This window comes from Caloramator sp. ALD01 (genome assembly GCF_000472625.1).
In the GTDB taxonomy this organism is placed as follows: Bacteria; Bacillota; Clostridia; order Clostridiales; family Caloramatoraceae; genus Thermobrachium; species Thermobrachium proteoclasticum.
Map to the genome: position 1 here is coordinate 1 of NZ_AXAA01000017.1, position 57,671 is coordinate 57,671.

53 protein-coding genes and 1 other annotated feature (1 of these 54 running past the window's edge) are annotated in these 57,671 nt (G+C 31.1%); of the genes, 6 read left to right on the forward strand and 47 right to left on the reverse strand.

The annotated features are described in order from the left end of the window. The 3 genes from A3M9_RS13490 to abc-f all read right to left on the reverse strand — a co-directional run. Nucleotides 1-269 (reverse strand): acyl-CoA dehydrogenase family protein (locus A3M9_RS13490; protein ID WP_035166177.1); only part of this gene is annotated, 269 nt, incomplete at its 3' end. Nucleotides 270-281: 12 nt separating this feature from the next. Continuing rightward, nucleotides 282-1,061: a short-chain-enoyl-CoA hydratase gene (locus A3M9_RS0108050; RefSeq protein ID WP_027308772.1), complete on the reverse strand. Its 780-nt coding sequence runs from the start codon at nucleotides 1,059-1,061 to the stop codon at nucleotides 282-284. Between the two features lie 167 nt (nucleotides 1,062-1,228). Next, the gene (abc-f, locus tag A3M9_RS0108055; protein WP_027308773.1) at nucleotides 1,229-3,145 is read right to left on the reverse strand and encodes a ribosomal protection-like ABC-F family protein; all 1,917 of its coding nucleotides are present in this window, start codon (nucleotides 3,143-3,145) and stop codon (nucleotides 1,229-1,231) included. Between the two features lie 148 nt (nucleotides 3,146-3,293). On the opposite strand from abc-f, the gene A3M9_RS0108060 reads away from it, so the two are divergent. Then, entirely contained in the window at nucleotides 3,294-3,938 is a 645-nt protein-coding gene (locus A3M9_RS0108060) for a redox-sensing transcriptional repressor Rex (protein WP_027308774.1), read from the forward strand. 5 nt (nucleotides 3,939-3,943) lie between these two features. Here A3M9_RS0108060 and A3M9_RS0108065 read toward each other — a convergent pair whose 3' ends face one another. The 5 genes from A3M9_RS0108065 to A3M9_RS13495 form a co-directional block, all read right to left on the reverse strand. Next, complete coding sequence (locus A3M9_RS0108065) at nucleotides 3,944-6,184, reverse strand: ATP-binding protein (protein ID WP_027308775.1); 2,241 nt, start codon at nucleotides 6,182-6,184, stop codon at nucleotides 3,944-3,946. A 357-nt stretch (nucleotides 6,185-6,541) separates the two neighbouring features. After that, on the reverse strand, nucleotides 6,542-7,564 hold the full coding sequence (tsaD, locus tag A3M9_RS0108070) for a tRNA (adenosine(37)-N6)-threonylcarbamoyltransferase complex transferase subunit TsaD (RefSeq protein WP_027308776.1): 1,023 nt from the start codon (nucleotides 7,562-7,564) through the stop codon (nucleotides 6,542-6,544). Nucleotides 7,565-8,177: 613 nt separating this feature from the next. Beyond that, complete coding sequence (locus A3M9_RS0108075) at nucleotides 8,178-8,738, reverse strand: glycerol-3-phosphate responsive antiterminator (RefSeq protein WP_027308777.1); 561 nt, start codon at nucleotides 8,736-8,738, stop codon at nucleotides 8,178-8,180. A gap of 1 nt (nucleotide 8,739) precedes the next feature. Then, nucleotides 8,740-8,937, reverse strand: a complete 198-nt coding sequence (locus A3M9_RS0108080) for a (2Fe-2S)-binding protein (protein ID WP_370882852.1) — start codon at nucleotides 8,935-8,937, stop codon at nucleotides 8,740-8,742. A 93-nt stretch (nucleotides 8,938-9,030) separates the two neighbouring features. Further along, a complete protein-coding gene (locus tag A3M9_RS13495; protein ID WP_051350660.1) occupies nucleotides 9,031-9,609 on the reverse strand; it encodes an HD domain-containing protein in 579 nt (192 codons plus the stop codon). A gap of 244 nt (nucleotides 9,610-9,853) precedes the next feature. Here A3M9_RS13495 and A3M9_RS0108090 point away from each other — a divergent pair, with 244 nt between their 5' ends. Next, complete coding sequence (locus tag A3M9_RS0108090) at nucleotides 9,854-11,140, forward strand: SLC13 family permease (RefSeq protein ID WP_027308779.1); 1,287 nt, start codon at nucleotides 9,854-9,856, stop codon at nucleotides 11,138-11,140. A 94-nt stretch (nucleotides 11,141-11,234) separates the two neighbouring features. Here A3M9_RS0108090 and A3M9_RS14220 read toward each other — a convergent pair whose 3' ends face one another. Beyond that, nucleotides 11,235-12,347: a hypothetical protein gene (locus tag A3M9_RS14220; RefSeq protein ID WP_027308780.1), complete on the reverse strand. Its 1,113-nt coding sequence runs from the start codon at nucleotides 12,345-12,347 to the stop codon at nucleotides 11,235-11,237. 100 nt (nucleotides 12,348-12,447) lie between these two features. On the opposite strand from A3M9_RS14220, the gene A3M9_RS0108100 reads away from it, so the two are divergent. Further along, nucleotides 12,448-12,711: a hypothetical protein gene (locus A3M9_RS0108100; protein WP_027308781.1), complete on the forward strand. Its 264-nt coding sequence runs from the start codon at nucleotides 12,448-12,450 to the stop codon at nucleotides 12,709-12,711. Nucleotides 12,712-12,721: 10 nt separating this feature from the next. Here the strand turns inward: A3M9_RS0108100 and galE are convergent, their stop codons facing one another. The 29 genes from galE to A3M9_RS0108245 form a co-directional block, all read right to left on the reverse strand. Continuing rightward, the gene (galE, locus tag A3M9_RS0108105; RefSeq protein WP_027308782.1) at nucleotides 12,722-13,714 is read right to left on the reverse strand and encodes a UDP-glucose 4-epimerase GalE; all 993 of its coding nucleotides are present in this window, start codon (nucleotides 13,712-13,714) and stop codon (nucleotides 12,722-12,724) included. A gap of 10 nt (nucleotides 13,715-13,724) precedes the next feature. Further along, entirely contained in the window at nucleotides 13,725-14,660 is a 936-nt protein-coding gene (locus A3M9_RS0108110; RefSeq protein ID WP_027308783.1) for a hypothetical protein, read from the reverse strand. Nucleotides 14,661-14,664: 4 nt separating this feature from the next. Then, the gene (locus tag A3M9_RS0108115) at nucleotides 14,665-15,822 is read right to left on the reverse strand and encodes a galactokinase (protein ID WP_027308784.1); all 1,158 of its coding nucleotides are present in this window, start codon (nucleotides 15,820-15,822) and stop codon (nucleotides 14,665-14,667) included. Between the two features lie 2 nt (nucleotides 15,823-15,824). Then, a complete protein-coding gene (gene galT, locus A3M9_RS0108120) occupies nucleotides 15,825-16,811 on the reverse strand; it encodes a galactose-1-phosphate uridylyltransferase (RefSeq protein WP_027308785.1) in 987 nt (328 codons plus the stop codon). A 119-nt stretch (nucleotides 16,812-16,930) separates the two neighbouring features. Continuing rightward, a complete protein-coding gene (locus A3M9_RS0108125; protein WP_242826193.1) occupies nucleotides 16,931-17,272 on the reverse strand; it encodes a type II toxin-antitoxin system PemK/MazF family toxin in 342 nt (113 codons plus the stop codon). After that, nucleotides 17,262-17,459, reverse strand: coding sequence for a hypothetical protein (locus A3M9_RS0108130; protein ID WP_027308787.1), 198 nt, complete (start codon nucleotides 17,457-17,459; stop codon nucleotides 17,262-17,264). The genes A3M9_RS0108125 and A3M9_RS0108130 overlap by 11 nt, the downstream gene beginning before the upstream one ends. Before the next feature lie 76 nt (nucleotides 17,460-17,535). After that, nucleotides 17,536-19,617: an alpha-galactosidase gene (locus A3M9_RS0108135; protein ID WP_027308788.1), complete on the reverse strand. Its 2,082-nt coding sequence runs from the start codon at nucleotides 19,615-19,617 to the stop codon at nucleotides 17,536-17,538. Continuing rightward, a complete protein-coding gene (locus A3M9_RS0108140) occupies nucleotides 19,618-21,564 on the reverse strand; it encodes a beta-galactosidase (protein WP_035166180.1) in 1,947 nt (648 codons plus the stop codon). A gap of 127 nt (nucleotides 21,565-21,691) precedes the next feature. Continuing rightward, on the reverse strand, nucleotides 21,692-22,705 hold the full coding sequence (locus tag A3M9_RS0108145) for a LacI family DNA-binding transcriptional regulator (RefSeq protein WP_027308790.1): 1,014 nt from the start codon (nucleotides 22,703-22,705) through the stop codon (nucleotides 21,692-21,694). A 78-nt stretch (nucleotides 22,706-22,783) separates the two neighbouring features. Further along, nucleotides 22,784-23,665: a sulfite exporter TauE/SafE family protein gene (locus A3M9_RS0108150; protein WP_027308791.1), complete on the reverse strand. Its 882-nt coding sequence runs from the start codon at nucleotides 23,663-23,665 to the stop codon at nucleotides 22,784-22,786. A gap of 141 nt (nucleotides 23,666-23,806) precedes the next feature. Further along, nucleotides 23,807-24,682, reverse strand: coding sequence for an acetyl-CoA carboxylase carboxyltransferase subunit alpha (locus tag A3M9_RS13505; protein ID WP_084424722.1), 876 nt, complete (start codon nucleotides 24,680-24,682; stop codon nucleotides 23,807-23,809). Further along, nucleotides 24,682-25,518 carry an acetyl-CoA carboxylase, carboxyltransferase subunit beta gene (accD, locus tag A3M9_RS0108160; RefSeq protein ID WP_242826194.1) on the reverse strand — a complete coding sequence of 279 codons (837 nt, stop codon included), beginning with the start codon at nucleotides 25,516-25,518 and terminating at the stop codon, nucleotides 24,682-24,684. Before accD ends, A3M9_RS13505 begins: the two co-directional genes overlap by 1 nt. A 23-nt stretch (nucleotides 25,519-25,541) precedes the next feature. Next, a complete protein-coding gene (locus tag A3M9_RS0108165; protein ID WP_035166181.1) occupies nucleotides 25,542-26,882 on the reverse strand; it encodes an acetyl-CoA carboxylase biotin carboxylase subunit in 1,341 nt (446 codons plus the stop codon). Between the two features lie 14 nt (nucleotides 26,883-26,896). Next, nucleotides 26,897-27,331: a 3-hydroxyacyl-ACP dehydratase FabZ gene (gene fabZ, locus A3M9_RS0108170; RefSeq protein WP_027308794.1), complete on the reverse strand. Its 435-nt coding sequence runs from the start codon at nucleotides 27,329-27,331 to the stop codon at nucleotides 26,897-26,899. Then, a complete protein-coding gene (gene accB / locus A3M9_RS0108175) occupies nucleotides 27,321-27,788 on the reverse strand; it encodes an acetyl-CoA carboxylase biotin carboxyl carrier protein (RefSeq protein ID WP_027308795.1) in 468 nt (155 codons plus the stop codon). The genes fabZ and accB overlap by 11 nt, the downstream gene beginning before the upstream one ends. A gap of 4 nt (nucleotides 27,789-27,792) precedes the next feature. Further along, nucleotides 27,793-29,025 carry a beta-ketoacyl-ACP synthase II gene (gene fabF / locus A3M9_RS0108180; protein ID WP_027308796.1) on the reverse strand — a complete coding sequence of 411 codons (1,233 nt, stop codon included), beginning with the start codon at nucleotides 29,023-29,025 and terminating at the stop codon, nucleotides 27,793-27,795. A 10-nt stretch (nucleotides 29,026-29,035) separates the two neighbouring features. Beyond that, nucleotides 29,036-29,767, reverse strand: a complete 732-nt coding sequence (fabG, locus tag A3M9_RS0108185) for a 3-oxoacyl-[acyl-carrier-protein] reductase (RefSeq protein ID WP_035166183.1) — start codon at nucleotides 29,765-29,767, stop codon at nucleotides 29,036-29,038. A 1-nt stretch (nucleotide 29,768) separates the two neighbouring features. Beyond that, nucleotides 29,769-30,695: an ACP S-malonyltransferase gene (gene fabD / locus A3M9_RS0108190; protein ID WP_027308798.1), complete on the reverse strand. Its 927-nt coding sequence runs from the start codon at nucleotides 30,693-30,695 to the stop codon at nucleotides 29,769-29,771. Further along, nucleotides 30,696-31,640 (reverse strand): enoyl-[acyl-carrier-protein] reductase FabK, encoded by a 945-nt coding sequence (gene fabK, locus A3M9_RS0108195; RefSeq protein WP_027308799.1) that lies wholly within the window; start codon nucleotides 31,638-31,640, stop codon nucleotides 30,696-30,698. It abuts the gene before it with no gap. Then, a complete protein-coding gene (acpP, locus tag A3M9_RS0108200) occupies nucleotides 31,640-31,873 on the reverse strand; it encodes an acyl carrier protein (RefSeq protein ID WP_027308800.1) in 234 nt (77 codons plus the stop codon). The genes fabK and acpP overlap by 1 nt, the downstream gene beginning before the upstream one ends. Nucleotides 31,874-31,883: 10 nt before the next feature. After that, on the reverse strand, nucleotides 31,884-32,843 hold the full coding sequence (locus A3M9_RS0108205; protein ID WP_027308801.1) for a beta-ketoacyl-ACP synthase III: 960 nt from the start codon (nucleotides 32,841-32,843) through the stop codon (nucleotides 31,884-31,886). Then, on the reverse strand, nucleotides 32,844-33,245 hold the full coding sequence (locus tag A3M9_RS0108210; RefSeq protein WP_370882853.1) for a MarR family winged helix-turn-helix transcriptional regulator: 402 nt from the start codon (nucleotides 33,243-33,245) through the stop codon (nucleotides 32,844-32,846). A 289-nt stretch (nucleotides 33,246-33,534) separates the two neighbouring features. After that, a complete protein-coding gene (locus tag A3M9_RS0108215; protein WP_027308803.1) occupies nucleotides 33,535-34,308 on the reverse strand; it encodes a hypothetical protein in 774 nt (257 codons plus the stop codon). Nucleotides 34,309-34,331: 23 nt separating this feature from the next. Continuing rightward, nucleotides 34,332-34,523, reverse strand: a complete 192-nt coding sequence (locus tag A3M9_RS0108220; RefSeq protein WP_027308804.1) for a PspC domain-containing protein — start codon at nucleotides 34,521-34,523, stop codon at nucleotides 34,332-34,334. A 202-nt stretch (nucleotides 34,524-34,725) separates the two neighbouring features. Then, nucleotides 34,726-35,643, reverse strand: a complete 918-nt coding sequence (locus A3M9_RS0108225) for a TIGR01212 family radical SAM protein (protein ID WP_035166185.1) — start codon at nucleotides 35,641-35,643, stop codon at nucleotides 34,726-34,728. A gap of 301 nt (nucleotides 35,644-35,944) precedes the next feature. Further along, the gene (locus A3M9_RS14785; RefSeq protein ID WP_051350661.1) at nucleotides 35,945-36,967 is read right to left on the reverse strand and encodes a hypothetical protein; all 1,023 of its coding nucleotides are present in this window, start codon (nucleotides 36,965-36,967) and stop codon (nucleotides 35,945-35,947) included. A gap of 2 nt (nucleotides 36,968-36,969) precedes the next feature. Then, entirely contained in the window at nucleotides 36,970-37,221 is a 252-nt protein-coding gene (locus A3M9_RS0108235) for a hypothetical protein (protein ID WP_027308806.1), read from the reverse strand. A gap of 5 nt (nucleotides 37,222-37,226) precedes the next feature. Further along, nucleotides 37,227-37,631 (reverse strand): hypothetical protein, encoded by a 405-nt coding sequence (locus A3M9_RS0108240; RefSeq protein ID WP_027308807.1) that lies wholly within the window; start codon nucleotides 37,629-37,631, stop codon nucleotides 37,227-37,229. 18 nt (nucleotides 37,632-37,649) lie between these two features. After that, the gene (locus tag A3M9_RS0108245; RefSeq protein WP_027308808.1) at nucleotides 37,650-39,254 is read right to left on the reverse strand and encodes a hypothetical protein; all 1,605 of its coding nucleotides are present in this window, start codon (nucleotides 39,252-39,254) and stop codon (nucleotides 37,650-37,652) included. A gap of 445 nt (nucleotides 39,255-39,699) precedes the next feature. Between A3M9_RS0108245 and A3M9_RS13515 the strand changes: the two genes are divergently transcribed. After that, a complete protein-coding gene (locus A3M9_RS13515; protein ID WP_035166187.1) occupies nucleotides 39,700-40,149 on the forward strand; it encodes an aromatic acid exporter family protein in 450 nt (149 codons plus the stop codon). Nucleotides 40,150-40,165: 16 nt separating this feature from the next. Beyond that, nucleotides 40,166-40,603, forward strand: a complete 438-nt coding sequence (locus A3M9_RS0108255) for a Fur family transcriptional regulator (RefSeq protein WP_027308809.1) — start codon at nucleotides 40,166-40,168, stop codon at nucleotides 40,601-40,603. Here the strand turns inward: A3M9_RS0108255 and A3M9_RS0108260 are convergent. The 6 genes from A3M9_RS0108260 to A3M9_RS0108285 all read right to left on the reverse strand — a co-directional run bounded on the left by A3M9_RS0108260 (nucleotide 40,593) and on the right by A3M9_RS0108285 (nucleotide 53,979). Then, nucleotides 40,593-41,045 (reverse strand): threonine/serine exporter family protein, encoded by a 453-nt coding sequence (locus A3M9_RS0108260; protein ID WP_027308810.1) that lies wholly within the window; start codon nucleotides 41,043-41,045, stop codon nucleotides 40,593-40,595. The genes A3M9_RS0108255 and A3M9_RS0108260 overlap by 11 nt on opposite strands. Nucleotides 41,046-41,051: 6 nt before the next feature. Next, complete coding sequence (locus A3M9_RS0108265) at nucleotides 41,052-41,807, reverse strand: threonine/serine exporter ThrE family protein (RefSeq protein ID WP_027308811.1); 756 nt, start codon at nucleotides 41,805-41,807, stop codon at nucleotides 41,052-41,054. Nucleotides 41,808-42,094: 287 nt separating this feature from the next. Further along, entirely contained in the window at nucleotides 42,095-44,446 is a 2,352-nt protein-coding gene (locus A3M9_RS0108270) for a glycoside hydrolase family 31 protein (RefSeq protein WP_156897889.1), read from the reverse strand. A gap of 162 nt (nucleotides 44,447-44,608) precedes the next feature. Then, entirely contained in the window at nucleotides 44,609-48,892 is a 4,284-nt protein-coding gene (locus A3M9_RS0108275; protein WP_027308813.1) for a 2-hydroxyacyl-CoA dehydratase, read from the reverse strand. 478 nt (nucleotides 48,893-49,370) lie between these two features. Continuing rightward, nucleotides 49,371-49,868 (reverse strand): SEC-C metal-binding domain-containing protein, encoded by a 498-nt coding sequence (locus A3M9_RS0108280; protein WP_027308814.1) that lies wholly within the window; start codon nucleotides 49,866-49,868, stop codon nucleotides 49,371-49,373. Nucleotides 49,869-49,908: 40 nt separating this feature from the next. Beyond that, nucleotides 49,909-53,979, reverse strand: coding sequence for a GGDEF domain-containing protein (locus tag A3M9_RS0108285; protein WP_027308815.1), 4,071 nt, complete (start codon nucleotides 53,977-53,979; stop codon nucleotides 49,909-49,911). Between the two features lie 172 nt (nucleotides 53,980-54,151). Then, nucleotides 54,152-54,399, forward strand: a binding site (T-box leader). Nucleotides 54,400-54,477: 78 nt separating this feature from the next. Here A3M9_RS0108285 and asnA point away from each other — a divergent pair. Continuing rightward, nucleotides 54,478-55,485 (forward strand): aspartate--ammonia ligase, encoded by a 1,008-nt coding sequence (asnA, locus tag A3M9_RS0108290; protein WP_027308816.1) that lies wholly within the window; start codon nucleotides 54,478-54,480, stop codon nucleotides 55,483-55,485. An 18-nt stretch (nucleotides 55,486-55,503) separates the two neighbouring features. Here asnA and A3M9_RS13520 read toward each other — a convergent pair whose 3' ends face one another. The 3 genes in view from A3M9_RS13520 to A3M9_RS0108305 are tightly spaced (at most 12 nt apart) and all read right to left on the reverse strand, a layout consistent with a single transcriptional unit that may run on beyond the window. Beyond that, nucleotides 55,504-57,315, reverse strand: coding sequence for an LTA synthase family protein (locus tag A3M9_RS13520; RefSeq protein WP_035166190.1), 1,812 nt, complete (start codon nucleotides 57,313-57,315; stop codon nucleotides 55,504-55,506). Between the two features lie 11 nt (nucleotides 57,316-57,326). Beyond that, the gene (locus tag A3M9_RS14635) at nucleotides 57,327-57,500 is read right to left on the reverse strand and encodes a hypothetical protein (RefSeq protein ID WP_156897887.1); all 174 of its coding nucleotides are present in this window, start codon (nucleotides 57,498-57,500) and stop codon (nucleotides 57,327-57,329) included. A gap of 12 nt (nucleotides 57,501-57,512) precedes the next feature. Next, nucleotides 57,513-57,671, reverse strand: partial view of an ATP-dependent helicase gene (locus A3M9_RS0108305; protein WP_027308818.1) — the end only. Its footprint extends 1,401 nt past the window's final position; only the last 159 of its 1,560 coding nucleotides appear in the window; its start codon lies beyond the right edge, outside the window; it ends in the stop codon at nucleotides 57,513-57,515.

Below are 57,671 nucleotides of genomic sequence, written 5' to 3' on the forward strand. Positions count from 1 at the left end.
TGGGCAGATAGAATAACCGATGTTGTGGCACAAGCCTTTGCAAGCTCCTCCACCGCCATTATGTAGGTTATAAAATCGCCTCCTGCACCTCCAACTTCCCTTTCAAAGGGAATTCCCATCATACCAAGCTTTGCCATCTTCTTCACTGTTTCAATTGGAAACCTCTCGGTTTTATCAATCTCTGCTGCTATTGGTCTTACCTCATTTTCTACAAACTTTTCAAACATTTGTTTTGATAGCTGCTGTTCTCTTGTTAATGAAAAATCCATACCTGTTACCCCCTATCTGTTTTTAAACTTGTCTATTTTTCTTTTATCTAAAAAGGCTGCCATTGCATCCCTTTGGTCCTCTGTTGAAAAACAGTGGGAAAATATTTCTGCTTCATATTGAATACCTGTTTCAATATCAACATCTATTCCTCTGTTTATTGCAACTTTACACATTCTTACAGCCACTGGTGCATTCTTTGAGATTGAATTTGCCAAATCCATAACCTCATCCATTAAAATTTCCTGTGGCACCACCTTGTTAACCAATCCTATTTTTTCTGCCTCTTTAGCATCAATGATTCTGCCTGTATATATAAGTTCCTTTGCCCTTGATGTTCCAATTATTCTTGCAAGCCTTTGTGTTCCTCCAAAACCTGGAGTTATTCCTAAAGTAACCTCTGGTTGCCCAAATTTTGCATTTTCAGATGCAATTCTAATATCACAGCATAGGCTCAATTCACATCCACCACCTAATGCATAGCCATTGACTGCCGCAATAGTTGGTATCTCTAATTTTTCAATTTTTCTAAAAACACTATTCCCTAAAATAGAAAACTCCCTTGCCTCAAATACAGACATATTAGACATCTCTTTTATGTCAGCTCCTGCAACAAAGGCCTTATTTCCTTCACCTGTTATAACAAGAACGTAGATGTCCTTATCCCTTTTTACATCTTCAATAATACTATCAAGTTCAAGTAGAGTATTGGAATTTAATGCATTCAGGAATTTTGGACGAGAAATCTTTAGAACTGCAATATTGTCCCTTTTTTCAAAAGATATGTTCTCCATATTATCCCCCCATTGTTAAATCAATAACATTTTTATATTCCCCATATTTATTATAATATTTTCATAATTTTCTATCAACTTTAAGTTCACTATAATATAAAAGAGCACCTAAATTATGTGTAACTTCCTAATTAAAGCTACCATTTACACATAATTAGGTGCTTTCTTTATTCTTCAATATTTGCTAAAAGCTCTTCCCATATTTCATAACACTTTTCTAATTCATCCTTTAAATTAATTATTTGTTGATTTATATCTCTTGTCCTATCAGGATTTGTATAGACTTCCTCTTTGCAAAGTTCCTCTTCTAATTCAGCTATGTTTTTTTCTTTTTTCTCTATTTCTGCCTCTACTTTTTTAATTTCATTTTTTATATTTTTAATCTTATCCCTTTCCTGCTTTAACTTTTTCTTTTCCTTCTCTATTTGGGTTTTTGTTTTTCCTTCTTCATTAACTACTATTTCATCTTCCTTTGCATTCTTTTTAGCCATATAGTAATCGTAGTTTCCGAGATATTCAACAATACTGTTCTCCTCAAGCTCGCATATCTTTTGCACAACTTTATTTAGGAAATATCTATCGTGGGATATTACAAAAATAGTTCCGTCATATTCTAAAAGGGTATCCTCAAGTTCCTCCCTTGTTAATATATCTAAATGGTTTGTAGGCTCATCAAGAAGTAGAAAATTGGCCTTCTTCAACATAAGCTTAAGTAGATTTAACCTACACTTTTCACCGCCTGATAAATCCTTTATCTTTTTAAACACATCGTCTCCTTTAAATAAAAAGGCTGCAAGTGCATTCCTTATTTCTCTGACTGTTTTTTGTGGAAACTCATCCCAAACTTCATCTAATATTGTTTTTTCGGGATTTAAGTCCCTTTGTTCTTGATCATAATATCCAATCTCTACATTCCTACCAAGCCTTATATATCCACTATCAGGCTGAACTTCGCCCTTTATTATTTTTAAAAGTGTGCTTTTTCCACGTCCATTTTCTCCTATAAGTGCAACCTTTTCACCTTTTCTAATCATTAAATTAATATTATTAAAAAGAACCTTCTCTCCATAGGATTTAGACAGTTCTTCAATCTGGAGAACGTCATTACCACTTTTTATTCTTGTATCAAAACTTATCCTTACATTTTCTTCATAGGTTATTGGTCTATCTCCTAAATTTTCTTCCAATTTTAACAACATTTTCTCTTTACTCTCTGCTTGTTTTATGCTTTTTTCGCGATTAAAGGACCTAAACCTTTCTATCATCTCTTCAAGCCTTTTTATTTCCTTCTGTTTTAATTCGTATTCCTTTACCCTCTGCTCTATTCTATTTTTTCTTTCCTTTATGAAATAAGAATAGTTTCCTCCATATTCTTCTACTTTACCATTTAAAACTTCAACCGTCTTATTAGTTATTACATCGAGGAAATATCTATCGTGAGAAATAATAAGCACTGTTCCCCTATACTCCTTAAGGAAATTTTCAAGGAAAGCTATTCCTCCTAAATCAAGATGGTTGGTTGGTTCATCTAATAAAAGAACATCCGGACTCTTTAAAAGTAATTTTGCAAGAGCTACTCTTGTTTTTTGTCCTCCTGATAGATAGCAAATTTTTTTGCTTATTTCCTCCTCAAGAAGTCCAAGTCCAATAAGTACACCCTTTGCATAGCTTTCACAGCTATATCCATTTCTATTTTCAAATTCCACCTGAAGCCTTCCATATTCCTTTAGAAGCCTTTCGTGGTCTGAATTTGGATCTGAAAGCTCCTCTTCAATCTGCCTCATTCTTTCTTCTATCTCTTTTATATCTGAAAATACCTTCATAACCTCTTCAAAGGCAGTAAGATTTTCATCTATGTCTAAGTTTTGCGAAAGATACCCAAGAGTTTTTCCCTTTTGAAGAATTATTTCACCCTCGTCCTGCTTTATGCTGCCTGTTATTATTTTAAAAAGAGTAGTTTTACCTGCACCATTTCTTCCAACAAATCCGATTTTATCGCCTTCGTTTATTATTAAGTTTATACCATCTAAAACTACATCTACTCCATAGGACTTTTTTATATTGTTAACATAAAGAATTGCCATTTTTTCACCTCAACTTAAAATAGCCTAACAGATTAATTTTAATATTAACCCATATTTAAAGCAATACTTTTTAGGTAATTGACATTAATTCTTGCATATTATAACATATATGATAGGGGAAAATTATAAGGATGGGAAGTGAAGCTTTATGGCAAAGGAAACTAAGATTTCGATGGCAGTTATCAGAAGATTGCCAAAATATCATAGGTATTTAGGTGAACTTTTAAGAAAAGATATAGATAGAATATCTTCAAAGGAGCTTTCAGAAAGAATTGGGTTTACAGCTTCTCAAATAAGACAGGATTTAAACTGTTTTGGTGACTTTGGGCAACAGGGATATGGTTACAACGTTAAGGATTTATATGACCAAATAGGAAAAATACTTGGACTTGATAAGAATTATAAAACAATAATTGTTGGTGCAGGTAATATAGGTCAAGCTGTTGCAAACTATGCAAAGTTTGAAAGGTTAGGATTCCATCTACAGGCTATTTTTGATAAAAATCCAAAGCTTATTGGAATTAAAATCAGGGATATTGAAGTTAAGGATGTAGATTGTTTAGATACATACCTTAAGGAAAATCCAATAGATATAGGTATTATATGTGTTCCAAAGGAGCACGCACAAATGGTTGCAGACATAATGATTAAAAATGGAATAAAAGGTATATGGAACTTTGCTCCAACGGATTTAAATGCACCAGATGATGTTATAGTAGAAAATGTACATCTAAGCGAAAGTTTAATGATATTGAGCTATAGACTAAATGAATCTGAATTATTTAAAGAATAAGTGGGCTAATTGCCCACTTTATTTTTGCATATTCTTTGAATTGTATCTTTAAGCTCTTCAATTGAAAAGGGCTTCTGTATTATATCATCTATATATTTCTTATCGGAATCATTGAGATTACCAAGCCATCCTGTCATTAGAACTACTGGTATCTCCTTCATCTTCTTTATTTTTTCTGAAAGCTCAGCACCTGTGCAATTTGGCATAGCAAGATCACACATTACTGCATCAAAATCATATTTTTCTATTAGTTTAAGGGCCTCCTCATCATCAACTACATAAACCGAGTCGTGTCCAAGACTCTTTAGCATCTCTGATACTGCCTCTGCAACAGGCTCCTGATCATCTATAACTAATATTTTATAAATTTGCTTTTCTTCACAACTTTCATTAAGATGTTCTCTGCTTAATCCTGCACCCTTTGCAGGTAGTTTAATCTCAAACTCAGTTCCTTCATTAACTTGGCTTGATACATCTATATGTCCATTCATTTCCTTAATTATTGAGTAAACAATAGAAAGCCCAAGTCCATTTCCTCTTTCATTTTTTGTTGTAAAGAAGGGCTCAAATATCTTCTCTTTAACTTCCTCAGTCATACCAACTCCAGTGTCCTTTATTTTTACCACTATATTTCCCTTCTTATTAAAGGACTCTATATGCAAAAATCCACCGTTTGGCATAGCATCTATGGCGTTAGAAATTATATTTACAAATACTTCTCTAAGCTCAGTAGCTGTGCCTTCAACAAATCCCTTTGCCTTTAAATCTAATTTAACCTCAATACTCTTTTTGCTTATTTGGGATTCATAGGTCCATTTTGGTTTTGTAATTTCAACAGATTGAATAATAATCCTGTTTATATCACAAAGCTCCTTTTCCTTGTGTTTTGGCTTTGAAAATTCCTGTATTCTCTTTACTATTTTTGCCCCATCCTTTGCACTTTCTTCAATGAGTTCTATATATCTATTAAGTATAGGGTCGTCTATGTTATTTTTTAGAATTTGTATATATCCTAATATTGGAGTTAATATATTGTTAAATTCGTGGGCAATACCACCGGTTAGCTCTCCTAATGCCTGCATCTTTCTTGATTGAATTAAACTGTCCTGTATCTTTTTATATCTTCTAAATTCCACAAGCATTTTACCTATCGTTTGACATACCATATATAAAAACTCAGAGCTGTCTTCAAAGGAGAAATACTTGTCTTGACTTGAGAGCCACATACATCCTAGTATATTTTCATCAAACTTTATAGGAATTGTTATACAAGACAATATATTGTTCTTTTGCATAACATCCTTTATTGGCCCTGATATATCTTTAGTATGATATACTAAACAGTTTAATTTTGAAAAAGTTACCTTTGGATTATAAGTTCCACCTTCAATATGCTGTTTATATGTATTTACTATATCATCAGTAATATTATAAGATATTACATAGTCAGAATTAAAATCCTTTGGCAAATCATTGTTTTCAAATAGTACAACAAAACCTCTATTTGCTGAAATAGAGCTACATATTATGCTTAATGCTGTCTCAAGTATCTCGCCTTCATCCTTTTTATAGGACAATTCTCCAGATAATTTGCTTATAAATTTATATACCTTATTTTCTCTTATTACCTTTTCTCTCTTCTTTAAAAATTCCTGTACAATTCCTAAAGTTTCTTCCTTTGTAAAAAAGCCTTCATCATTTATATGAACATATACTTCATCATTGTTCTTATATATAAAATTAGGATTTAAGTGTGTTATTGCAAAAAGGGCATCAACACCAAATTTGTCTATATTATAGCAGCTTATAGCTGAAACTGGATATTTTTCAAATATATCGTTTAATTCCTTTTCATAGTTATATAAAAATTCCTCATCATAATCACTATGACAAAAGGCTTCTCTATCGGAAATTATCGCTATGCCGTCATATCCATCCATAACTGCATCCTTTGCCATATCCTTGATGTTTTGATATGCTGAATTTATGTTGTTGTTTGCAAAGAAAAGCTGAGAAGATTGAACTATTAATTTATTACTTGCAATAAGTTCAATCATATCCATATTTGCCTGTCTTAAATAAAAATCAAGGCTTGTTAGAACATCTCTATCGACAAAATAATAACACTTTCTATTATTTCTAATTCCCCAAGATATGAACTCTGCAATCACATCGTAAGCATAATCATCGTCGGTGTTAATTAGGGTATACCTAACACCTCTTTGGAAGTATTTATCAAAATCCATTCGACTTCCCCCTAATTCAACACAAAAATTATAGATTTTTTCTAAAAGACTAATTATATGATATAACATTTTTTGTTAAAATAAAAGCTTTTTTTGTACTTTTTTGACTTTTTTCTATCATTTTCTCTTCATTTCTTCTTTTACTTATTCATTTCCTTTTTATGTAATTGCGATAATACAATAAAAAATAAAGATAATCTAAAATTAATTATCTTTATTTTTTTCAAAAAATTAAGTTATATCCACATTGTCCACAATATTATCCACAGCTTTTGTGGGTTATTTTGTGAAGCTTTTGCAGATTTATCCACTTTATCCACAGATAATATGTTAACATATCCATAATATCCACAAATTCTACAATCTTTGTCCTATTTTTAATGAAGGATATGCATTAAGCCCTAAATTCGACACAAGTCCAGCCTTATAATTAAAATACCCTGCACTTGCTATCATTGCAGCATTATCTGTACATAAACTAATTGGTGGATAGTAAAAATTAATTCCTTCTTTTTTACATTCTTTTGCTAATGCCTCTCTTAACTTAGAATTTGCTGCAACACCACCTGCAAGACAAATTGTATTCATTTTATATTTTTTTGCTGCAAGTATTGCCTTTTCAGTCAATATCTCTACAACAGCTCTTTGAAAGCTTGCTGCAACATCCTCCCTTTTAATTTCTTTTCCCGTCATCTGCATTTTATTTAAGTAGTTTAAAACTGCAGATTTGAGCCCACTAAAAGAAAAATCAAAACTTTCATCCTCAAGGTATGCCTTTGGAAAATCTACTGCATATTCATCTCCCTCTTTTGCTAAGGCATCAATTAAAGGTCCCCCTGGATAACCAAGCCCTAATGCTCTTGCAACCTTATCGTAGGCCTCTCCAGCCGCATCATCCCTTGTTCTTCCTAATACTTCAAATTCAGTATAGTCCTTAACAAGAACAAGATGTGTATGTCCACCTGAAACTATAAGGCATAGGTAGGGTGGCTCTAATTCCTTGTGTGCTATGTAATTTGCTGCTATATGGCCCTCTATGTGATTTACTCCAACAAAGGGTTTATTTAAGGATAATGCTAATCCCTTGGCATAGGATAATCCTACAAGAAGAGCACCAACAAGACCAGGACCATATGTTGCAGCTATTAAATCTATATCTTCAAAGGATATATTTGCCTTCTCAATTGCCTCTTTTACCACATTACTTATAACTTCAACGTGCTTTCTTGAGGCAACCTCAGGAACAACTCCTCCAAATTTTTTATGAATATCAATCTGTGAAGATATTATATTAGAAAGAACTTCTCTTCCATTTTTAACAATAGCACAAGATGTTTCATCACAGCTTGATTCTATTCCAATAACAATCAAATCCTTCATCTGTATCTCTCCTTATATATTTTCATTTTAATTATACCCCAAAATGCTATTTATACAACCTTTATTTTGTGAGAAACATAAAATACGTCCAACCAAAGGGACTGCAGTTTCACCCCTAATCTATACTATTAAACAATAGTTGATTTTGTTCGACATTTTACATCATTTTTTTACAAAAATTTAATACACAAAGTTAATATTTTATGTTATTATAATTATGCGGCAACAAACAAACCCCAACCCATTTACCCATTTCCCGGGATCCCCCCCGGGCTTTTTTTTATATAAAAAAGGTGTCGAAAACGACACCTCACATTTTTAACAAATCCACTTGTTAGCTAAAGTATGAAAAAACCCCATGAAAGGATTTCAATAGGCTCTTTCATGAGCTTTAGCAATTCTTAGNTTTTCGACTTTGAAAAAGTCCGTAATTCGGCACAGGACGTGCCGAGCCGAGCGGCCATCAGGACGATGGCATCGCGAGGGNAGGACTTTTTCAAACAAAGAAAAGCTTAGAATTGCTTAGCGAAATGAACTGATGCCCAAGAAATCCTTCATGGGGCTAATCAATATATAACTTTTTAAACAGACTGAGGTGTCGAAAACGACACCTTTACTCATTCCAAAGTTCCTTTTTAGATGTTGAAATTGCAATAGCTCCATTAGAAAGTGCATTTATAACATCTGTTTTATCACATATTAGTCCACCAACAATAATAGGTATCTTTATCTTTTTATGGATTATACCAATAACTTTACTTGCAAGGCCTGGCATAATCTCAACAGCATCCGGCCTCTCCTCAACAATGCTTTTTATTCCTGTCTCTAAAGAACGGGAATCAAGCATAAATAATCTTTGTATAGCTACTAAATCCTCATTTTTTATTGACTTTATTAAAGTAGGCTTTGTGGTAATTATACCATCAACACCTACCCCCTTTAAAAATTTCACTGCTTCTTCATCTCTACCTAAACCATCAACAAGGTCTATATGAACATAAACCTTTTTTCCTTTTTCCTTTAACAAAGATACTGTATTCTGTATAGTTAATATACTTCCAAATAACATAAATATTACCTTTACATCTGTTTTTATGACATATTCAATGTCAGCATTATCCTTTACAGCGGCTATGATTGGATTTTCCTCAAGATACTCTATTATTTGCCTCATTTTAATCCTCCAAATTTTTATAGTATTCGTCTATGAGTTTTTGAATTTTTTGTGAGCATCTTCTCCCTTTGCAGGAACCAGTTGTTGCACCAGTAGCTCTTTTAACATCCTCTACTGTCTTTGCTCCATTTTCAATTGCCTTTTTGATATTTTGCCTGGATATAGATTTGCAAATACATACCTTAGTTAGCCTATCCATAATTGAATTATTTAAGTTATCGTTCACAATTATCCTCCTGTAATGTTAATTTTATCCACATATGTTAATAAGTTTGTGGATAGTTTTTAGAAATCACTTAAATATATAATTAATTTTTTCCTGTAGTTCCTTATACATTGGGTATGCTTTTAAATCCAAAAATACATCTAATAGCTCAAAATAGTACCACTTCTGTTCGTCATACCCTGCATTAAACATTACCCATAATTTATCTCTCATAGTGTTATAGTCCTCAACCATACTTCTTATATTGCTTAACTTATCTGCACAGGATACAATCTTTACATCTATCGATGCATTTTTTAATTTATCTATGGCTTCTTGTTTTCTTTTTTTCCAGGTATTTATCTTTTCACTTCTTGTTAAGCTTCTATTAACCAATAATTTTTCCTGTTCTGTTACAGATAAAACTATATCAACAACCCTCTTGGGAAAATTTGTTTTTATAAGCTTTAAAAGTTCCATTCTTCCAGATGTAATATCCTCTAATGTATCGTGTAGAAGACCTGCTGTAACCAAATCATCATCCCCACCATTTTCCAAAATTATAACAGCAACTTCTACAGGATGAATTATATATGGTGCATTAGAACCTTTTCTTTTTTGTTCTTTATGTACATCCCAAGCAATTTTTAGTGCCAAACTATTCATATACCCACCACCATAGATTTTTAAAACTTTATTTATTAAAAAATCTTTTTTACTATTATATACCATAATTTTCTAAAATAAAACTTTCTTTTTCTGAAAATATTACTTACAAACTCAATTAGAAACAATTTAAGTTAATTTTATGACATAACAGAATATTTTTCTATCTTTTTAAACATAATTAGTGCAAATTTTATTAATTTTTTGTATAATTTAATTAGTAATACATTTGAGGGGGGATTTGATGACAATTGCACTGATAACCTTTTCAGCAACCTATATACTCTTGATGCTTGAAAAACTTCCAAAATATTTAATTTCTCTAATTGGTGCATTAATAATAATTGCATCGGGTGTTTTATCTCTAAATGATGCAATGTCCTTTGTTAGCTGGGACACAATAGGTCTTCTTTTAGGAATGTTTATTATTATAAAAGTCCTAGAAGAGGCAAACTTTTTTAATTTTATGGCTGTCAAAATAATGGAAAAACTTAATTTTGATATCAAGAAAATATATATTGTTTTTCCATTAATAACAGCACTTCTTGCGGGTTTTATGGACAGTATTACAGTTCTTATCTTTTTTACAATATTAACAATAAATCTTTGTAAAATGTTTGATATAAATCCTGTTCCTCTTGTTATTGCAGAGGTATGTACTGCAAACATTGGAGGAAGTGGTACTTTAGTTGGAGACCCTCCAAACGTAATAATAGGAAGTGTACTTAACTACACCTTCTCTGATTTTGTAAGAAATACAGGTCCTATTGCCTTCATTTCAACAGTTGTAGTAACATTATTTTTCTTTTTAATTAACTTTAATAAATTAAAGTCAATTAAAAAGCTTAACGAAGGAGAAAAAGAACAACTAATCTTGGAAAATAAAATATCAAATTTAAAGTATGTAAAGATAGGTGGTTTATCCTTTATTTTTGCAATAGTTTTCCTTGTAACACATCATCTTTTAAATGAGATGTTTGGATTTCATATATACGCATCTATTGCAACTTTACTACCCGCAATGGTTTGTCTTTCATTGCTCAAGGATGAGTCCGACAATATACTGCGTTCAATAGATGGTGAAACACTTCTATTTTTTATAGGACTATTTATAATAATAGGTTCACTTGAAAAAACAGGCGTTATATCTGTAATTGCAGAAAAGATAATAAAACTATCAAATGGAAACCCTATACTTCTTTCATTATCTTTTATTTGGATATGTGGTATAATTAGTGCTGTTGTTGATAACGTTCCTATGGCTCTAACTATGTCCTATATTCTACTTAGCATAATAAATCAAAATCCCGACTTAGCTTTATGTAAAGATGATTTTGTATGGTCATTAACATTAGGACTTGATATTGGAGGAAATATGACTCCAATAGGAGCATCTGCAAACGTAATGGCCTATAGCATACTGGAAAAAAATAAGATTCACGTAGGATGGAAAAAGTGGCTAATGCTTGCTATACCTGCAACAATAATAGCCCTCATAGTTTCAACAATAGGAATTTATATTAAATTATAAATCCTTTAGACTAATAAAAAAGCTTATCAAAATGAGCATCTTTATCTTAATTCATTTTGATAAGCCTTTTTTAATAATTATTTAAATCTTATTTCTATTGAGTTTTAATACTAAAATCATATTTAAACTTAAACTCAAGCTTTTTTGAATATATCTTTATTTTAACATCCTGACCATCTTCAACACTAAAATTACATTCATTATTTTTATCTACATATAAAGATATTATATTATTTTCTCCACTATATGCTTCAACATAGATAGGTTTATCACTTTTAAAACTTATATTGTAGTTTCCTTTATTTAATTTTAAAGAGTATATGTCAACATCTCCTGCATAATCTATGTATCCTTGATAGTCTTCATCTAATGATATGTTCGTAGCTAAATAATCAAAATTGTTAAATTCATACTTGTCCTTAAATAGTTCAACTTTATCTTCAACAATCCTATTATACCTCATTGGTATGTAGGTTCCATCTTCTATATACTTTTTTATTTCAGAATAACTCCTGTAATTTATAGTTGTCCTGTCAAATGCAACATATTTCCCTGTTGTTGCCTCCATAACGATGATACCCTTTTTATCTGCTGACTCTTTAAGATAAATAAAAACGTGGTATTTTTTGTGATTAATTATATCCATAGGCTTTAACTCTTCGAACTTTATAGGATGAAAGTAATCATCAAGCATTTGTGTAGAAACCTTTATAGGTAGTTTATAGACAGCTCCAACAAAACCAGAACAGTCAAGACCTGCTGTTAGCGGCTTATATCCGCCATTTGTATTGATGTTTCCTGCAATTAAACCCTTCTTTAATGCATCTTTAAAATCTTTAACTTGTGGTTGATTACTTATATCAAGGGATATATAACCTCCCCAGCAATAGGGTATTCCGCTTGTTAATTCTCCATCCCTTAGATGTCGTGGCATTGTAATTTCACTGTTATCTACAACTCCATTTTTAGATGCATCGTATTTCCATACAAAATTTATCATTTCCATTCCACGTTTATATGCTTCACTTCTTTTTATTTTTACTATATTTGTAGACTTATATGGCTTTGGTTTGTAGTTTATGTATACAATTAAAAATAGAATCAAACAGATTATAAATATAAAAAGATATAGCTTAAAAATAAAACCAAATATTGAATATTTTTTATTTATTCTGAATCTAAATTTTCTATATCTAAATACCCTCATCTTTATCCCCTAAAAAATTATTTCATTTTAATAAATATTAATACTTTTTCAGTTTTATGTTGCAAATTTTCTTGATATAATAAATAAAAGGAGGGATTTTATGCAATATTTAATTTTCCCAATCTGCATATTAATTGGGGCTCTAACATCCTTTGTACTTTGGAAGATTTCTAAGTCAATTAAGTTACCCTTTATCTTTTCAGTTTTAATTGTAGTTTTTGGCGTATTTCTAATAATTAAAGCCAAAACAATGCCTACAGAGGGTTTTAGAGATTTAGCTTATATTCTTAATGCAATTATGTTATTTTTAATTTCTATCGGTATGTGGATACAACTTATAATTGTGAAGGTAAGAAAAAAGTAGCTTATATAAGCTACTTTTTATCATCATATCCGTTGGGATGATTTTTGTGCCATCTCCAAGCTGTTTCTATAATCCTTTTAATATCCGTATATTTTGGATTCCAATTAAGTTCACGTCTTATTTTTTCAGAACTTGCAATTAAAACTGCTGGGTCTCCTGCTCTTCTTGGTGCTATTTCCTTCTTTATATTTATTCCTGTAACCTCTTCTGCTGCCTCTATTATTTCCTTAACTGTAAATCCATTACCATTTCCAAGGTTATATACGTTTGAGTTCTTTCCATCATAAAGTGCTTCTAACGCAAGAATATGAGCCTCTGCCAAATCATTAACGTGTATATAATCCCTTATACAAGTTCCATCCTTTGTGTTATAGTCATCTCCAAATATTTTTATACTCTCCCTCTTTCCAAGACAAGTTTGGAGAACAAGAGGAATTAAGTGTGTTTCTGGGCTGTGGTCTTCTCCTATATCTCCCTCATCATCAGCACCACAGGCATTAAAATATCTTAGTGCTACATACTTTAATCCATAGGATCTTGAATAGTCCTCCATAGCATTTTCCATAATAAGCTTTGTTCTTCCATAAACGTTTGTTGGATTTTTAGATATATCCTCTGTTATAGGAACCCTTTCAGGTTCTCCATAAACTGCCGCTGTTGATGAAAATACAAGCTTTTTTACATTGTTTTTAAGCATAACATCAAGTAGATTTAAAGTACCTTGTACATTGTTATAGTAATACATTTGAGGTTTTTCCATCGATTCTCCAACAAGGCTGTAGGCTGCAAAATGAACAACTGAATCAATGTTGTATTTCTTTATCGTCCATTCTAACTTTTCGCTGTCAAAAATGTCACCCTCAACAAAGTTTGGACACTTAACAGCATCCTTATGTCCTTTAACTAAATTGTCATATACAACGACATTCTTACCCATCTTATTTAGCATTTTCACGGTGTGGGAGCCTATATAACCCGCACCCCCAGTTACTAAAATATTCATAAAACCCCTCCTAAAGCAATTCTTCAAGAACAATATCTATATACCAATTCTGTTCTTCTTCTACCTCTAATGGTTTTATTTTACCATACTTTTTTGCTATTTCAACAGAGTCATAAAAAGCATTTGAGGGTTCAAGTGCACAATTGTATTCTCCTTTAAATCCACCTTCATTTATCCAAACCCCAAGGTATGGTATTTTATCTTTTGGAAATAATAATTTATACAGCAATCTATTTCTATTTAAAGTTAAGGACGCTTCCCCCTTCTTAACCTCTCCATTCACATAGAATTTTTCTGTCTTTTCAAGGGTTTTAGGTCCAATTCTATCAACCCTAACTTTTTTTCCATTCACGTCAAGGGTTTCAGGGAATAGATGTATATTCCCCACATCTCCATAAATACTGCTTTTGTGGACATTCATTATACTATCTTCATCTATTAAAATTCTACTCTCCTCGTCACAAGCAACAAGTCCGTGAAATGCCCAAAGCCCATATAATGGACTACTTCCTATGTTCTTTACTTTATAATTTAGCCTTATAATATTTTTATCAAGCTTAATTCTTCTTTCAAATTCATATTTAAACCTTATTCCCTGTACCCTGCAAATAATTTCATCATCAAAAATTTCAACCCTCCAAGGAATACTCCAAAGTTCTCCGTGATCTGGCATTTTTTCATCATAACCTTCATAGGGATACATACATTCATCTATTGTAGGATACATTTCATCAATTCCTGAAGTATCATACTTTTCGAAACTATCGCCATACTCTGCAAGTGTATATTTATTTAATGCTGGCTGTGCTAAAACTTCAAAGTTTTGTGGTTTATAAATCAATGATGCAATTTTAGCACCAAGTTTAGGCAGAAGTACTAAACTAATATAATCATTTTCTAACCTTATCCCGTCAAGCCCTTTATATACTATATTTTGTATCTTCATAGCATTAGCACCTTCCTATAAATTTAACTCCATCACCTATTTTACTTATATAAAAATCTGCCTTTATACCTGTTCTATCTTTATATCTATTTGAAACTTCATTAATAAATTCTTCCTCCATTCCTTCTTTTACAATTGCAATTGCACATCCTCCAAAACCTGCACCAGTCATTCTTGCACCAAGGCATCCTTTAAATTTTAATGCCTCTTCAACTATAGCATCAAGATGCAATCCTGTAACCTCATAATCCTCCTTTAGTGATTTATGTGATTGGATTAAGAGTTTAGAAAATGCTTCAATGTCTCCCTCTCTTAAAACTTTAACAGCTTCCTTTACTCTCATATTTTCTGTTATTGCGTGGCGTGCTCTCTTTTTGATTGTTTCATCTTCAATATAATCTAAATCCTTTATTTCTGCTTGGCAAAGGTTTTCTATTTCTTTGTGGGCTTTTATAATATCAAGTGCCTTGTCACACTCTGCTCTTCTTTCATTATACTTTGATTCACTAAGTTCTCTTCTTTTGTTTGTATTCATTATAACTAAGCTTGAATCCTTTAAATTAAAGGGAACATATTCATAATAAAGATTTGAACAGTCAAGTAAAATTGCATTATTTTCTCTTCCTACAGAAACAGCAAACTGATCCATAATTCCACAATTTACACCAACAAATTTATTCTCAACCTCTTGGCATAGTTTTGCTATTTCTACTCTATCTATATCTTCAGCCTTATTCTTGTGTAACAATATATAGGCAGTTAAAACTTCAATTGCTGCAGAAGAAGAAAGTCCTGCACCATCTGGTAGGTTGCTGTAGAATAATATATCAAAACCATTAACCTTATATCCTAATTCCATTATCTTCTTTATTACTCCCTTTGGATAGTTACCCCAATCATCCCTTTCATCGTATACTATCTCTCTATCTAAATCTATTACAACCTCTCCTATTGCATTTTTAGACCTTAATCGTATAATATTGTCGCTTCTATCTCTAAGCATCCCATAAATACCTATTGTTAAAGCACCAGGAAAAACATATCCTCCATTATAATCTATATGTTCTCCTATAAGATTAACTCTTCCTGGTGAAAAATAAACATCAACTACTCCTTCACCATATTCCTTTTCAAACATATCCTTTAGTATTTTTACCTCCATAATTATCCCCCTATCTTATCTAAAAATTTTCTTAATGCTTCCCTTAATTGTTCTGATGTTTGTTCAACCGCAAGGGTATTGCAGGCAGCCCACGCACCCATTTCAGATGAAGCATAATATTTTATTTTATTTGCATCCCTAAGTGGTGGGTAAAACTCTATATGGAAGTGATAATAGTCTGCACTGTCCTTATACTCTTCACAGTTAACTGGCGTTTGATGTATACACATCATATAAGGAAATAATCTTTCAAAAAGTGTATCAAATGCACCAGTTACCTTTTTTAATATATCTGCTAAATCCCATTTTTCTTTGTCAGTAAACTCTGTAAAGTTCCCCTTGTGGGATTTACTTACTATAAATACTCCGTAAGGGTAATCTGTAAAGAAGGGAATATATGCAATAAAACTTTCATTTTCATATATAACTCTCTTTTCAAAATCCTTTTCTTCTCTATTCATTCTACAAATCATACATTCATTGTGTTCTTTATAATATTCTTTACAAGAATCAAGTTCAACCTTAACCTTAAGTGGTACAAAGGAATATCCATATATCTGTCCGTGAGGATGAGGCATTGTAACTCCAACTTCCTCTCCTCTATTTTCAAATTCAAATATATACTTTATTTTTTCATCCTTTGAGAGTTCCGCAAACCTTTCAGTCCAAAGATTGACTAATTTATATATATGTGAAACTTCAAGTTCTGGAAGTGTTTTGGTGTGTTCTGGTGAATACAATATAACTTCGCACTTTCCATAGTTTTGAGCAACTTTATATAAGTCATTTCCATCAACATCAGGCTGTCCAGGTGATTGAGTTAGAGCAGGAAAGTCATTATCGTATTTATAAACGTCATAATTGTCTGGTACTCTTCCCGAACCTGGGCAAAATGGGCACCAATCCTTTGGCATATTAGGTCTTTGCTGTCTATTTGAAGCTACCATAGTCCAAGTCTTTAAAAGTGGATTCCATCTTAACTCTGCCATATCCGTTCCTCCTTATAGAAAACCTTTTCTATAATCATTATATAACAACCAAACCAAAAAATAAATATCAATTTTCAAAAAATTAAGAAGGGATATGAAATTTTTCTTTTCCCTTCTTTCTACTCCTTCATTAGCTTTTCTATTAAATTTATAACCTTCTCTATTACATTAACATTAACACTTCCAATTTTTTTAATAACTATATTTTTAGATAAAGTATAAATTTTATCTGCTCTTATATTGGATGTGACTTTTATTTCGCCTTCCCACAAATCATTATTAGTTATAGTAATTGCATATTCCTTTTCTTCTAAATTTGATGTTATTGCAGCAACTACTATGTCTTCTGTGGTTGAATTATATTTTGCATTAGATAAAACAAGTACAGGTCTTTTTTTATTTGACTTTAAATTACTAAATGGTATAGGTATTAATAGAATGTCTCCCTGCCTATACATCATTCCACACCTCATCATCTTTTTCATTTAACCAAAAATCTAAGCTACTTTCACTTGCTTGAATTAAGTCCTGATATAACTGCTTTTCTTTTTTAAATTTCAAAAATGTTATAAAATCTATAACTTCTGCAAGTTCATTGTCTTGCATATCCTCAATTAAACTATTTATTATTTTCTTTGCAGTATTCATATAAATCACCCCAATAAATTCTATTATAATTATTATATAATTAATTAAATATAAATGCTACACCAATGGTGTAGCATTATTCATATTTCAAATAGATTGCATTTGAGGCATAGTCCCCCTTAAGCTCTACATCTATACCGTAGTTCATAATATAAGCACCTGATTTAAAATACTCCTTTCCTTCAATCTTTACTTTATATCTTTTATCTAACTCTAATCCCTTTAACCTAATTCTAAATTTAGATTTTGAATAGTTTTGTCGAGGTAAAAATGTAAAGACTACCGACTCATCCTTTAATACATATTGAACAGAATGTATTTCTTCCTTTTCTATTGAAGATAGTCTATAAAGGTCTCCAAATTGAACTATATGCCTTATTTTTTTATACTCTTCTATCATATCCATAGCAATCTTCTTTTCTTCATCTGTCCACTTATTTATATTTCCTCCAATTCCTAATGTACCCATCATAGCACAGTGAAATCTAAATTTTAAAGGAATTATTCTGTTGGTTAAAAAATTAGGGCAATCTGTAACCCAAGCTCTCATAGCAATAGCTGGATAAATTAAGCTGTAGGACTCTTGTATCTTCAATCTATCAAAGGCATCAGTATTATCACTTGTCCAATATTGATCAAAATATCTTATACTTCCTAAATCAACCCTTCCTCCTCCAGAAGCACAGGCTTCAAAATGCACATTAGGATGCTTTTCCCTCAACCGTTTTACTATCTCAAAAACTGCCTCTGTATGCTTTATCCAAACACTTCTTTTATCCTTAAGGTTTAGAGCACCTGCCTCTGAAAATGGTCTATTCATATCCCATTTTATAAAGCTTATATCGTTTTGAGTTAAAAGCTCATCAAGTACGCTATATACATAGTCCTGAACTTCCTTTAAAGTCATATTTAAAACAAGTTGATTTCTTGCAGTAGTACATTTTCTATTGTTAAAGTGGTACACCCAATCAGGATGATTTCTATAAAGGTTGCTATCTATATTTACCATTTCAGGTTCAACCCATATCCCAAAATCCATTCCTAAGGCTTTAACCTCATCAATTAAAGGTTTTAAACCTTGTGGAAATTTCTCCTTGTTTACATACCAATCCCCAAGACCTGCCCTATCACTATTTCTCTCCCCAAACCAACCGTCATCTACAACAAATAGTTCGCACCCTATCTCCTTTGCTCTCTTTGCAAGCTCTATTTGCTCGCTGCATTTAACATCAAATAAAGTTGCCTCCCAAGAATTATACAAAACCGGTCGTATTCTTTGGTTAAAGTTTATGGGCATTAATTTGTTTATAACAAACCTGTGCATCCTTCTTGACATTTCTCCAAGACCCTTTTTAGTATAACCAAAATAAACTGTTGGTAAAGCTAAACTCTGTCCCTCTTCTAATGTAATTGAGGTATCAAAATCGTTAATCCCTACTAATACCCTTGTATAACCATAGGGCATTCCTTCTGCAACTATTTTAAAATTACCACTATATTCTAAAGCACCAAAGTAAACTTCCCCCCTATCCTCCTCTGCATCCCTTTCAATGATAAAGTATGGATTGTTGTTATGTCCTGTATTGCCCTTTCTACTCTCTAATACAACCTTACTGTAGCCTACCTGTTGTCTAAACCTTACCCCTTCTTTACCCCAATGTCCTCCAACGTTGTTTATATAATATCCTAATCCATCAAGATTTAGTTCAAAGGAAAAGGCCTTCTCTATTTTTATAATACCTTCACCTACATTTTTAACTTCAATGCATCTTGCAAGTAAATCCTCTTCTTCATAAACTTTATATTTAAGTATTACTTCTATTTTATAATGTTCATCTTTTAGTAGAACTTCAACATAATCCTCATCTACTTTAAAATCCTTTAACTTTAAGACAAGGTCTCTTGTTCCATCTTCAAACTCAACCTTAAGACAAGTTTCTTTAAACCTTAACTTACCGTGATAAGAAAACTCCTCCTTAGCAACGTCATATATTGAATCATTAGAGGAAACCTCCTGTATCTTTTCTAACTCAAAGTCCTCTAAAGGTATTTCCTCACCAAAATAAACGTGTCTTATTAAATCATCCTCTAATTTAAATACATACTGCATTGATTTAGTATATAAGCCAATATATTCGTTATATTTTCTTACCCCCATCTATTTCACCTCTATAATCTTACTATCATAAGGCATAAGCTTTATGCCCAAGACCTCCTTATCTTCATCTGTATGGTTCATAACAAACATATACTTTTTATCATTTAAATATCTTGTATATACCTCAACACCATAGGGCGTATTATAATGTTCTATATCATTTTTAATTACTATCTCCTCTGCTATTTTTGTTAATATTTCTTCATCAGCAGATGTTCCAATGTAATATACTTCGCCTTGTCCAAATTTATTTAATGTTATACATCCCTTTTCTCTATAAAACTTATCCTGATATGTATATAGAACCTCTGCCCCCTTTGAATTTATCATTTCCCTCATAACACTACATTTTGTCCTTCCAAATTTGCCATCTGCATAGGCAAATTGCCCCTCCTGAAGTGATTCTATCTCCTCCACCTCTATGCCTGTAAGGTCATTTAAATTGCAGGGCATTGCTTTTCCAAGATAAAGATTGTTGTTTCTGTCCTTTATGGATGTCCTGTAGGTAAGGACAACTGTTCCTCCTTTTTTAGTAAACTCCTCAAGTCTATGCTTTAGCTCCTCATCAACTATCATCATAACAGGCAATACAACAACCTTGTAATTGCTAAAGTCATCCTTAGAATCTATTACATCTATATGCGTATTATGTCTATAGAAGGCTGTATATAACTTTAACATTTCCTCTTTAAAGTTGAAGGCTGTACTTTGAGGTTGAATCTTCCAAGCCCATATATTTTCATAATCATATAAAAAGGCTATCTCTGACTTTATTGGACTTTGAAGAAGCTCCCTATAACCCTTTACATCTTTAAAGAACTCCTTAACCTCCCTGTATTTTCTTCCCTCTCTATTATCTTGGTCAATGATACCTAAACAAAATTCCTCTGTTCCAAAGGTTGCTGTTCTATATCTAAAGAAAAGTATAGATTGTGCACCGTGGGCTACTGCTTGATATGCCCACATCTTTGCTTGATTTGGCCTTGGAAGATATCCTATTATGGTATGCCCCTGTGCTCCCATAAGCTCTTCAACAATCCAAAAGTTTTTTCTTTTTAAACCTCTTATAAAATCTAAATCCATTGCAATGTTGGCAGGAGTAATTGGTTCCTTTAGGCCTCCCCAAACAGGATAGTTGTCATAGGAGGCAATATCCATTTCCTTTGCCATTTGTTTATGGTCAAAATTTTTATCAAAATATCCACCTGCTATATTAGTAGTAATAAATGCCTTCTCTCCTAAAATATCTCTTAAAATGTCCACTTGAAACTTTGCATATTCATTTATTGACTTTGACATAAATCTCTTATAGTCAAGCTGCATAGAAGGGTTATGATGCGTTATAGTCTTAAGTGGTAGTGGAATTTCATCAAAGCTGTTATATGTTTGGCTCCAAAAAACTGTTCCCCAAGACTTGTTTAGATTATCTACTGTTCCATACTTTTCCTTTAGATAATTCCTAAAACCTCTTTTACAAGTGTCACAGAAGCATAAATCACTTCCCTCGTGTCCAAATTCATTATCTATCTGCCAAGCTATTATTGAATCCTCATTCTTATAATGATTTGCAAGCTCTGTAACAATCCTTTTAGTATATTCTCTGTATGTTTCGTTATTATAACAGTACATCCTTCTTCCGCCAAAACTCCTTGGCATTAGGTTTTCATCCCGCTGAAGTATTTCAGGATATTTGTTTATAAGCCAAGCTGGTGGAGTTGCTGTTGGAGTTCCAAATATGACTTTAATGCCTCTTTTTTTGAGCTTCTCTATCACCATATCAAAAAAGGAAAAATCGTATTCGCCCTCATTTTTCTCCATTATATGCCAAGCAAACTCTCCTATTCTAACAACCTCAACCCCCATATCTACCATTCTATTAATATCTTTGTCCATCATCTCAACAGGCCAGTGTTCTGGATAATAATCAACTCCAAAAAAACTTTTCATTATACACACCCCTTTAGAAAACGTTTTCAGTTATATTATAAAATAATTTTTCTAAATTGTCCATCAATTTAATATGAACAAAAATCTCACATTTAGTTTAATTAAAGACTAAATGTGAGACTTTATATCATATCCTACAACTTTCTCTTAATATTAATTTTGTATTAATCAATACCTTGTCAGCTTCATATCCTGATTCTATATAATTAAAAAGCATTTCTGCAGACTTCTCCCCAAGCTTTTTCATATTTTGATCAACAGTTGAGAGCTTTGGCGTAGTCATTTGAGATAAAATTATATTGTCAAAACCAATGATTGAAAATTCATCTGGAACTTTAATTCCAAGTTCAAGGCAAGCATTTAAAGCACCAGTTGCCATAAGGTCATTGCAGGCAATAAGTGCAGTAAAATCTTCACCAAGTTTTATATCTCTACTTACGTTTATTATTGACTTTTTAGTGTTTTCAACAACTTCAATACTATTACCTGCATTAACAGTTAATACGTATTCAATGCTTCCTATGTTTTTAATAAATTTTCTATATATATTCTCCTTTAAATCATAGGAATAACTGCTTTCACCTCTTACAAATATAATATTTTTATGCCCTGTTTTATTAAGATGCTTTAGAGCATTTTTAAATCCATTCTCTTCATTACTTATAACAAAACTTAAGTCTATCTCCTGATGATATCCATTCACAAAAACAACAGGAACTGTATTTACTATTTCATTATAAAAACCTGACAGAATATTTTCTGTTTGAGGGTCTACAACTATTATCCCATCCACATATCTCTCTATAAATTTATTTACTGCATTTATTTCTGCCTTTGCATCTCCATTTGTTATATTTAAAAATATATCATAGCTGTTGTTTCTTGCATATTTTTCTATACCGTCTACAACCTCTGTAAAATACATATTTGTAATACTTGGAACCACTATTCCAATGCTATTTGTCTTTCTACTAACAAGACTTCTTGCAATAGGATTTGGTTGAAAATTGAGCTTTTTTATTGCTTCCTCAACCCTCTGCCTTGTTTCCTGCTTTACAGGATAATTTCCGTTTATTACTCTTGACACAGTTGTAATTGAAACCCCAGCCTCTTTTGCAACATCATTTATAGTAACTGCCATAAACACATCACCCTATCATAATTAATCAAATACATTATACGAATATTTTTACAACTTGTCTACAACAATCATTTTAATTTATGCCTCAATTATCTCTCCTGTATATTTTTTAAAGGACTTAAACATCATAAAGGAAGTGTAGAGAATAACTATAATAACAACCCACTTTAATAAATCTAATCTCATTTCTTTTACAATAAAGGCAGCAATTAAAACTCCAACAGACCCAAATAAAGTTATTGCAACCGCTGCCTTTTTATCATATGCTCCCTCTTTAATAAACTTTATTGAAGCTGCTGGCATTAAAAAAGCACAAGACCCCATCATTATAGGAAATGCAACCTTTGGACTCATACCAAGTGCATAAACAAGAGCCATACAAGGTGCATAAAGTCCTATTCCTATTGTCATTAAAGCTCCTAATATAAAATTTGCTACCACAGCAAAAATCAACTTACCACCTCTTAACCCAATTGAATCCCCACCGATAGGTAGTATATTAAGTTGTCCTGCTACCATTAAAGTTGCCACAAATAAAAGTGCCATACCCATACTAAATATAACCTTCTTTGTATTTAGTTTAGATACTATTCCTGCTCCTAAAATAGCTCCAAAAACTGAAGCTAAAATCATTGTAATAAGAGTAATTATATCAACTTCTATAATTCTAATAAAAATTAAAGCCTCAAGTATAATTGGTATTGTCATAGAAACATTTAATGTACCCGGTATAGTTCTTTCATCTGTTAGTTTAAATATTTTAAACATCGAGGTTGCCGGAGCAAAGCTACCTATTCCTAATGTATCAAAAAACAACGTTATAAATCCAACTGCACTCAATCCTAAAAAGCTTCCCTCTTCTTCAAAACCATTTTTTGCAACTTTTCTTACATCATCCATCAAATAATATAAAAATATAAAAGCTGCAATAATTAAAATTCCCAATATTAACCCAATCATTACCATACTCCTTTCTATTATATAATAAAAAAGACAATACCGATTTGAAATATTATAACATATCGATTTCATTTTTCATACATTTTGTATTATTTTTAAAAGAAACTTAAAAATTAAAAGGATAGGTTATATAAATACAACCTATCCTTTTATGACTGCAATCAAATTCCTCTTTATCTCATCTGCCACCATTTGTGGTGCCTTATGGGCTCCTCCTGCCGGTTCTTTAATTATTCTATTTATAATTCCAAGCTCCATTAAATCGTAGGCCGTCATCTTCATAACATCAGCAGCCTCCTTTGCACGAGAAGCATCCTTCCAGAGTATGCTTGCAAAACCTTCAGGTGACAAAATAGAATATACCGCATTTTCAAGCATCCAAATCTCATCTGCTACAGATATTGCAAGGGCACCTCCACTTGAACCTTCCCCTATTACTATTGCAATCTTTAGTGTGTCTATTGTTGACATCTCCATTAAATTTCTTGCTATTGCCTCTGCCTGCCCTCTCTCCTCAGCACCTATTCCACAGTAAGCACCTGGAGTATCTATAAATGTTATAATAGGCCTTTTAAACTTTTCTGCCTGCTTCATTAGTCTTAGTGCCTTTCTATATCCTTCAGGATGAGGCATACCAAAATTTCTATATAGGTTTTCCTTAGTATTTCTACCCTTTTGTTCACCAATTACAGTAACAGGGATTCCATCTAAGGTAGCAATTCCACCAACAATCGCAGGATCATCTCCATAGAGTCTATCTCCGTGGAACTCAATAAAATCATCAAAAATCATTTCTATATAGTCAAGACTTGTTGGTCTATCATTCATTCTTGCTAAAACTACTCTATCCCAAGGGGTGAGTTTACTTGATAAATCATTCCTAAGTTCAAGAAGCTTCTTTTCCATCTTCTCTATTTCACAAGTTAAATCAATGTTGTTTTCCGTTGAAATCTTTCTAAGTTCCTCAATTTTTATCTCAAGCTCCTCAATCTTTTTATCTAAATCAAGAACCGACATTACCTCACCCCCAAGTGCATTCTTAAAATGCTATTTAACATACTCTTCATATCCCTTCTATCTACAACCCTATCAACAAATCCGTGCTTTAACAAAAACTCTGATGTCTGGAAACCTTCCGGAAGTCTTTGTCTTATTGTCTGTTCAATAACTCTTGGCCCTGCAAACCCAATTAGAGCACCAGGTTCTGCCAGTATTATATCACCAAGCATTGCAAAGCTGGCAGAAACTCCTCCTGTTGTAGGATCTGTTAAATAGGATATGTATAAAAGTCCCTCTTTATTGTGTTTTGCAAGTGCAGCACTTGTTTTTGCCATCTGCATAAGTGACACTATTCCCTCCTGCATTCTTGCACCACCTGATGTTGTAAATATGATAAGCGGTATCCTCTTTTCTATTGATCTATAAACAAGCCTTGTTATTTTCTCACCTACAGCATATCCCATACTTCCCATTAAAAATCGGTTGTCCATAACTCCAAGTGCAACTTCTAATCCCTCTATCCTACCAATTCCAGTTACAACAGCCTCCTTTAATCCTGTCTCTTCTCTTAATCTACTTAACTTTTCCTTGTACCCTGGGAAATTCAAAGGATCATCCCCTACAAGGTCTCCATCAATCTCTTCAAAACTTCCTTCATCACATAGCATCTCAATTCTTTGGGGTGCAGTAATTCTAAAATGATATCCACAACTTGTACAGACATATAGGGATGAGATTAAATCATCCTTATATATAATCTTTTTGCATCTATCACATTTTATCCATAGTCCATCTGGTATATCTACTTTTGCCGATAAATTATCATAAATTATTTCCTTTTTCCTATCAAACATATTATCAATCATAACATCACCCCCTAAATATCAAAGTTCTTCTTAATGAAGGAAGTATCTATATTTCCCTCTATAAAATCCTTGTGGTTTATTATTCTGCTTAAGAAATCTATATTTGTATCTATTCCATCGACTATAAGTTCATATAGGGCCCTATTCATCCTACTTATGGCCTCTTGCCTTGTTTCTCCATATACAATTAATTTCCCTATCATTGAATCATAATATGGTGGTATTTTATACCCTTGATATATATGACTATCAAATCTTACACCAAAACCTGATGGGACTATAAGCCTTTTTATTTCTCCTGGTGATGGCATAAAATTCTTATCTGGATTTTCAGCATTAATTCTACACTCTATAGCGTGTCCCTTTATTTTTATATCATCCTGAGAAAACCTTAATCTTTCTCCCTTTGCTACTCGTATCTGTTCTTTAATTAAATCTATACCAGTTACAAGCTCTGTAACAGGATGCTCTACCTGTATTCTTGTATTCATCTCCATAAAATAGAAATTACCATTTGCATCTAAAAGAAATTCAATTGTCCCTGCATTTTTGTAATTCACAGCCTTTGCCGCAGATATTGCAGCCTCTCCCATTCTTTTTCTTAACCCTTCACTTAATAGAGAACTTGGTGCCTCCTCTATAACCTTTTGATTTCTTCTTTGTATAGAGCAATCTCTTTCCCCTAAGTGAACTACATTACCATATTCATCTGCAAGTATCTGAAATTCTATATGCCTTGGTTTTTCTATATATTTTTCAATATAAAGATTTCCATCTGAAAAGGCGGCCTCTGCTTCTTGTTTTGCGGAAGTAAAACTTTGTACAAATTCTTCTTCTTTAAAAACAAGTCTCATTCCTCTTCCTCCACCTCCAGCAGAGGCCTTTATCATAACGGGGAAGCCTATATTTTTTGCAATCTTTAATCCCTCATCTAAGGATTTTACAGCACCCTCTGAACCTGGAACAACAGGTACCCCTGCTTTTTTCATCGTCTCCTTTGCCACTGACTTATTTCCCATAAGGGATATAGCTTCTGGAGATGGACCTATGAATTTAATTCCACACTCTTCGCACATCTTTGCAAACTTACTATTTTCAGATAAAAAGCCATAACCTGGATGTATACCATCACATCCTGTCATCAGTGCTGCTGTTAATATATTTTGCATATTTAAATAGCTATCCTTAGATTTTGCAGGACCTATACATATTGCGTGGTCAGCAAGGTGTGCGTGCAAACAATTAGTATCCGCCTCAGAATAAACTGCTATTGTTTCAATACCAAGCTCTCTACACGCCCTTATAATCCTTACTGCTATTTCACCTCTATTTGCAACAAGTATCCTTTTCATACATAACCTCCAGCCTATGCTGTAATAAACATAATTTCAGCTTCACAGGCGATTTCATCTTGAACGTAGGCAACAGCCTTTCCAACTCCTGCCCTTGACTTTAGTTTTATCATCTCAACCTCAAGCTTTAGTACATCTCCAGGAACTACCTTCCTTCTAAACTTTGCATTATTTATTCCTCCAAAATATGCCATCTTACCCTTATAGTCCTCGTGGGATAGAACTGCAATGGCACCAACTTGAGCAAGAGCCTCAATTATTAAGACACCAGGCATTACAGGTTCCTGTTCAAAATGTCCTTGAAAGAAATACTCATTGAAGGTTACATTTTTATATCCTATTGCTCTTTTACCTGGCTCTAATTCATCCACTCTATCCACAAGCAAAAATGGATATCTATGTGGAATTATCTTTTTTATATCATTTATAGTAAGCACATTACTCACCATCCTTTTGAATTCTAAAGAGTGCTTGACCGTACTCCACCATTTCACCATTTTGTACACATACCGCCGCAATAGTACCATCAACTTCTGCTTCAATCTCATTCATTATCTTCATAGCCTCAATTATGCACAATATATCTCCCTTTTTAACCCTTTGACCAACTGCAACAAAGGGTGATGCATCTGGTGATGGTGCACTGTAGAAGGTACCAACCATTGGAGACTTCACAATTATCTCATCCCTAATCTCCTGTATCTTTATATTTTCTACCTTTTCATAGGACTTTTCTTCAATCTTATCTACAGAGATAGGCCTATCTATTTTTGGTACTTCCTTTAGTAAAACGCCCTCACACTCTTTTTTCATAACTATCTTTGTGCCGCCCTCTTCAACCTCAAAATATGTTAAATTAGAGTTGCTCACACATTCAATTAGTTCCTGAAGCTTCTTTACATCCATAACATCAACCTTCCCATTTCTTTAATAATATGCTGGCATTATGCCCACCAAAACCAAGTGAGTTAGATAATGCATAGTTTACCCTCATACTACGTCCTGTATGTGGTACATAATCTAAATCGCATTCTTCATCCTTTACATTCAAGTTTATTGTAGGATGTACGAAATCCTCCTGAACAGACTTAACGCACACAATTGCCTCAACTGCACCAGCTGCACCAAGAAGATGCCCAATCATTGATTTTGTTGAGTTAACAGCTAATTTATACGCGTGATCTTTAAATACCTTCTTTATTGCTGTTGTTTCAATTTTATCGTTATAGGGTGTGCTGGTTCCGTGGGCATTTATATAATCTACACAGGTTATATCTATACCAGCATCTTTTATTGCCATCTCCATAGCACAGGCTGCACCTTCACCCGATTCAACAGGTGCTGTAATGTGGTAGGCATCACAGGTTGCACCATAACCTACAACCTCTGCATATATTTTTGCTCCTCTTTTTACTGCGTGCTCTAAACTTTCAAGTATTAAAATTCCGCTTCCTTCTCCCATTACAAAACCTTCTCTTTCTCTATCAAATGGAATTGAAGCCCTATTTTTATCTTCACTAAAACTTAGTGCTTTCAAGGAACTAAAACCTGCAAGGGCAAGAGGAGTTATTGCTGCCTCCGTTCCACCTGTAATTGCTATATCAAGTACACCTGACTTTATCAATCTATAGGCTTCACCAATTGCATTCGTTCCCGAAGCACAGGCTGTAACTACTGTATTTGCTATTCCCTTTGCACCAAATTTAATTGCAATATTGCCTGCTGCAAGATTGCTTATCATCATTGGTATAAAATAAGGAGATACTCTCCCTGGTCCCTTTTCTAAAAGTGTTGTATGTTCATTCTCAAGTGTCTTTATTCCACCAACACCCGAGCCTAAAACTACTCCAAATCTATATTTATCCACATTATCAACATTAATTCCTGAATCTAAAACTGCTTCATTTGCTGCTATAAGGGCAAATTGTGTAAACCTATCCATTCTTCTTGCTTCTTTTTTATCAATATAGTCCTCTATATTTATATCAACTTCTGCCGCAAGCTTAGCCTTAAAATTTTGATTATCAAAAGATTTTATGAAATCAATAGCGTTTTTACCTTCCTTAAGCCCACTCCAAAAATCCTTAACGTTATTTCCAAGTGGAGTTACCGCTCCAAGTCCTGTTACAACAACCCTATTCATACTACACCTCCTACATAACCATTCCACCATCAACGTTTATAACCTGTCCTGTTATATATGACGCCTTATCTGAAACTAAAAACGCGACCAAATGTGCAACATCCTCCACAGTTCCAACTCTCTTTAGAGGTATTAAATTTTTTATTCCTTCCTTAACCTTATCACTTAAAACCTTAGTCATATCTGTATCTATATATCCAGGTGCAACTGCATTTACAGTAACACCTCTTGATGCAAGTTCCTTAGCAACTGATTTTGTAAGTCCTATAACTCCAGATTTTGATGCCGCATAATTTGCCTGACCTACATTACCAATAAGTCCTATTACCGAAGAGATGTTTACTATCCTTCCTGCCTCTGATTTCATTATATAAGGTGATGCGTGTTTTATCATATTGAAGGTACCCTTTAGGTTAACATCAATAACTGAATCAAAATCATCTTCCTTCATCCTTAAAATCAATGTGTCCTTTGTTATTCCCGCATTATTTACAAGTATATCTACTTTTCCAAATTTATTTATTGCCTCGTCTACAATAGATTTTGCTCCATTAAAATCACTTACATCTCCCTTAACAGTTAAAACCTCAACACCATATTTTTTAGCCTCTTCAACTGTTTCTTTAACATCATCTTCGCTCTTTCTATAATTTAAAACTAAATTTATTCCCATCTTTGCAAGTTCAATCGAAATTGCCCTTCCTATTCCACGACTTGCTCCGGTTACTATTGCCACCTTCATATTACTTACCTCCAATATACTCCAACGTTTTTTCAAGCGACTTAATATCTTCTACATTTAGCGTTGTTAGTTTTCTATCTATTTTTTTTACAAAACCACTTAAAACCTTCGATGGTCCAAGCTCTATAAAGGTATCATAACCATCTTCAATAAGCTTCTTTACTCCCTTTTCAAAGTATACTGGAGAAATCATCTGCAATTTTAAAATCTCTCTTACATCACTATCATTTTTATAATAATCTCCATTTAGATTTGAAATTACCTTCCTTTTAGGCTGATTAATATCTATCTCCTTCAATACGCTATAGAATTCTTCACTTGCATCCTTTAACATATCTGTATGAAAGGCACCACTTACATTTAGCTTTACTGCCTTTGCACCTAAGCCTTCCGCTATATTCATAGCCTTAAGTACTGCATCTTCTTCACCTGCAATTACAACCTGCTTTGGACAGTTGTAGTTTGCAGCCCTTACAAATCCAGCATCCGCTGCTTTTTTACAAATATCTTCTATCATATTCTCATCAAGCCCTACTATTGCAGCCATTGTACCCTTTACCTTTTCTGCACACCTTCCCATAATCTGTCCTCTTTTTCTCACAAGCTTTGCACCATCCTCTAAAGTAAAGCTTCCTGCAAAACATAGAGCAGAATATTCTCCAAGACTAAGTCCAATTGCTGAATCTACTTCTATAGACTTTGCTTTTAAAACACTCAATGCTGCCATACTTACAGTAAATATTGCAATCTGTGCATATTCTGTCTTATTTAAATTTTCTTGCTCTTCAAAGCAAAGCTTTGCTACATCTATATCAACACTGCTATTTACCCTTTCAAATACTTCATTTGCTTCCTTTAATTCATAAAGTTCTTTACCCATATTTAAATATTGACTTCCCTGTCCTGAGAATAAATAGGCTATCTTCATTTATCTCACCATCCCGCCTAAAGCTTTATATAAATCTGATGCTTCTTTTACTATCTCCTCAATAATTTCACTACAAGTCTGTTCTTTTCTTACAAGACCTGATACTTGCCCAGCCATTACTGAACCAAAATCTATATCACCATCAATTGCAGCTCTTTTCAGTGAACCTGCTGCCCTTTGCTCAAAAACTTCAGCATCAAGGCCTTGTTTTTCAATATTTAAAAGTTCTCTTGTAAATCTATTTCTTAGGGAACGTACTGGATGTCCTGTTGATAAGCCTGTGATAACTGTGTCAATATCCTTTGCTGACAAGACTCTCTGTTTATAGTTTTGATGTACATTACATTCCTTTGCAACCAAAAATCTTGTTCCCATTTGAACTCCAACGGCACCTAAAGAAAGTGCTGCTAAAAGTCCTCTTCCATCCGCTATTCCTCCTGCTGCAACAACAGGAATCGAAACAGCATCAACAACCTGAGGTACAAGTGCCATAGTCGTAAGTTCACCTATATGTCCTCCCGATTCGTGTCCCTCTGCAATTACTGCATCTACACCGCTTCTCTCCATTCTTTTGGCAAGTGCAACTGATGGAACAACTGGTATTACCTTTATGTTATTTTCCTTCCACATTTCAATGTATTTTCCGGGGTTGCCTGCACCAGTTGTTACTACTGCTACTTTTTCTTCACATACTATCTTTGCAACCTCCTCTGCATAGGGACTCAAAAGCATTATGTTTACACCAAAGGGTCTATCTGTTAGTCTCTTTGCCTTTCTTATTTCTTCCCTAACTATTTCACCCGGGGCATTTCCTGCTGCAATAATTCCAAGCCCACCTGCATTTGAGACAGCAGCCGCAAGGCTACTGTCTGCAATCCAAGCCATTCCACCTTGAATAATTGGATGCTCTATATTTAAAAGTTCACAAAGCTTTGTTTTTATCATTATTCATCACCTATTCTTTCCTTTATGTACTCTACTACATCCTTTACAGTTTTAATATTTTCTGCATCTTCATTTGGAATTTCGATTCCAAACTCATCCTCAAGGCTTATTAATATTTGGAAAAGGTCTAATGAATCAACACCTAAATCTACAAATGTTGTATCCTCTGCAATTTCATTTTCATCTAAATTAAGTTGATCTGCTATTATATTTCTTATCTTTTCAAACATCATTGACTCCTCCTTATATACTCCAATTTATTATTAGGCCTCCTGAAGTTAATCCTCCTCCAAAGCCAACTAAAACAACCTTATCATCCTTCTTTAACATTCCCTTTTCATACATCTCACATAGGGCTATACCTATGCTTGCAGATGAAGTATTTCCATATTTATCTATATTAACATAGAATTTATCCCTTCCTATTCCTGTCTTATCTGCAGCATAGTCTATTATTCTTATATTTGCTTGATGTGGAACAACATAGGCTATATCATCCTTTTGTAAATTTGCGTCCTTTAAAAGAATATCAATGCATTTCACTATTGCATTTGTTGCAAACTTAAAAACTTCCCTTCCATCCATCCTTACAAAACTATCCCACGTGTTCTGTATTAAAATATTCCTTAGAGGAAGCCCATTGCACTCAAGGTATTTTCCCTTTTCTCCCTCTGATGAAAGGTACATGCTTAGCACACCATCCTTTGATGCTTCTACAACACATGCAGAAGCACCGTCACCAAACAGAACGCAGGTATTTCTGTCATTCCAGTCAATTATCTTTGAAAGAGTTTCTGCACCAATTATAAGTGCATATCTATAATTTAGTGTTTTTAGCATAGCCTCTGCCGTAACAAGACCATATATAAGCCCTGTACAACCTGCATTCAGATCAAAGCAGGCTGCATTCTTTGCTCCTATATTCTTTTGAACAACACAGGCTGTTGATGGAGTAAAATAATCGGGTGTTACTGTTGATACAATTATCAAATCAATATCCTCTGCACTTATTTTAGCCATATCTATTGCCCTTTGTGCAGCAATACTTGCCAAGTCAGAGGTGTTTTGTCCAAGGGTTAATCTTCTCTCTTTTATTCCTGTTCTTGTTACTATCCATTCATCTGATGTGTCAACAAAATTAGAAAGTTCATCATTTGTTACAACCCTCTCGGGAACACATTTTCCAATACCAATTAGTTTCACTTATTCTTCACCACCTATTTTCTTAAGCCTTTTCTTAAAGAAGTTATTTAATTTTTCAAGGGAACTTACTAAAATCTTTTCTTCCTCATCAGTTAGTCCCTCAATTACTTCATTAATCATAGCACTATGGAACTTTTCGTGCATTCTATAGGCAAGTTTACCTTTATTTGTTAGATGTACAAAAACTATTCTTCTGTCCTCTTCTGAACGTTTTCTTTCTACATATCCTTTTTTCTCAAGATTATTTACTGCAACAGTAAGAGTTCCTACTGTTATGTTTAGTTTTTCTGCGACTTCAGACATAGTCTTATCTCCATACATTCCTATTGCCTCAATTGTATGGATTTCTGTGATTGATAAATCATTAAAATCCTTTGATTTTAATGCCTGCTGTTCAATCATAAGTATGTCATTAAATAATTCCACTAAAAGCTCGTTTAAAACTGAATATGTCTTTGACACAGTACCACCTCAATATTTTGATTCTCAAATATTTTTATAATCAAAGTATATAAAAATAAATATATTCTGTCAAGGTGGTAATCTAATTTTATTTCCAAGATATACATTTTTATTTTAATTATTCCAGAGTATAGAGTCAATAAAATGTATAACTGTTAATATTTTGTTTAAAAAATTAACTTTGTTAATTTAAAATCAAAAATAAAATGGGGCAAATTGCCCCAATATATTATTCTAATGTTGTACTATCCTCCAATGCTTGAACTTCATTTTGTTTATCAAATCCTATATACTCTTCAATATATTTGTTTATTATATAAACAGTTAATAAAGTTGACATATATGAATTTATCAGTGTTTGTATAATCTTAACATTTTTAAATATTATACCTACTAATAATCCTATAATCATATTAAATACAAAAACCCCTAATATATTAAAGAAATTTGAAAACCCAAACTCAAAAGACCTTTTAAACGCTCCTGTAAAACCTTCATCTTCAACCACAAGAATAGGAATCACAGGTGTTACCAATATAGCAACAAAGCCTAAAATTAAAACAAAAATTAATATTCCAATTATAAAGACACCTGCTGAGCCTTTGGATGCAACATATAAGCTACCTATTATAAATATAGATAAAAATATATAAATAATCAATGCAGCTATTAATGCTAAAGAAACCACCAAAACTCTAACATAATATTTAAATGCCTTTTTTGAATTTTTATTAAAATCTATTTTACCACTTAAAACCTTATCCTTTACCATCAAATTTGTCCAAGCTGTTAAAAATGGTGATATAAATAATAATACAACCATAATCAGCAGTGCAGCTATAATTTGTCTTGAATAGGCTCTAATTATACTATTTATATCAAATCCATATCCAACAATTTGATTTTTCACTGGTATTCTGGCATTTCCTAAAAGATTGCATATAAATAGAGGAAGCACCATAAGTGGTTCTGTAAAAATAAGTTTTAGACTTTTCTTAAACATAAAAATCCCCCTATCATATAATATCATTCAATAGGTTCAAGTGGAATTACTATTGCACATATTAAATATGCTAAAATTCCTGAACCTCCAAGAAATGTAGCAAAAACCCAAGCTAATCTAACTAATGTAGGGTCAATTTCAAAATATTTGGCAATACCTCCACAAACTCCTGCTATCATCCTCTCCGTCCTTGACCTATAAAGCTTTTTGTACATAACTTCACTCCTTTTTCATTTTCTAAAACATATATATTTTTATTTTTTCTATTTATGTATTTATTTTTATATATTTACTATTTTCTACTAAATAAAAGCTTATTTCAAGTAATTTTTGTTAAAAAATTTGTAATGTTAAAATAAAAAGGTGAAATGTTCATTACCACATAATGTATAATGTCACATTTCACCTAAGTAGCATTTACGTAAGTCTACCCTGCCAAGTATCTCTCTCTATAAATCTTTTGTCTATTGCATTTAAAACTTCCCATTTTTTCAAGCTCCACATAGGGCCAATTAAAAGTTCTCTTGGACTATCTCCTGTCATTCTATGAATAACCATATTTTCTGGAAGCCTCTCAATACAATCAACAACCAAATCTACATATTCATCCATCTCTAAAAATCTCAATTCTCCTCTTTGATAAAGTTCCACCATTTTTGTTCCCTTCATTAGATGAAGAAGATGTAACTTTATTCCTTGTGTATTTGTCTTTGCAACAAATTCAACAGTTTCAAGCATTCTCTTTCTATCTTCTTTAGGCAATCCAAGTATTACGTGGGTTACTACATCTATATTTCTCTTTTTTAATTTTTCTACTGCATCAATATACGTCTCAAGGCTATATCCTCTATTTATTAGCTTTGCTGTATCATCGTGTATAGTTTGAAGTCCAAGCTCCACCCAAATATATTTTTTTTGATTTATTTCACTCAATAAATCTAAAACATCATCAGGTAGGCAATCTGGTCTTGTTGCTATTGCAAGCCCTACAACCCCCTCTAAATTTAATACGCTATAATATTTTTCTCTTAACACATCAACTGGTGCATAGGTATTTGTATAGGCTTGAAAATAGGGAATGTATTTACCTTCCTTCCACTTTTTATTCATTATTTCTTTTATATCATTAAATTGTCTAACTAAATCATCTCCACAACCCGCAAAATCTCCTGAACCTCTTGCACTACAGAATATACATCCTCCACTTGAGATCTTGCCATCTCTATTTGGACAAGAAAATCCAGCATCAAGGGATATCTTAAAAACCTTCTCTCCAAACTTCTGTCTTAAAAAATAATTAAGAGAATAATATCTCTTATCTCCCCACATCTTCATTTGTTTCACCACCTGTATTTGAAAATCACTATGTCTTTTCATATAATAATATTATTATATGAAAATGTAAAGTTGGTATATTTTTATTATATACTTAACCAAAATTTACATTTTAAAAAATTATTTAATATTTATTTACCTTTTATAACTCATTAAACCAAAATAGAAAACATAATTTCTCTTTAAGATTAGGTCTGTATAATAATATTGTTAAAATTATATATATTTTTATATACATTATTTTAATTCTTAACTTTACAAAAAATAGACACATTAATTGTGCCTATTTTTTGTAAAATAACTATGCTATTTTTTCCATTTCAATTTTATACTCAGCTAATTGTTCTTTAAAATTACTTTTTGCTAATTCATTTAATTTAATTTCATAATTTTTACTTTGCTTTAAAATCTGGATTTGTGTTAATTCTTTTAATGTCTTTATTGATAATATAGTTCTATATAATATATTTCTCTCATTTTCATCAAATAATTGATAATCACAATATTTTTCATTTACGATTATCTCTAACTTTTCAATATCCTCTAAAAATATATTTCGTATTTTTTTTATTTCTATCGTAAAAAACTGTACTGTTTTAGCTGTCTCCCTTAATATATTTTCTGCTGTTTCCATCTTTTCTATAGCTTTATTAGCTTCTCTTCTAACCTCATAAGCTTTCTCAAGACTTTGGGTCCCCTTACTATTTAATAATAATCCTCCAACAGCTAACGCAGGGCCTGCTACAAGTCCACCTAAAACCGCTGTACCACCTGCTATTCCAAGTCCTCCGGCTGCTAAAGAACCTCCTCCAAAGAAAGCTAAAGTTGCATTTGTTGCTGCTGCACCTGATAATGCACTTAGAGCTGTTCCTGTTGATGCTGTACCTAAAAGCATTGCTCCGCCCCATGCTCCAATTCCAGCTAAAGCTCCTGCTCCTATAGAACCAGTAACACCTGCTAAAATATCGATTGCTCCTAAATTAATATCCTTGAATTCTTTTAGTTCTTCTGGTGTTAATGAAATAAATTCATTATGTAGTTCACCATTAAATTTTGGCTTATTATGTATTTTTTCATATAACATAATAAATCTCTTTAGATCTTTTGTCCAAATATCCATTTTTACTTTTCCTAATTTTTCTAATTTATTTGTGCAGTTATTTTGTTCTTCTTCCATTTTTTCTTTAGCTCGTTCATATCTATATGTTGCATCTTCAACAATCTCATTTGCTTCCTTTATTTTATTTGCACCACTAACTCCTGCCCCTATTCCTGTTGCTGCAGTAGCCGCTGCTATACCAATAAACAATAAAGGTATTGGCATATCTATACCTCCTTTAACTTTCTACACACTAAATAATTTAATCTATAATACTCTTCTCTATCCATTTTATCTTTAAGATATAATTCATAATATAAATCTACATTACATTTAATAGGTCTTTTATTATATATTGTACATAATCTCTTTTCCATATCAAAATATTTACAAATACCATCTCCTCTATCTAAATCTTTATAAATTGGATTTAAATCAAGGTTAATACAACACTTTCCACATTTACTACATTTAAACATATGATTTAACCAACTATGTCAAAAACTTTTTTATATACATTTTTTAATTCATCCAATACACTTGAAATGGATTTTATCATATCTGAATCTAAATTAAAATCATTTTTTAATTTTTCTAACAATTCAATTTCTCTATCATCTTCTTTTTTATCTACCTTGACTAACGCAATAAGTTCAAACATAATTTTCTTTATATTGCTAAAATTACTTTTTTCCTTTAATCCTTTAACAATTTCTTCATATTTTATACCTTTAATTTGATAGTCTTCTTCAAATAATCCCATTTCAAATCTGTATTCATTAATTAAATCCAATTCCTCTTTTTCAATTTTTAAGTCAGCTTTTATTACTAAATTACACAATTCAAGAAATAATTGTTGCTCTTGTTCTGATAAATACTTCAAAAACATTCTAAACTCCTCCTTTTTTTATAATTCTAAAACAAAATTTTTATCTAACATGCAATTATTAAATTCTTCAAAATTTTTAAATTGCATGTTACACCCTAAACTTGATAGAAAATCAGTTAATACTGTTGTCATATCTTCTCCTCTTTCTAACCTATTATTTATTTGAATAATTTCATATGTTTTTTTATTTAATTCTTTTATATCTATATCCATTAGTTTAGATATATAATTATCTAATATTTTATTAGCTTCTTTTAAATCATTTACAACATTATCATATATTGTATTATTCATATACTTAATAATTTTTCTCATTAAGTCTGAATTGTCTATAAAATATATAATACTAATACTCATAATACCACTAACTAAAGTTCCTACAAAAATTGGTATTGTATCATTTAATACTTCTCCAATTAAAGGGATCGATGCAACACCACTTGTAGATATTAACTTTTGAACAGCTTCAGTAATTAAATTTCCTATTATTGCAGAAATTCCTAAAAAAATAATTTTACAAGCTGCACATACTTTTTTTTCAAATGGTAGATTATCTGGATTATATATTAAAATTTTCAATGCTTCTTTAATTGAAACTATTGCTTGTCTTATTATTCTAACAACATTTTTTGCTGTTGTTAAAAACATATTAATTATAGTTGTAACAACAGAAGAAAGTACTCCTGATATAAATCCATTTTTAAAAGCATCTAAAATATCTTTAAACTTTTCTTTTACACAAATTACAGCTTTTTCGATAATATTTCTTAGTTTTTCCCAAAATATCTTTAAATCAAAATTATTTTTTAATTCCTTTACCAACAAAGGTATTTCATCAAATATAATAAATGTAAATTCTGTACATATAATACCTAATGCTTGTCTTATTCCTAATTTACTTCCTTGTAAAATTGAATCTTTACCTATTTCTCTTGAATAATGTTGTAACAATTTTCTCGCATTATGGCTATCAATTTTCTTTTTTGATTGTTTATATAAGTATGTTGCCTTTTCTTTATTAATTTTAAAATATTCAGCATTAGTCATATTACTTCCTTTTCTTTTTGTATTCAGAAACTCTTCCATTGATTTTTCACCTTTTGATAAATTAATTGAAGCTTTTGTTAGTGCCATATTTGAATTATCATTGCCTATTTTCTTTATTTCTTCAACGCTATTAAGCATTCGTGTTTTTGGGTCATCGTGCAGTTCTTTAAGTGAAACTATATGATCTAAATGTGTAGAACCATCTTTTTGTAATTTATCTCCTGTATATTCGCATCTCAGTTCTTTTTCTCTTTTATAAATTTCTTTTTTCTTTCTATTCATTTCACTAGCTGTTACATAATCTTCTCTGTTATATTGTCTTTCACCACGCTCTCTAAATTTTTGATTTGCATAAACGCCTTTTTCAAAGTTGTGAACTGTTTGAACATTTCCTCCATCTATGTCTTCAAATAATATAAAATCTAGTCCAAAAGATGTTATTAAAGAATTATATACGACTTTTTTATATTCCTTTATTAGACAATTAATTTCATCATTACCATTTTCATTGTGAGATTCCACAATAATTTCCTCATTATCAAATTCATAATATAAATAACTTAAAATTTTTTCCATTATATCACCTCAATATACATATTTATACATTTATAAATCATATTCTTAATATAACTTATAATAATTACTATAATTAATATGCATTTAACATATTGATTTTATTTAAAAAAACTTATTTATCTCTATACACTTGAGATTTAATATTTTTTCAATAAAACTTTATAAAAAATACCTTTTATTTCCTATCTAAAACCACTTAGAAATTAAATCTCAAGAACTTAAATTGACATATTTCATATAATATTATAAATATTCTACTTAAATATTAAAATTCCTTCATAATTCACTATATTTTTTAAATATATTTATTTCATGATTTGATTATATATTTTATTTTTATTTGCATTTGAAATTAATGTTTTGTTTTATTATAATCAAGATATGAAATTATTTTTTATAAAACAAACCTTAAATTAATATTTTAAATAATATTAAAGGTGATGAAATGAATATTGGTCTTAGGAACATAAAAACTGCACTTTCGGTGTTTTTATCAATTTTAATTTCAAATTTTGTTGGGCTTGATTATCCATTTTATGCTGCTATAGCATCGCTTGTTTGTATGCAATCTACATTAGAAAAAACATTTATAACAGGTAAAAATAGACTTTTAGGCACAGCAGTTGGGGCACTTCTTGGTTTTATATTTGCTTCTGTATTTCCAACAAACGCTATTTTCTCAGCCATAGGAATAATTGTACTCATTTATATTTGTAATAAACTTGAGTGGAATGATGCAATATCAATGGCAGGAATTGTTTTTTTAGCAATTATGTTAAATATAAAGGATAATAAACACGCCCTTATATACAGCTATAAAAGACTTTTGGAAACGCTTATCGGAATTGTTGTTGCATTTTTAGTGAATTCTTTTATATTTCCACCAGAAAAATAAAATGGAGTGTGTTAATATGAATGCAGTACAACTTGAAGAGATATTAAAGTCAAATGGATATAAAATGACAATCCAAAGAAGAGCTATAATAGAGGTGTTATGTGAAAACATTGGAAAATTTTTATCTGCTGAAGACATATTAAATCTATCTAAAAACAAATGCCCTCAAACAAATTTTTCAACAGTATATAGAAATTTAGAAATTCTTGAAGAGCTTCAATTAGTACATAAAACAAATATGGATGCAAATAGCACCTGCTTTTATGAAATAATTGATTTAGACAATCACCACCACCATATTATATGTACACAATGTGGCAAAACAAAGGCTATAGACTTTTGTCCCCTTGAAATGTTTAAATCCAATATAGAAGATGAGGATTTTGAGCTTTTAGACCATAAGGTAGAACTTTACGGAATATGTAGTGAATGTAAAAAAAAGCCTAAGAAGTAATCTTAGGCTTTTTTGTGTACTTTTCATTAACTTTATATATAAACTGAAAAGCTGTAGTAGCCAGCATTATTCCAAAGGCAATTGCACCTGCTGTTCCTATTGTTTCTATTCCCTTATTTGCAGCAAATACTAATCTTCCTTCTACTATCGCTCTAACTGTAGTATAGGCCGTAATACCTGGAACAAGTGGATAGATTCCAGGAATTGAAAATACAAAGGCTGGAGTTTTACGCTTCCTTGCCATTGCCTCACTATATATTCCACAAGCAAAGGCTGCAAGAAAGGTAGAAAAAACTACTCTATCGGTTTGAATAAACAATACCTTAAATACAACCCAAGAAATTCCTCCACATAAACCAGCCCATACTAAATTTTTTCGTTCAATGTTAAAAAGTATTGCCCCTGCAAAACTTCCTATAAATGCTAAAATAAAATCCATCATATTACCTCACACCCAACTTAATTGTAGTATTAATGAAACACCAACACCAAGACCTATCGCAATTGCTATAAAGGATGCTTCAATTAACCTTGCAAAACTTGATATAAAGTCGCCATATAGCGCATCCTTTATACCATTTGTAATGGCAACACCAGGAACAAGCGTCATTATAGCACCTATTATTACCTTATCTATGTTTACATAGGGGATTAACTTAGCAACTATTATTGATAATACTCCTGCCATAAGGCCTGACAGAAAAAACTCTAAAAATTGAAAGAATCCATATTTTTGGATGTTATCTTTTATATAAAAAATAAACATACTTATAACAAAAGCAACTAAGGAGTCCAAAAAACTTCCTCCAAATAGTTTTGCAAAACCAAAGGCAACAAAGCCCGATGATATAATCTGAAGATTATAACTAAAATAGGGCATATTTTTTATTCTATTTAATTCCTCCATTGCCTCTTTGTAAGAGGACCTCTCATTTAAAAGCCTTCTTGAAAAGGTGTTTATCATCTCAACCCTATGAAGGTCAACACTTCTATTTTTTATTCTCTTTACATTGCTTAAAACATCTCCATTTTTGTTTCTTACTGTTAAAGAAAATCCTGTTGGCATAACAAAGCACTCACAATGGACTCCATAGCTATTGCAAATCCTTGTTATAGTATCCTCAACCCTATATATCTCTGCACCACTTGATAGAAGTATCTCCCCAGCAAAGCTTGCTATATCCATAACTTCCTTTATATTCACACTATCACCTATCCTTAATGTAATAATAACAATTAATAATATATCATAAATTAATCAAAAGGTTTATTATTTATTAGTTAAATTAACTTAAATAAATTGTAAACCTTTGTAAAAATATTTTGACATTATTATTTACATTATGTTTACAATTTATCAACAACATCTTAATATTGAATGTGTATTATTAGATACGTAAAGTGAAGCTCAAATTTTCCCCCCATAATAGTTCCCCCTTTAATATAGATTAATAAAAAATGGTATAAGCCGGCGTTAAGCCGGCTAATTTCCTATATATAGAATTTTATTTGACAATCTTTAATCTCTAAAGAAACTACTGTATCATTTCCATAAACTTCTGCTTTAACTTCAACATCATTTACTGTAACCTTTTCTGCCTTGATGTTCTTTAATCTAATCTTTGCCTTTTTATAACCCTTATCATATCCTTTATGTTCAACACTAAAACTTATATTTACAAAGTTCTCTTGTTCTGTTTGTACTAATTTGTAAAGATTATATTCTCCTTCCCTATAATTAAAGGTCTCTCTATCATCTTCATAGTGAAGATAGCTTCCATTACCCTTATAAACTTCAAATTCTACTTCATCCAATTCCTTTTCTCCTACATAATTCATCTCTCTGTATGTTGGTATAATACTACCTGCCTTTATATATATTGGGCAGATATCAATTGGAGCATCCTTTAGAACTACCCTATTTCCTTCAAATGCTTCTCCTGTCCAATAATCATACCATACACCTTCTGGTAGATATACTGCTCTAAAGGTTTTTCCCTGCTCTAATATTGGTGCAACTAAAATATTTTCACCAAATAAAAATTCATCGTTTAATTCGTAGGTATTCTTATCCTCCATATAATGCATAAATAGAGGCCTCATTATTGGAAGTCCTTTTTCTTCTGCTTGGTAGAATAAATCATATAAGTATGGTAGAAGCTTGTATCTTAGCTTTATATATTTTCTATTTATCTCCTCTGTCCTTTCATCAAAGGCCCAAGGTTCTTGGTCTCTTGTATGTATACAGGAGTGGTTTCTAAATAGTGGAGTAAAGCATCCAAGTTGTACCCATCTTGATAAAAGCTCTGGAGTACAATCAAACTGAAAGCCTCCAACATCTGTTCCGCAGAAGGCAAAACCTGATAATCCTAAATTTAAAAGCATAGGAACTGCCATTCTTAAATGTTCAAAGAAACTATGGTTATCTCCTGTCCAAACTGTTGAATATTTTTGCGTCCCTGCAAAACACGCCCTTGTTATAACAAATGGTCTTTTATCGGTATATCTTTTTAACCCCTCATAGGTAGACTTTGACATAAGATGTCCATATACATTGTGAATCTCCCTATGATCTGTTGGATAACCATCGTTTTTAAACTGAACATCATCTGGAAGTGGTCCTCTAAAGGATGCTGGTTCGTTCATATCATTCCAAATACCAGCTACACCACTATCTACCATAACCCTTTGCTTTTCCGACCACCATCTTCTAACCCTCTCATCAGAAAAATCAGGATATAAAGATTCTCCTGGCCAAACCTCATTTACATAAGGAATACCATCCTTATCCGTTGCAAAATATCCATTTTCTATTCCTTCATCATAAACATAGTATCCCTTATCCTTTTTAACACCTGGGTCGATAATTGTTACAACCTTAAAGCCCATATCCTTTAGCCTGTCTGTAAAGGCCTTTGGATCTTTAAATTTCTCCTTATCCCAAGTAAACACCCTATATCCATCCATATAATCTATATCAAAATATATTACATCACAGGGGATATCCCTTTTTCTAAAGTTTTCTGCAATCTCTAAAACCCTGCTCTCTGGAGCATAACTCCATCTACACTGCTGATAGCCAAGTGTCCACATTTGAGGAAGTGGTGTTCTCCCTGTTAAATATGTATATCCATCAATAACATCAACTACCTTTGGACCATAGATAAAATAATAATCCAAATTACCATCATCGGCACCAAAATAGTAGTAACTACTGTTTTCCTTTCCCATATCAAAATATGTTTTAAAGGTGTTGTCAAAGAATATACCAAAGGCCTTATTTTCTCTTAGTGTAATAAAAAAAGGAATAGATTTATATAGTGTTGTATAGTTTTCAACGTGGGGTTTTGGATCATCTGTATTCCACATCTCGTAGTAATATCCTCTTTTATTAAGATGTCCTGTTTTTTCTCCAAATCCATAAAAATATTCGTCTCCAAGCATCTTTTTTATAACTTCTATTTTATGAGGTTTAAAATCTGTCTGTGTACTTATTCCTTCTCCCTCTGCAATTGAAGTATTTCCTCGTCTTATAAATGGGCTTCTCTCACCATCATAATCTAAACATAATGGATTTTTCTGTTTATCATAAAAATCTACCCTAAAGTTATCATATATTACAACAATGACGTCATTAGTTTCTATCTCTACTCTATCTTCATATCTTTTTTCTAATATGTTTGCTTCCTTTGTTTTTAAATTCTCAATAGCCTTTGAATTATGTTCCTTATATTTCATTGGAACAAAAACGTTTATAATTGTATCACTTATTACCTCTATAATGCCCTCTCCATTCTCGAAACTAAATATAAACTTATTCTCTCTCCTTACATATTCCTTCATCTTTCCTAACAAATAAATCACTCCCTTCTCTATAATTCTACAACAAAATTAAACGCTTAAGTAGTGTCAATTTGTATGAGTTTTTAAAATAACTTAAACAAAAAAGAGGTAAAACAGAGTTGCTTTACCTCTTTCATAAGTTATATATTATAAGGCTGCCATTTAGTTCTCCTCTGCTACGCTTGCCTCTTGTAGTATGTTGCTGTCCATATATTTTTGTGCTGATTCTAACACCCTCCTGTGGGCTACAGACATCATAAGTTTAAGCCTGTTTACTTGATTTACTTCACTTGCCCCTGGGTCATAATCTATTGCAACTATATTTACATCCTTATATCTTTCCCTTAATGCCTTTGCAACTCCCTTTCCTGTTACGTGGTTTGGAAGACAGGCAAAGGGTTGAAGACACGCAATGTTTGGCACTCCCATTTCAATTAGCTCAATCATCTCTGCCGTTAGAAGCCATCCTTCTCCTGTTTGATTTCCTAAATCTATTATTTCCTTTGCCTTTTCAGCTAAATGGTAAATAGTTGTTGGTACCTCAAATCTTGATGAATTCTCAAGGGCCCTTCTTATCACATTTCTATACATCTCAACTACTTTTATAGTTGCATTTCCTAAAATCTTTGCCTTTTTGCTACCCGATAAATACTTATGCTTATATTCTGCATCGTAGGCACTATACAAGAAGAAATCAACAAGGTCAGGAACTACAGCCTCTCCTCCCTCTTCTTCTATTAGCTTTACAATATCGTTATTTGCTGTTGGATGGAACTTAACAAGTATTTCACCTACTACACCAACTCTTGGCTTTCTTGTTTCTTCTATCTCTACAGCTTCAAAGTCTGCAATCATATCATTTACAACCTTCTTATACTCAAAAACACTTCCACTTCTCACTACTCTTTTACATCTATTAATCCATTTTTCATAAAGCCTGTCACAGCTTCCCTTTTCCTTTTCATATGGTCTTGTTCTATATAAAAGCCTCATAATTAAGTCTCCAAGCAGTAGTGCCATAACTCCCCTATGAAGCATTGGAAGTGTTACCTTAAAACCTGGATTTTTTTCAAGTCCAACGGCATTTAGTGATATTACAGGAATATGTGAGAGTCCTGCATCTGAAAGTGCTTTCCTTAAAAATCCTATATAGTTTGTGGCTCTACATCCTCCCCCTGTTTGAGAAATTATAACAGAGGTGTTGTTAAGGTCATACTTACCCGACTTTAGTGCACTCATAAGTTGTCCAACTACAATAATTGAAGGGTAGCAGGCATCATTATTTACATATTTTAGTCCCTCATCTATTGCATTTTTATCAACTGATGGAAGAACCTCAAGATTGTATCCTGCCCATCTAAAGGCCTCCTGTACTAATTCAAAATGAATTGGTGCCATCTGTGGTGCAAGTATTGTATGTTTTTTCTTCATATCCTTTGTAAAAGTAACCTTTTCACTGTATGTTTTTATTCTCTTTGGAACAAAGTTTAACTTATCCCTTTCTTCTACTGCAGCTTTAAGTGACCTAATTCTGATTTTTACTGCCCCTAAGTTATTTATTTCATCTATTTTAATTAAAGTATAAATCTTACCATAGGCTTCAAGCAGTTCTTTAACTTGGTCAGAAGTTATAGCGTCAAGCCCACATCCAAAGGATGTAAGTTGAACAAGCTCTAAATTTTTACTTTTTGCCACAAAACTTGCAGCCCTATAGAGTCTTGAATGATATGCCCATTGGTCTACAACCCTTAAAGGTTCATCTAATTTACCAAGATGAGCAATACTATCCTCTGTTAAAACACAAAAGCCCTGTGATACTATAAGTCTATCTATTCCGTGATTTATTTCTTTATCTAAATGATATGGGCGTCCTGCAAGTACAATAGCCTTTTTATGATTCTTTTCAATATATTCTAATACTTCCTGTCCCTTTCTTCTTATATCCTCTTTAAATCTATCTAATTCCTTGTCTGCCTTATCTACTGCTCTACTTATTTCTTCAAACGGTATATTAAAATCAAAAAGTTCTTCCGCCAATCTACTCTTTAGTTTTTCCTTATCATCAAAGGGTAGGAATGGATTTAAAAACTTTATTCCCCTTTCGTTTAAGATATCCATATTGTTTTTAATTACTTCACTATAGGATGTTACAACTGGACAGTTATAATGGTTGTGGGCATCACTAAATTCTATCTTTTCATAGGGCAATGCTGGATAGAAAATAAAGTTTGCTCCCTTATTTATTAAGTTTACAATATGCCCGTGCACAATCTTTGCAGGATAGCATACTGTGTCTGAAGGAATTGTATCCATTCCAAGTTCATATAACCTTCTTGTTGATGTATCTGATAGTATAACTTTAAATTTAAGCTCAGTAAAGAAGGTAAACCAGAAGGGATAATCTTCATACATATTAAGTACTCTTGGTATTCCAACACTTCCTCTTATAGCTTGGTTATCATCTAAAGGTTTATAGCTAAACAGTTTGTTATATTTATATTCATAAAGATTTGGTAGCTTCTCCTTTGTATTTTCTATTCCTGCTCCTCTTTCACATCTATTACCCGTTACAACACTTTTATCATTTATTCTTGTAATAGTAAGAAGGCAATTGTTTGTACATAGTTTACACCTTTTTATTTCGTTTGAATATGTTAAGCTATTTATCTCCTCTAACTTTAATATTTTTGATTTTTCTCCATCAGTATAGCTATCCTTTGCTATAAGTGCAGCTCCAAAGGCACCCATTATTCCTGATATATCAGGTCTTACAACATTAAGCCCTGTTATTTTTTCAAAAGCCCTTAAAACTGCATCGTTGTAGAAGGTACCGCCCTGCACTACAACCTTGCTTCCAATATCCTTTGAATCCTTAAGTTTAATAACCTTAAAAAGGGCATTTTTTATAACAGAGTATGAAAGTCCTGCTGAAATATCCTCAACAGTTGCACCTTCCTTTTGTGCCTGCTTTACCTTTGAATTCATAAAAACTGTACATCTACTTCCTAAGTCTACAGGATGTTTTGCAAAAAGTGCTGACTTTGCAAAATCCTCTATTGACATCCCAAGAGACTTTGCAAACCCCTCAATAAAAGATCCACATCCAGATGAGCAGGCTTCATTTAACATAATATTTTCAATTATTCCATCCTTTACAGTAAGACATTTCATATCCTGTCCGCCTATGTCTAATATAAAGTCCACTCCATCTAAGAAATAATCAGCAGCTCTAAAATGTGCAACAGTTTCAACTTCGCCAATGTCTATATTCAATGCATTTTTTAATAGCTGTTCTCCATAGCCTGTAACTGCAGATTTTGCAATATATGTTTTATCGTTTAAGTTCCTATATAGATCCTTTAGAGCTTCTATTATAGAGTTTAATGGGCTTCCTTGGTTGCTGGAGTAAAAGGAATATAGAAGATTTCCTTCTTTATCTATTAATGCTACCTTTGTCGTAGTTGAACCTGCATCTATTCCTAAGAAGCATTCCCCTTCATAGGTTTCTAATTCTCTTCTTTTAACCCTGTTTTTCTCGTGTCTATTTTTAAATTCTAAATACTCCTCTTCATCCTTAAATAAAGGTTCTAATATATCTTCATCTACCTCTTTTATATCTGCTGCTTCATCTAATTTATTTATAATTTCACTTAATTTGTACAAATTGCTGTTGCTACTTAAAAGTGCTGCTCCTATTGCCACAAATACTTGTGAATTTTGTGGTATATAAACATCCTCTTCATTTAAATTAAGAGTTTCTATAAACCTTCTTCTAAGCTCTGATAAAAAGTATAAAGGCCCTCCTAAAAATGCAACTTTACCCTTTATAGGTCTACCACAGGCAAGTCCACTTATAGTTTGGTTTACCACTGCTTGAAAAATAGATGCAGCTATATCCTCTTTTCTTGCACCCTCATTTAATAGAGGTTGCACATCCGTTTTAGCAAAAACACCACATCTTGAAGCAATTGGATATATTATCTCATAATCCTTTGCAAGTTCATTTAATCCATCTGCATCTGTATTAAGTAAACCTGCCATTTGGTCTATAAATGCACCTGTACCTCCTGCACAGGTTCCATTCATTCTCTGCTCTATTCCATTTTTAAAATATGTAATTTTAGCATCCTCTCCACCAAGTTCTATAGCAACATCAACTTCTCTTATTAGTTTTTCTACCGCATAGGTTAAAGCTACAACTTCCTGCTCAAAGGGTATATTTGTCCACTTTGAAATTGAAAGTCCACCTGAACCTGTAACCTTAACCTTAAAATCTAAATCTCCAAATTCATCTAAAAGCTCCTTCAATAGAGCCCTAAGAGTTCCTTTAATATCAGAGTAATGTCTTTGGTATCTTTTAAAGAGTATCTCCCCATTTTTCCCAAGCAAAACAAGTTTTACTGTGGTGGAACCTACATCTATACCACATCGCAAAACCTTCATCATACTAAGACCTTCCTTCTATACCAATTTAAATATTAATATTATACTATTGTTTTTTTATTTGATTACTAAAATTATAGGTTGTATTTGTAAATTTAATTTTATGTCAATAATAAAATTCACCTTAATTGGTGAACTGAAATAATTTATTATATTTACTCTAACTTATATTTTTGCTTTTAAATTAGATAAATTTCTTGAAAAACTAATAATATTTTATCATATAATTTTTAAAATGGTAAATTTAAAAGAAAATTTAAACTAAAATTTTTTAAATATACAAATTTTTTTATAATAAAATACAATAGCAAACTATTGTTTATATTTTTATCTGCTACAAATAGTAAGAAAAATTGTTTATTATTTAATTATATTATAATTTATTTATATAAAAATACAATATGTTGTTTATATATATCGTTCTTTAAATTATTATGCATTTTAAAAATAATATAGTAAAAAAATAAGGTGCATATGCACCTTATTTTCCACAACACTTCTTATATTTCTTACCTGAACCACAAGGACAAGGATCGTTTCTACCAACCTTATTTTCATTTACAACTATCTTTGACTTGTTGTATTCTTTTCTTATCTCTTTTCTTCTTTCAACTGTTAAAATGCCATCCCATTCTGGAAGTTCATATAACCAGTTTGCCTTTGCATCAAGCATATTGTAATATAGCTTTTCAAAATCTATTTCAAGCTTAAGTTCTGTATCTTCTTCTAATTTTTCTTCATCTACTGGATTTACTAAGCTTGTATTAATACCTGATACAAACGCAGCAAATGTAAGTTCATCAACACCATATTGATTAGCAAGATCCTTTAACTTTCCTTCAACAATATTTTTCTTATTTTCTAATATGTCCTTGTAGATTAATTGTTCCTTCTTTAGATAATCTGTCCAAAACTCTTCATAGTCTGGTGCATTAACCTTTGAATCTGCAAGTTCTTCCCACTTTTTATATAAGCTCATACCTAACGCTCCTTTGTATTAAAGTTTTAACAACATTTGATTATACCATAAGCAAGTATATTTGAGCAATAGTTGAAAGCATATTATAATCCTGTTGTGTCAGAAGCAAGTTTTGGTTATCAAATACAATATGTAAAACATATTCGATCTTTTCATTTTTTATTATGGGAACAAGTACATTTTCTTTAATGAAAAACGAATTATTATTTTTTATAGTTTCTACAAATACTTTTAGACTCTTATCTTCTATCATCTTTAATAGAGTATATTCGAATAAATTATCTTCAATAATTTTAGTTGAAGGTATAAATATGTCTACATTTATTGCTGATGTAATTTCCTTAATAATGTTTTTATATAATTCAACCTTTTGTTCTTTATTTAATCTCATTTTAACTATATTTATTAATTTATACATACCATTTAAATAATTTAAATCCTTCACTATATTTCCAGTTGAAATAGATTTTTCATTATTTACTTTTATATTATTTTCTGCATCCCAAGCTGTACATTTATTTTTACCTGTATTTTTTGATATGTAAAGAGCCATATCTGCTTTTTCAATTGCTGAATTTATGCTTTCCTTAATATTATCACAAAAATAAAGTCCACAACTTACAGTAAGTTTATAGTCTATACCTTGAATCTGTTTATTTTCTATAATTTTTCTAACTTCTTCACAAAAAACTAATGCTTCTTGCTGTGATGTATCTGGCATAAATAATAGAAACTCTTCTCCACCATATCTAAAGAGTAAATAATTTCTTTTTTTAGTTGTTAATATCGCCTTAGAAAACTCCTGTAAAACCTTGTCCCCCAATAAGTGCCCAAATTTATCATTTATGTATTTAAAATTATCTATATCAAACATTGCTATACTGTAATTCTTAAAATTATCTAACTCTTCAAAAACCTTGTCCATATATTTTCTATTATATGCACCAGTTAACTTATCAATATAAAAATTCTGATTTATATTAAATTGATGTATATTATATAACAATAAATTAGTTAACATTTTACATTTATCAAACGTTTTTACATTTATATTATTATAATATTTATCACTTTCAACTACCAAAAAAGCTTCATTAAATTCTTGATTTTTTATTTCAATTATCATTTTCGTTACCTTTTTATTTATATTATATTTATATGATTTATAAATACCTTCTTTTAAATCTTTTGCTATTTGCCTATTTTTCAATTTATTATTTGTACTTGCTATTACATTATTTGAAGTATCTACTATATATACTTCTTGAGACATAGTCATACATTGTATATAATTTATTATTAATTCTAAATTTTTGACACAATCACCTGAAAACTCTTTAACAACCTGAATTATATCTTCAAATATTACTTTTCCTTTGTTTTTGTTTTCATCTATCCAATATTTCTTTATAATATCATCATTTATTCTATTATGTTTATTATCTTCACTTAATACAAAATTGAAATATTCTATTAGATTTTGCCTTTTAAGTTCTTTTAAATATAATTCATATATTTTTATATAATTATTTTTGTAAGAAAAATCTAATGCATAAAAAATATTATTTATTATATTTGCTGCCTGCATTATATCATTTATAGCTGAAAATTTATTATTGTTATTATTGTTTAATATTGATTTTATGAAATACAACTTCCATAGTATATGCTTATTTTTTACACTCATTATAATTGATTCTATAGTTTCTAAATTTAAAGGATATCCTAAAAAATATCTTACTATATAATCTTTTGCTATTGAATCTATATTACATTCTTCATCTAATTTTATATCTTTATATATTGTCATTGCATAGCTATCAAAGCCTTTTTCACACAACTGTAAACATATATCTAATTTAAAACTTGGATTAATATTGTCTATATTATCAATAAAGTATTGGGGATTATTTACATTAAATAACAACTCTATCTCTTCATTTATAGGTAACTTATCCTCATTCAACCTTATCTCATTTAAATAATTACTAAACTCTACTTCATTATTTGTTAATAAGTTAAACAAAACCATTGATAAATTATAGGCCCATAAATAACTATTATGTACCTTATCTATCAATTCCTTTTGTTCTTGAATATATTTCATTGCTTTTTTAAAATTTCCATTCCATAATTCTATAAACGAAAGACATCCTAAAAGTATATTTTTTATAGCTAAATTATTAACTCTATTTATGTATCTTATAGCTTCTATACAATATTTTTTGCATTCATCAAAGTTAAATCTATAAAATGAAACAAATGCCATATTACATATAGGCATAATTTCTAAGGATGTAACGTTATTTCTTCTTGCAACTTCTAAAGACCTTTTTAAATACTTTAATCCCATTTCAAAATCCTTTAAATCATCAACCCATATTGTACCACAATTATTTAGTGAATGTACAATACCTCTTACATATCCACACTTTGTAAATAGTTTATATGCCTTTAAAAAATTCCTTATAGCTCCCTTAGGATTTCCAGTAAATTTATCAACCACTGCAAAAATTTGATAGACTTCACCTTTTAAAATCAGTTCTGTGTTTTTATCTTTTAATATATTATTACAAATATATTTTGCAGTCTCTAATTCACCATCAAATAGAGCATTATATGTATTAAGTATCATTACACTATCCTTAAGTTTTTTATTGTTAATGTCTTCTATTTTATATTCTTTTATTATTTGCATTATTGTTTTAAAATCCTTTACATTGTTAGTCCTTACAAATACTTTTGCTTTTTTAATTAAAATATCTAATGTTTTATAGCTGTTGTTTTTATATTGATTTAACAAATTATCATAAATTTCAATTGCTTTATTAGTTTCACCAACTAATTCATATATTCCTGATATTGACTCATAAATTTTAAATCCATCATCATATGAATGTAATTTTATTAATTCAGACTTTATTTCTATAAGTGCATTCCATTTTTTTTGCTTTAAATAAAACCTATGAAGTTTATTTAAATATTCTAATTTTAGTTTTATATCATTAATATGATTTATTTGAAATAAAACCTCATCATTAAATGCCAAAAAATATGTTTGATCTTTATTTAGTAAGTTAATAATTTTTGTTCTTATTTTGCCCTTATATTCATTATCCATTTTTTCTAATATAAAGTCTTTAAACACCATATAGGGTACTTTAAATATTAATCCTATATCTGTAATACTATAACTAATCAAACCTAACAAATATACCTTTTTTATTATTTGTTCTACTTTCGTTAATGGGTATCCTGTTAGTTCAGTTAAAACATATGAATTAACACCATTTTTAAAAAAACAAATAAGCTCAATTATATTTTTTTCTTCTTCTTGTAATTCATTAAATGTTTTTATTGGCCAAAGTTCATTAATATACGTATCTTCCCTATTATTTTTTTCGTAATTTAAATATTGTAATACTAAAAGAGGATTTCCATCTGTAATTTCAACAATTTTTTTTACTTTAATTTCATCGTAATTATTAAATATTTCATAATAAATCTCTTTTATTAGATTTGTATTTATCTTCTTTAAACTATATTCAATAAAATCTGTCTTTTTAATTTTTTCAATAAAACTTGTAAAATTGTCATCCAGATCTTCAGAATACGCTACAACAAAATTAAATCCATCAAACAATTTTTCTTTTAATAAAAAGGAGATTAAGTCTAATAAATTTTCATTTTGATATTGTATATTATCTACCAGAACAATTAATTTCGTATATACTGTAATATCTTTTATTATTTGCCTTATATAATAAAATGATTTATATAGTTCCTCTTTACATTGTTTATTTATATTGATTAATGATAATTCTAAAATTTCTTTATTAAATACTGTGTAATTCTTAGATGACATGTAAATATTCAATAACTGAGATATAAAGTTAGACCATATATTTTCTTCTTCAGAATTTAAATAAATAGCATAAGTTTTATTACTTTTTAGTCTCTCTGTAATCCTCTTTAATATAAAAGTTTTTCCATATCCTCTTTTCCCATTAATAATTACATTTTTATTTTTATTTAATGAGTCTATTATTTGTTCTTCAAATTTTAATATTTCTCTATGTACACCAGTTTTAAAAATCAATTCATTATGCATAGTCTCCAAACACCCCAAAATTTAATATTTAAATTAACAAAACTAATTATATCATATTTTTATTGTAAAATTTAATAATATAATAAATATACAAAATACAAAACAAAATATAATATATTTAATTTTTTAAAAATTGAATGTTGACATATATAAAATTTCATTTTATAATTAATAAAAAGCGATGAGGGGAAGAGTAGATATAGGAAGTAGTTAAAGCGAGCTGGTGACGGTGGAAGACCAGTACGATGCCTATATTGAAGAACATCCCTAAGCTCCCAACCGAAATCATTTAAATGAGAGTAGACTTGGGCGGATTACTCTACCGTTAAAAGGAGTACAGTATCGAGTTTTTCTCCGTACTGAAAGTGGGTTTTATACCAATTTGGGTGGTACCGCGGAAGTTAACCTTTCGTCCCATTATAGGGATGAAGGGTTTTTTATTTTGTAATTTTGTAGCGCTACATACATATAAATAAATTTTATTAAGGAGGAACTATTATGGAATGGAAGGTATGCTATGATTATAAACCTACACTTGATTTAAAGGAAACTGAAATTGCAATAAAAAGATTAAAGGACTACTTTGAATCTGCTTTATCTCAAAAGCTTAACTTAACAAGAGTTTCTGCTCCACTATTTGTTCAAAAGTCAACAGGCTTAAATGACTATTTAAACGGAGTTGAAAGAACAGTATCCTTTGACGCCTACGATATAAAAGAAGAAACACTTGAAGTTGTTCAGTCCCTTGCAAAGTGGAAAAGGTATGCTCTAAAAAGATATGGATTCAAACCTGGAGAAGGCCTATATACTGATATGAATGCAATAAGACGCGATGAGGAACTTGATGCACTTCATTCAATATATGTTGACCAGTGGGACTGGGAAAAAATAATTCTAAAGGAACAAAGAAACACTCAAACATTAAAACAAATAGTTAAAGATATTTATAGCGTGTTTAAGCAAACTGAACTTTATGTTTACAGCTTGTATCCCCATATTACACCTATTTTACCTGAAGAAATAACATTTATTACAACACAGGAACTTGAAGATATGTATAAAGAACTTTCACCAAAGGAGAGGGAATATGAAGCCTGTAAAAAGTATGGGGCAATTTTCTTAATGCAGATAGGAGATTATTTAAAATCAGGTATAAAACACGACGGACGCTCTCCTGATTATGATGATTGGAAACTAAATGGTGATATAATATTCTACTACCCAGTTTTAGACTGTGCCTTTGAATTGTCTTCTATGGGAATTAGAGTAGATAAGGATGCTCTACTTTATCAAGTTGAAAAGTGTAATTGCAGTGAAAGATTAGAGATGCCATTCCATAAAATGATTTTACAGGAAGAGCTTCCATTTACAGTGGGTGGAGGAATTGGTCAGTCAAGAATATGTATGTTCTTTTTAAGAAAGGCTCATATTGGTGAAGTTCAATCATCTGTTTGGCCAGAAGACGTAGTAAAAAAGTGTAGTGAATTAGGAATTACTTTATTATAAAAGATAAGGGCTTTGCCCTTATCTTTGTTTAAAATAATTTGAGCTTATGATTTTATCGGAAATTTCAATTCCCTTTAGTGCGTGCCTCTTTATTTCTTCATCTACTTCTCCAATAACCCTTCCATCATCTAATACTGTAAAATTTAAATTAGTGTTAAGTAAAACTCTACCCATTGCAGTATCTTGATATTCTCTGCTTTCTATTCCAAGCAGATAACATATTGTTGGTAAAAGGTCAACTTGTCCACCAATTGTATCAATTGTCCTTTGCTCCATTCCTTTATGGTACACTATGAGAGGTATCTCTTTGTTATTAACAAGCCACCAATCCTCTTTTTGGCTTAGATTTTCTATACTATTTTGATAATACTTATGAACCCCCTCGTGATCACCTGATATTACAACAACTGTATTATCTAATAGTCCCTGTTTATCAAGTTCATCGATAAACATTCCTAAACATTTGTCTGTATAATGAATGCTTTCAAAATATCCACCCAAATATGACTCATTAAGTTCTTTGTTTAAATTTAAACCCCTATATTTTTCATCAATATTAAAGGGCATATGGCTTGTTAATGTTACAATAAAGGTGTAAAAGGGCTGTCTTTGAGTTTTAATTAATGGAACTATCTGTTTCAAATAGGATTCATCACTTAATCCTAAACCTATCTTCTCATCAACATTAAAACTTGTTTCATCTGTACACTTATCAAATCCTATTGAATATAATGCCCTCATCCAATTCCAATAGGGACCTTTATCTGAATGTATTGCGTGGGTATAATAACCATATTTTTTTAATATTTTAGGTAAAGAATTATAGGTATTATCTGGATATCTAAAGAATGTACTTCCTCTCCTAACTGGAAATAACGAAGTATTTACAATAAGGTCTCCATCTGAACTAATACCATTATGCGTCTGTTCGTGATAATTATTAAAATAGATGCTATTTTTCAAAAGTCTATTTAAATTAGGTGTTATCTCTTTTCCATTAACGCTTTTATTTATAACAAAGTTCTCTAAGGATTCGACCTGTATATAAATCAAATTTTTACCTTTAAATAGACCCTTATATTCATTTTCCCCTTCTATATTTTCTTTTTTATTAAACCATTCCTTTATATCCATCTTTTCCTGTTCTGTAAGTTCTATATGCCTACATTCTTTTATATAATTGAATACGTCAAAAACGTGATATCCAATTGGTGATAAATTGGATATCGTAACCTTTGGTGAATATGTCATCTGATATATTGCTTGTTTTTTAGTGTTAAATAAAATCTTTGCGTCCACTGGTTCTATTATAAAAATAATTGAAACTAACAATGAAATGGTAAATGCTTTAGCTTGTACACTCTTTTTAGATACATTTACCTCTTGTTTTTTATAAAAATAGAATAATACTAAAATATCCAAAAACAAAAATAAATCATAAAACTTTATTAGAGATTTTATACTATCTGATAAATTATATAAATTTCCAGTCTGCATCAATGAATGTACTGATAAAAAACTGCCAAAGCCTCTAAAATACCAAATATCAATTAAAAACAATATAGTAACAAAAAAATTTATGCAAAACAAATAGTAAACTTTAAACTTCCCTCTAAATAGAAAATAAAATGACATCAAAATGACAATATATGAGAAATATAATAGGTATGATGGTATACAGCCTATTGTGTAAAAAATGGCAAAACTCTTTGTATCAGTTACTATATATGCTAAAATGGATATACTTTTAATAAATAGTAAAAATACTGCCAAAAAAAATAATTTGTTATTTTGATAAATACCTTTTAATCTCTCCTTCAAAAAGTGCATCTAATTCCTCCCTACTTAATCCAAAACTTCAATAGAATAAAAAATACTATACCCATTATACCTGCAAATAAAAGTGCAATTGGCAAAAGTACTTCAATTGCTGCGATTGTCATAGCAAGCACATCCTTAAAACCAAGCCTAATTGGTTCATCATTTAATTCGTTGTTATTTTTAAATTCTCCCACACAAATTCCCCCTTAAATAAATTCTCCTTGACAAAACAACTTTAAAAACTCCTTCTCTCCATAGGAATCAAATTTAACCTTTAAAATATTATCATCCTCATATATTACTAACCCTTCTCCATATTTTTTGTGCGTAACCTTTTTTTCTATGTTTTTCCTTTCTTTTTCTAA

Coding starts and splice junctions, on each gene's coding strand:
- A3M9_RS0108050 (WP_027308772.1), bottom strand. CDS start 1,061: ATGGAGAACATATCTTTTGAAAAAAGGGACAATATTGCAGTTCTAAAG.
- abc-f (WP_027308773.1), bottom strand. CDS start 3,145: ATGGCAATTCTTTATGTTAACAATATAAAAAAGTCCTATGGAGTAGAT.
- A3M9_RS0108060 (WP_027308774.1), top strand. CDS start 3,294: ATGGCAAAGGAAACTAAGATTTCGATGGCAGTTATCAGAAGATTGCCA.
- A3M9_RS0108065 (WP_027308775.1), bottom strand. CDS start 6,184: ATGGATTTTGATAAATACTTCCAAAGAGGTGTTAGGTATACCCTAATT.
- tsaD (WP_027308776.1), bottom strand. CDS start 7,564: ATGAAGGATTTGATTGTTATTGGAATAGAATCAAGCTGTGATGAAACA.
- A3M9_RS0108075 (WP_027308777.1), bottom strand. CDS start 8,738: ATGAGGCAAATAATAGAGTATCTTGAGGAAAATCCAATCATAGCCGCT.
- A3M9_RS0108080 (WP_370882852.1), bottom strand. CDS start 8,937: ATGGATAGGCTAACTAAGGTATGTATTTGCAAATCTATATCCAGGCAA.
- A3M9_RS13495 (WP_051350660.1), bottom strand. CDS start 9,609: ATGAATAGTTTGGCACTAAAAATTGCTTGGGATGTACATAAAGAACAA.
- A3M9_RS0108090 (WP_027308779.1), top strand. CDS start 9,854: ATGACAATTGCACTGATAACCTTTTCAGCAACCTATATACTCTTGATG.
- A3M9_RS14220 (WP_027308780.1), bottom strand. CDS start 12,347: ATGAGGGTATTTAGATATAGAAAATTTAGATTCAGAATAAATAAAAAA.
- A3M9_RS0108100 (WP_027308781.1), top strand. CDS start 12,448: ATGCAATATTTAATTTTCCCAATCTGCATATTAATTGGGGCTCTAACA.
- galE (WP_027308782.1), bottom strand. CDS start 13,714: ATGAATATTTTAGTAACTGGGGGTGCGGGTTATATAGGCTCCCACACC.
- A3M9_RS0108110 (WP_027308783.1), bottom strand. CDS start 14,660: ATGAAGATACAAAATATAGTATATAAAGGGCTTGACGGGATAAGGTTA.
- A3M9_RS0108115 (WP_027308784.1), bottom strand. CDS start 15,822: ATGGAGGTAAAAATACTAAAGGATATGTTTGAAAAGGAATATGGTGAA.
- galT (WP_027308785.1), bottom strand. CDS start 16,811: ATGGCAGAGTTAAGATGGAATCCACTTTTAAAGACTTGGACTATGGTA.
- A3M9_RS0108125 (WP_242826193.1), bottom strand. CDS start 17,272: ATGATGTATAGGCAGGGAGACATTCTATTAATACCTATACCATTTAGT.
- A3M9_RS0108130 (WP_027308787.1), bottom strand. CDS start 17,459: ATGAATACTGCAAAGAAAATAATAAATAGTTTAATTGAGGATATGCAA.
- A3M9_RS0108135 (WP_027308788.1), bottom strand. CDS start 19,617: ATGGGGGTAAGAAAATATAACGAATATATTGGCTTATATACTAAATCA.
- A3M9_RS0108140 (WP_035166180.1), bottom strand. CDS start 21,564: ATGAAAAGTTTTTTTGGAGTTGATTATTATCCAGAACACTGGCCTGTT.
- A3M9_RS0108145 (WP_027308790.1), bottom strand. CDS start 22,705: ATGGCAGTTACTATAAATGATGTTGCAAAAGAGGCTGGGGTTTCAATT.
- A3M9_RS0108150 (WP_027308791.1), bottom strand. CDS start 23,665: ATGATTGGGTTAATATTGGGAATTTTAATTATTGCAGCTTTTATATTT.
- A3M9_RS13505 (WP_084424722.1), bottom strand. CDS start 24,682: ATGTCGGTTCTTGATTTAGATAAAAAGATTGAGGAGCTTGAGATAAAA.
- accD (WP_242826194.1), bottom strand. CDS start 25,518: ATGTTTGATAGGAAAAAGGAAATAATTTATGATAATTTATCGGCAAAA.
- A3M9_RS0108165 (WP_035166181.1), bottom strand. CDS start 26,882: ATGAAAAGGATACTTGTTGCAAATAGAGGTGAAATAGCAGTAAGGATT.
- fabZ (WP_027308794.1), bottom strand. CDS start 27,331: ATGGTGAGTAATGTGCTTACTATAAATGATATAAAAAAGATAATTCCA.
- accB (WP_027308795.1), bottom strand. CDS start 27,788: ATGGATGTAAAGAAGCTTCAGGAACTAATTGAATGTGTGAGCAACTCT.
- fabF (WP_027308796.1), bottom strand. CDS start 29,025: ATGAATAGGGTTGTTGTAACAGGACTTGGAGCGGTAACTCCACTTGGA.
- fabG (WP_035166183.1), bottom strand. CDS start 29,767: ATGAAGGTGGCAATAGTAACCGGAGCAAGTCGTGGAATAGGAAGGGCA.
- fabD (WP_027308798.1), bottom strand. CDS start 30,695: ATGAAGATAGCCTATTTATTCTCAGGACAGGGAAGTCAATATTTAAAT.
- fabK (WP_027308799.1), bottom strand. CDS start 31,640: ATGATAAAAACAAAGCTTTGTGAACTTTTAAATATAGAGCATCCAATT.
- acpP (WP_027308800.1), bottom strand. CDS start 31,873: ATGATGTTTGAAAAGATAAGAAATATAATAGCAGATCAACTTAATTTA.
- A3M9_RS0108210 (WP_370882853.1), bottom strand. CDS start 33,245: ATGATTGAACAGCAGGCATTAAAATCAAAGGATTTTAATGATTTATCA.
- A3M9_RS0108215 (WP_027308803.1), bottom strand. CDS start 34,308: ATGTTTAAGAAAAGTCTAAAACTTATTTTTACAGAACCACTTATGGTG.
- A3M9_RS0108220 (WP_027308804.1), bottom strand. CDS start 34,523: ATGTACAAAAAGCTTTATAGGTCAAGGACGGAGAGGATGATAGCAGGA.
- A3M9_RS0108225 (WP_035166185.1), bottom strand. CDS start 35,643: ATGAAGATGTGGGGAGATAAGAGATATTATTCTCTTAATTATTTTTTA.
- A3M9_RS14785 (WP_051350661.1), bottom strand. CDS start 36,967: ATGCCAATACCTTTATTGTTTATTGGTATAGCAGCGGCTACTGCAGCA.
- A3M9_RS0108235 (WP_027308806.1), bottom strand. CDS start 37,221: ATGTTTAAATGTAGTAAATGTGGAAAGTGTTGTATTAACCTTGATTTA.
- A3M9_RS0108240 (WP_027308807.1), bottom strand. CDS start 37,631: ATGTTTTTGAAGTATTTATCAGAACAAGAGCAACAATTATTTCTTGAA.
- A3M9_RS0108245 (WP_027308808.1), bottom strand. CDS start 39,254: ATGGAAAAAATTTTAAGTTATTTATATTATGAATTTGATAATGAGGAA.
- A3M9_RS13515 (WP_035166187.1), top strand. CDS start 39,700: ATGAATATTGGTCTTAGGAACATAAAAACTGCACTTTCGGTGTTTTTA.
- A3M9_RS0108255 (WP_027308809.1), top strand. CDS start 40,166: ATGAATGCAGTACAACTTGAAGAGATATTAAAGTCAAATGGATATAAA.
- A3M9_RS0108260 (WP_027308810.1), bottom strand. CDS start 41,045: ATGATGGATTTTATTTTAGCATTTATAGGAAGTTTTGCAGGGGCAATA.
- A3M9_RS0108270 (WP_156897889.1), bottom strand. CDS start 44,446: ATGAAGGAATATGTAAGGAGAGAGAATAAGTTTATATTTAGTTTCGAG.
- A3M9_RS0108275 (WP_027308813.1), bottom strand. CDS start 48,892: ATGATGAAGGTTTTGCGATGTGGTATAGATGTAGGTTCCACCACAGTA.
- A3M9_RS0108280 (WP_027308814.1), bottom strand. CDS start 49,868: ATGAGCTTATATAAAAAGTGGGAAGAACTTGCAGATTCAAAGGTTAAT.
- A3M9_RS0108285 (WP_027308815.1), bottom strand. CDS start 53,979: ATGCATAATGAATTGATTTTTAAAACTGGTGTACATAGAGAAATATTA.
- asnA (WP_027308816.1), top strand. CDS start 54,478: ATGGAATGGAAGGTATGCTATGATTATAAACCTACACTTGATTTAAAG.
- A3M9_RS13520 (WP_035166190.1), bottom strand. CDS start 57,315: ATGCACTTTTTGAAGGAGAGATTAAAAGGTATTTATCAAAATAACAAA.